General features: G+C 72.0%; 51 protein-coding genes and 1 tRNA gene (1 of these 52 cut by a window edge). 26 read left to right on the top strand and 26 right to left on the bottom strand.

The genetic code is table 11. The annotated features are described in order from the left end of the window. The 5 genes from aspT to OO47_RS23670 form a co-directional block, all read right to left on the bottom strand. A protein-coding gene (aspT, locus tag OO47_RS23690; protein WP_030210288.1) for an aspartate-alanine antiporter crosses the window boundary here: on the bottom strand, positions 1-38 show its start. It extends 1645 nt beyond the left edge of the window; only the first 38 of its 1683 coding nucleotides appear in the window; the start codon lies at positions 36-38; the stop codon falls past the left edge of the window. A gap of 199 nt (positions 39-237) precedes the next feature. Then, positions 238-310 (bottom strand) — tRNA-His (locus tag OO47_RS23685). 139 nt (positions 311-449) lie between these two features. Next, positions 450-1052: an oligoribonuclease gene (orn, locus tag OO47_RS23680; RefSeq protein WP_030210290.1), complete on the bottom strand. Its 603-nt coding sequence runs from the start codon at positions 1050-1052 to the stop codon at positions 450-452. A 129-nt stretch (positions 1053-1181) separates the two neighbouring features. Beyond that, positions 1182-2351 carry a helix-turn-helix domain-containing protein gene (locus OO47_RS23675; protein WP_030210293.1) on the bottom strand — a complete coding sequence of 390 codons (1170 nt, stop codon included), beginning with the start codon at positions 2349-2351 and terminating at the stop codon, positions 1182-1184. A 422-nt stretch (positions 2352-2773) separates the two neighbouring features. After that, positions 2774-3103, bottom strand: coding sequence for a hypothetical protein (locus OO47_RS23670; RefSeq protein WP_234323276.1), 330 nt, complete (start codon positions 3101-3103; stop codon positions 2774-2776). Positions 3104-3467: 364 nt separating this feature from the next. On the opposite strand from OO47_RS23670, the gene OO47_RS23665 reads away from it, so the two are divergent. Together OO47_RS23665 and OO47_RS23660 are read left to right on the top strand one after the other, a co-directional pair. Continuing rightward, positions 3468-3989: a universal stress protein gene (locus tag OO47_RS23665; RefSeq protein ID WP_030210300.1), complete on the top strand. Its 522-nt coding sequence runs from the start codon at positions 3468-3470 to the stop codon at positions 3987-3989. Between the two features lie 157 nt (positions 3990-4146). Further along, positions 4147-4716, top strand: a complete 570-nt coding sequence (locus OO47_RS23660) for a GPR1/FUN34/YaaH family transporter (RefSeq protein WP_030210303.1) — start codon at positions 4147-4149, stop codon at positions 4714-4716. A gap of 177 nt (positions 4717-4893) precedes the next feature. Here the strand turns inward: OO47_RS23660 and glmS are convergent, their stop codons facing one another. Together glmS and OO47_RS23650 are read right to left on the bottom strand one after the other, a co-directional pair. Beyond that, positions 4894-6711, bottom strand: coding sequence for a glutamine--fructose-6-phosphate transaminase (isomerizing) (glmS, locus tag OO47_RS23655; protein ID WP_030210305.1), 1818 nt, complete (start codon positions 6709-6711; stop codon positions 4894-4896). Between the two features lie 70 nt (positions 6712-6781). Beyond that, positions 6782-7057 (bottom strand): hypothetical protein, encoded by a 276-nt coding sequence (locus tag OO47_RS23650; RefSeq protein ID WP_030210307.1) that lies wholly within the window; start codon positions 7055-7057, stop codon positions 6782-6784. A gap of 193 nt (positions 7058-7250) precedes the next feature. Here OO47_RS23650 and OO47_RS23645 point away from each other — a divergent pair, with 193 nt between their 5' ends. Both OO47_RS23645 and OO47_RS23640 read left to right on the top strand, forming a co-directional pair. Beyond that, positions 7251-8903 carry a beta-N-acetylhexosaminidase gene (locus OO47_RS23645; RefSeq protein WP_030210312.1) on the top strand — a complete coding sequence of 551 codons (1653 nt, stop codon included), beginning with the start codon at positions 7251-7253 and terminating at the stop codon, positions 8901-8903. Between the two features lie 129 nt (positions 8904-9032). Next, entirely contained in the window at positions 9033-9656 is a 624-nt protein-coding gene (locus OO47_RS23640) for a LysE family translocator (RefSeq protein ID WP_030210315.1), read from the top strand. A gap of 39 nt (positions 9657-9695) precedes the next feature. Here OO47_RS23640 and OO47_RS23635 read toward each other — a convergent pair whose 3' ends face one another. After that, the gene (locus OO47_RS23635; RefSeq protein ID WP_030210317.1) at positions 9696-9905 is read right to left on the bottom strand and encodes a DUF397 domain-containing protein; all 210 of its coding nucleotides are present in this window, start codon (positions 9903-9905) and stop codon (positions 9696-9698) included. After that, on the bottom strand, positions 9902-10741 hold the full coding sequence (locus OO47_RS23630) for a helix-turn-helix domain-containing protein (RefSeq protein ID WP_033210075.1): 840 nt from the start codon (positions 10739-10741) through the stop codon (positions 9902-9904). The genes OO47_RS23635 and OO47_RS23630 overlap by 4 nt, the downstream gene beginning before the upstream one ends. A 100-nt stretch (positions 10742-10841) precedes the next feature. Between OO47_RS23630 and OO47_RS23625 the strand changes: the two genes are divergently transcribed. The 4 genes from OO47_RS23625 (at position 10842) to OO47_RS23610 (ending at position 13074) form a co-directional block, all read left to right on the top strand. Further along, positions 10842-11279, top strand: coding sequence for a hypothetical protein (locus tag OO47_RS23625; protein ID WP_033210073.1), 438 nt, complete (start codon positions 10842-10844; stop codon positions 11277-11279). Between the two features lie 198 nt (positions 11280-11477). After that, positions 11478-11711, top strand: a complete 234-nt coding sequence (locus tag OO47_RS23620; protein ID WP_030210324.1) for a hypothetical protein — start codon at positions 11478-11480, stop codon at positions 11709-11711. 78 nt (positions 11712-11789) lie between these two features. Further along, positions 11790-12683 carry a JmjC domain-containing protein gene (locus OO47_RS23615; RefSeq protein WP_030210326.1) on the top strand — a complete coding sequence of 298 codons (894 nt, stop codon included), beginning with the start codon at positions 11790-11792 and terminating at the stop codon, positions 12681-12683. Next, on the top strand, positions 12670-13074 hold the full coding sequence (locus OO47_RS23610) for a hypothetical protein (RefSeq protein ID WP_030210327.1): 405 nt from the start codon (positions 12670-12672) through the stop codon (positions 13072-13074). Before OO47_RS23615 ends, OO47_RS23610 begins: the two co-directional genes overlap by 14 nt. Before the next feature lie 77 nt (positions 13075-13151). Here OO47_RS23610 and OO47_RS23605 read toward each other — a convergent pair whose 3' ends face one another. The 9 genes from OO47_RS23605 to OO47_RS23565 all read right to left on the bottom strand — a co-directional run bounded on the left by OO47_RS23605 (position 13152) and on the right by OO47_RS23565 (position 25139). Then, entirely contained in the window at positions 13152-14942 is a 1791-nt protein-coding gene (locus OO47_RS23605) for an IucA/IucC family protein (protein WP_030210328.1), read from the bottom strand. After that, on the bottom strand, positions 14939-15469 hold the full coding sequence (locus OO47_RS23600; protein ID WP_030210329.1) for a GNAT family N-acetyltransferase: 531 nt from the start codon (positions 15467-15469) through the stop codon (positions 14939-14941). The genes OO47_RS23605 and OO47_RS23600 overlap by 4 nt, the downstream gene beginning before the upstream one ends. Then, positions 15466-16725, bottom strand: coding sequence for a lysine N(6)-hydroxylase/L-ornithine N(5)-oxygenase family protein (locus tag OO47_RS23595; RefSeq protein WP_030210330.1), 1260 nt, complete (start codon positions 16723-16725; stop codon positions 15466-15468). Before OO47_RS23595 ends, OO47_RS23600 begins: the two co-directional genes overlap by 4 nt. Before the next feature lie 70 nt (positions 16726-16795). After that, complete coding sequence (locus OO47_RS23590; protein ID WP_030210331.1) at positions 16796-18235, bottom strand: pyridoxal phosphate-dependent decarboxylase family protein; 1440 nt, start codon at positions 18233-18235, stop codon at positions 16796-16798. 184 nt (positions 18236-18419) lie between these two features. Next, the gene (locus tag OO47_RS23585; RefSeq protein ID WP_030210334.1) at positions 18420-19283 is read right to left on the bottom strand and encodes a siderophore-interacting protein; all 864 of its coding nucleotides are present in this window, start codon (positions 19281-19283) and stop codon (positions 18420-18422) included. A 201-nt stretch (positions 19284-19484) separates the two neighbouring features. Further along, positions 19485-20645: an acyl-CoA dehydrogenase family protein gene (locus OO47_RS23580; RefSeq protein WP_030210338.1), complete on the bottom strand. Its 1161-nt coding sequence runs from the start codon at positions 20643-20645 to the stop codon at positions 19485-19487. An 8-nt stretch (positions 20646-20653) separates the two neighbouring features. After that, complete coding sequence (locus OO47_RS23575; protein WP_030210342.1) at positions 20654-21571, bottom strand: hydroxymethylglutaryl-CoA lyase; 918 nt, start codon at positions 21569-21571, stop codon at positions 20654-20656. A gap of 14 nt (positions 21572-21585) precedes the next feature. Further along, positions 21586-23517: an acetyl/propionyl/methylcrotonyl-CoA carboxylase subunit alpha gene (locus tag OO47_RS23570; RefSeq protein ID WP_030210344.1), complete on the bottom strand. Its 1932-nt coding sequence runs from the start codon at positions 23515-23517 to the stop codon at positions 21586-21588. 14 nt (positions 23518-23531) lie between these two features. Beyond that, positions 23532-25139 carry a carboxyl transferase domain-containing protein gene (locus tag OO47_RS23565; RefSeq protein WP_030210352.1) on the bottom strand — a complete coding sequence of 536 codons (1608 nt, stop codon included), beginning with the start codon at positions 25137-25139 and terminating at the stop codon, positions 23532-23534. An 86-nt stretch (positions 25140-25225) separates the two neighbouring features. On the opposite strand from OO47_RS23565, the gene OO47_RS23560 reads away from it, so the two are divergent. Then, the gene (locus OO47_RS23560) at positions 25226-25825 is read left to right on the top strand and encodes an SACE_7040 family transcriptional regulator (protein WP_030210353.1); all 600 of its coding nucleotides are present in this window, start codon (positions 25226-25228) and stop codon (positions 25823-25825) included. A 122-nt stretch (positions 25826-25947) separates the two neighbouring features. Beyond that, positions 25948-26727, top strand: coding sequence for a phosphatase (locus tag OO47_RS23550; protein ID WP_030210355.1), 780 nt, complete (start codon positions 25948-25950; stop codon positions 26725-26727). Between the two features lie 9 nt (positions 26728-26736). Here the strand turns inward: OO47_RS23550 and OO47_RS23545 are convergent, their stop codons facing one another. The 4 genes from OO47_RS23545 to OO47_RS23530 all read right to left on the bottom strand — a co-directional run bounded on the left by OO47_RS23545 (position 26737) and on the right by OO47_RS23530 (position 31149). Then, positions 26737-27705 (bottom strand): cation diffusion facilitator family transporter, encoded by a 969-nt coding sequence (locus tag OO47_RS23545; RefSeq protein ID WP_030210357.1) that lies wholly within the window; start codon positions 27703-27705, stop codon positions 26737-26739. Positions 27706-27724: 19 nt separating this feature from the next. Continuing rightward, positions 27725-28597 (bottom strand): acyl-CoA thioesterase II, encoded by an 873-nt coding sequence (gene tesB / locus OO47_RS23540; RefSeq protein ID WP_030210360.1) that lies wholly within the window; start codon positions 28595-28597, stop codon positions 27725-27727. A 6-nt stretch (positions 28598-28603) separates the two neighbouring features. Then, positions 28604-29761 carry an acyl-CoA dehydrogenase family protein gene (locus tag OO47_RS23535; RefSeq protein WP_030210362.1) on the bottom strand — a complete coding sequence of 386 codons (1158 nt, stop codon included), beginning with the start codon at positions 29759-29761 and terminating at the stop codon, positions 28604-28606. Between the two features lie 104 nt (positions 29762-29865). Further along, the gene (locus OO47_RS23530) at positions 29866-31149 is read right to left on the bottom strand and encodes a helix-turn-helix domain-containing protein (protein ID WP_030210367.1); all 1284 of its coding nucleotides are present in this window, start codon (positions 31147-31149) and stop codon (positions 29866-29868) included. A 164-nt stretch (positions 31150-31313) separates the two neighbouring features. Between OO47_RS23530 and OO47_RS23525 the strand changes: the two genes are divergently transcribed. The 5 genes from OO47_RS23525 (at position 31314) to OO47_RS36375 (ending at position 37837) form a co-directional block, all read left to right on the top strand. Continuing rightward, the gene (locus tag OO47_RS23525) at positions 31314-31919 is read left to right on the top strand and encodes a hypothetical protein (RefSeq protein ID WP_030210370.1); all 606 of its coding nucleotides are present in this window, start codon (positions 31314-31316) and stop codon (positions 31917-31919) included. 108 nt (positions 31920-32027) lie between these two features. Then, entirely contained in the window at positions 32028-33287 is a 1260-nt protein-coding gene (locus OO47_RS23520; protein WP_030210371.1) for an AAA family ATPase, read from the top strand. Further along, positions 33287-33946 carry an RloB family protein gene (locus tag OO47_RS23515; protein WP_030210372.1) on the top strand — a complete coding sequence of 220 codons (660 nt, stop codon included), beginning with the start codon at positions 33287-33289 and terminating at the stop codon, positions 33944-33946. Before OO47_RS23520 ends, OO47_RS23515 begins: the two co-directional genes overlap by 1 nt. A gap of 92 nt (positions 33947-34038) precedes the next feature. Then, a complete protein-coding gene (locus OO47_RS38510) occupies positions 34039-36639 on the top strand; it encodes an HsdM family class I SAM-dependent methyltransferase (protein WP_030210373.1) in 2601 nt (866 codons plus the stop codon). Continuing rightward, a complete protein-coding gene (locus OO47_RS36375; RefSeq protein WP_106969452.1) occupies positions 36629-37837 on the top strand; it encodes a restriction endonuclease subunit S in 1209 nt (402 codons plus the stop codon). The genes OO47_RS38510 and OO47_RS36375 overlap by 11 nt, the downstream gene beginning before the upstream one ends. On the opposite strand, the gene OO47_RS35375 is transcribed toward OO47_RS36375, so the two are convergent. Both OO47_RS35375 and OO47_RS23505 read right to left on the bottom strand, forming a co-directional pair. After that, positions 37834-38073, bottom strand: coding sequence for a DUF397 domain-containing protein (locus tag OO47_RS35375; protein WP_078489854.1), 240 nt, complete (start codon positions 38071-38073; stop codon positions 37834-37836). The genes OO47_RS36375 and OO47_RS35375 overlap by 4 nt on opposite strands. Next, a complete protein-coding gene (locus tag OO47_RS23505) occupies positions 38066-38860 on the bottom strand; it encodes a helix-turn-helix domain-containing protein (RefSeq protein WP_030210375.1) in 795 nt (264 codons plus the stop codon). The genes OO47_RS35375 and OO47_RS23505 overlap by 8 nt, the downstream gene beginning before the upstream one ends. Positions 38861-39061: 201 nt before the next feature. Here OO47_RS23505 and OO47_RS23500 point away from each other — a divergent pair, with 201 nt between their 5' ends. The 4 genes from OO47_RS23500 (at position 39062) to OO47_RS23485 (ending at position 44142) form a co-directional block, all read left to right on the top strand. Then, a complete protein-coding gene (locus OO47_RS23500; protein ID WP_030210377.1) occupies positions 39062-39385 on the top strand; it encodes a hypothetical protein in 324 nt (107 codons plus the stop codon). Further along, positions 39382-39696 carry a hypothetical protein gene (locus OO47_RS23495; protein ID WP_030210378.1) on the top strand — a complete coding sequence of 105 codons (315 nt, stop codon included), beginning with the start codon at positions 39382-39384 and terminating at the stop codon, positions 39694-39696. Before OO47_RS23500 ends, OO47_RS23495 begins: the two co-directional genes overlap by 4 nt. A 100-nt stretch (positions 39697-39796) precedes the next feature. Continuing rightward, a complete protein-coding gene (locus tag OO47_RS23490) occupies positions 39797-43351 on the top strand; it encodes a type I restriction endonuclease subunit R (RefSeq protein ID WP_234323275.1) in 3555 nt (1184 codons plus the stop codon). Between the two features lie 5 nt (positions 43352-43356). Then, positions 43357-44142 (top strand): M48 family metallopeptidase, encoded by a 786-nt coding sequence (locus OO47_RS23485; protein ID WP_030210384.1) that lies wholly within the window; start codon positions 43357-43359, stop codon positions 44140-44142. 24 nt (positions 44143-44166) lie between these two features. On the opposite strand, the gene OO47_RS23480 is transcribed toward OO47_RS23485, so the two are convergent. Further along, positions 44167-45711, bottom strand: coding sequence for a PucR family transcriptional regulator (locus tag OO47_RS23480; RefSeq protein ID WP_234323274.1), 1545 nt, complete (start codon positions 45709-45711; stop codon positions 44167-44169). 127 nt (positions 45712-45838) lie between these two features. Between OO47_RS23480 and speB the strand changes: the two genes are divergently transcribed. The 7 genes from speB to OO47_RS23445 all read left to right on the top strand — a co-directional run bounded on the left by speB (position 45839) and on the right by OO47_RS23445 (position 55363). Beyond that, positions 45839-46813 (top strand): agmatinase, encoded by a 975-nt coding sequence (speB, locus tag OO47_RS23475; protein ID WP_030210386.1) that lies wholly within the window; start codon positions 45839-45841, stop codon positions 46811-46813. Positions 46814-46918: 105 nt separating this feature from the next. Beyond that, positions 46919-48601: a thiamine pyrophosphate-binding protein gene (locus OO47_RS23470; RefSeq protein WP_030210387.1), complete on the top strand. Its 1683-nt coding sequence runs from the start codon at positions 46919-46921 to the stop codon at positions 48599-48601. Positions 48602-48673: 72 nt separating this feature from the next. Next, positions 48674-48883, top strand: a complete 210-nt coding sequence (locus OO47_RS23465; protein WP_030210388.1) for a type II toxin-antitoxin system VapB family antitoxin — start codon at positions 48674-48676, stop codon at positions 48881-48883. Beyond that, positions 48880-49302: a PIN domain nuclease gene (locus OO47_RS23460; RefSeq protein ID WP_030210389.1), complete on the top strand. Its 423-nt coding sequence runs from the start codon at positions 48880-48882 to the stop codon at positions 49300-49302. Before OO47_RS23465 ends, OO47_RS23460 begins: the two co-directional genes overlap by 4 nt. 136 nt (positions 49303-49438) lie before the next feature. After that, positions 49439-53170: an ABC transporter ATP-binding protein gene (locus tag OO47_RS23455; protein ID WP_030210391.1), complete on the top strand. Its 3732-nt coding sequence runs from the start codon at positions 49439-49441 to the stop codon at positions 53168-53170. A gap of 83 nt (positions 53171-53253) precedes the next feature. Beyond that, positions 53254-53676: a hypothetical protein gene (locus OO47_RS23450; RefSeq protein WP_030210395.1), complete on the top strand. Its 423-nt coding sequence runs from the start codon at positions 53254-53256 to the stop codon at positions 53674-53676. 217 nt (positions 53677-53893) lie between these two features. Continuing rightward, positions 53894-55363 carry an alpha/beta hydrolase family protein gene (locus OO47_RS23445; protein ID WP_030210399.1) on the top strand — a complete coding sequence of 490 codons (1470 nt, stop codon included), beginning with the start codon at positions 53894-53896 and terminating at the stop codon, positions 55361-55363. Between the two features lie 61 nt (positions 55364-55424). On the opposite strand, the gene OO47_RS23440 is transcribed toward OO47_RS23445, so the two are convergent. After that, positions 55425-57238, bottom strand: a 1814-nt coding sequence (locus OO47_RS23440; protein ID WP_033210063.1) for a glycoside hydrolase family 3 protein, incomplete at its 5' end; no start/stop codon positions are given.

Below are 57238 nucleotides of genomic sequence, written 5' to 3'. Positions count from 1 at the left end.
AAGAGGACGAGTTCGGGATGGTCACGCAGGATTCCCATCCGCTCTCACCCCGCCCCCGGCGGCCGGAGAAAACCTGACGATATAGGACATAAAGGGAAGCTAGCAGGGGGGTCGGAGGCGGGGGTCGCCGTTTGACCCGAACGGATGAGCGGACCGGGGCGTGGCGGAAGCGCCGAGCGCGGACGCACGGAAACGACCGAGGCCCCGGTTCTCACGAACCGGGGCCTCGGTGCAGAGGGTGAGTAACGGGACTCGAACCCGCGACATCCTGGACCACAACCAGGTGCTCTACCAGCTGAGCTATACCCACCACGACCGGCGGTTTTCCCGAAGGTTTCCCCGACCGGCCGAGAAGAAGTCTACAGGGTCCGGGAGGGTGCTCGCGCCCGCGTTTCCCGGAGGGGCGTTCGAGGGCGCGAGCGGGCGGTCAGTCCCCTGTCACGCCGGGATCACTCCGCGGGAAGGACGTGGCGTGCCGCGATCCGCTTCGCGGTCTCCGAGTCGGGGCCGGGCTGCGGGACGAAGACCGCCTCGCGGTAGTAGCGCAGCTCGGCGATGGACTCGCGGATGTCGGCGAGCGCCCGGTGGTTGCCGTTCTTCTCCGGACTGTTGAAGTACGCCCTCGGGTACCAGCGGCGGGCCAGTTCCTTGACCGAGGAGACATCGACGATCCGGTAGTGCAGGTGGCCCTCCAGGGCGGGCATGTCGCGGGCGAGGAAGCCGCGGTCGGTGGAGACCGAGTTCCCGCACAGCGGCGCCTTGCCGGGCTCCTTGACGTGCTCGCGGATGTAGGCGAGGACCTGGGCCTCGGCGTCGGCGAGCGTGGTGCCGCCCGGCAGCGCGTCGAGCAGCCCCGAGGCCGTGTGCATCTGGCGCACGATCTCCGGCATGGTCTCCAGGGCCGCGTCCGGCGGACGGATCACGATGTCCACGCCGTCGCCGAGCACGTTCAGTTCCGAGTCGGTGACCAGCGCGGCCACCTCGATGAGTGCGTCGTCCGTCAGCGAGAGCCCGGTCATCTCGCAGTCGATCCACACCATGCGATCGTTCATGCGTCCACCTTAGGGGGTGCGCGGAGGATCGGATCCGGCCCGGAAGCCCGACGGGCGCCCGGGGGAGGTGTCCCCGGGCGCCCGTCGTTCCTGCGGTGCGCGGCTTGTGGCCGCGCGGGTCTCATCCGGTCACGGCGCGCTGCGCTGGCCCGGCAGGGAGGGCCGTCCGGACGCGTACGCGTCGGACTGCGGCTTCCCCGGCTCCAGCGCCGGGCCCGGCCGCCGTACACCGGCCGCGACCTGGGCGGGCACGACCGGGTCGAGCAGCGCCGTACCGGCCTCGCCCTGCGGACGCCGGGCGCGGTACGCCGCCCGGTAGGCCGCCGGCGAGGAGCCGAGCTGGCGCCGGAAGTGGCCGCGCAGCGCCACCGGGGAGCGGAAGCCGCACCGGCCCGCCACCTCGTCGACCGAGTAGTCGGAGGTTTCGAGCAGCCGCTGCGCCTGGAGCACCCGCTGGGTGATCAGCCACTGGAGCGGCGCCGAGCCCGTGAGGGAGCGGAACCTGCGGTCGAAGGTCCGCCGCGACATGTACGCGCGCGCCGCGAGCGTCTCCACGTCGAACTGCTCGTGGAGGTGTTCGAGCGCCCAGGCGACGACCTCGGCCAGCGGGTCGGCGCCGATCTCCTCGGGTAAAGACCTGTCGAGGTAGCGCTCCTGACCGCCGCTGCGCCGCGGCGGGACGACCAGGCGGCGCGCCAGGGCGCCCGCGGCCTCCGTGCCGTGGTCGGTCCGCACGATGTGCAGACACAGATCGATTCCGGCCGCGGTGCCGGCGGAGGTCAGTACGTCCCCGTCGTCGACGAAGAGCTCCCGCGGGTCCACGTGGACCGACGGATAGCGCTTGGCGAGCGTCGGCGCGTACATCCAGTGCGTGGTCGCCGGGCGGCCGTCGAGCAGTCCGGCCGCGGCCAGGACGAACGCCCCGGTGCACAGCCCGACGATCCTGGCCCCCTCCTCGTGTGCGCGGCGCAGCGCGTCGAGCGCCTCCGGCGGCGGCGGCGAGGTGATCGACCGCCAGGCCGGGACGACGACGGTGCCCGCCCGGCCGATGGCCTCTAGGCCGTACGGCGCGGTGAGTTCGAGCCCGCCGGTGGTCCGCAGCGGTCCTTCCTCGCCGGCGCAGACGAGCAGCCGGTAACGTGGCACTCCGGCGTCCTGCCGGTCGATGCCGAACACGGAGAGCGGGATGGAGCTCTCGAAGATGGGGCCGCCGCTGAACAGCAGCACCGCGACGACTTCGCGACGCCGGCGCCCGGACAGTTTCCGTCCGGCCTCCGGTGCGGTGGAGTCCTGGCTCATGACGCTAAGCCCCCCTCGGTGTTCGCGTCTCCCTGGTCGTGTCGCTCCTGCACGTTTCCCCTCGGTTTTGCACGAGACCCCAGTCTTCGGTACCCATGATCGAATCTACTGCGTCCCGTGGCGCCGGGGTGACAAGTTCTCCATCCGGTGGATTGTCGACAAGGCAACTTGGCGTGAAGCGATCGATCGCGGGGAGGCGCGCGCGGAGGCCCCCGAGGGGCGCGCCGGGGTGGTGAACGCCCCGGTACGCGGGGGGTGTGACCCCCTGGGACGGGGGTTCCGGGGGTGACGGCGCCCGGGTTGGCCAATCGTTACGCCAAGGACTCGCCGGTCACCGGAAGTTGGCTGAAAACATATGGGATCGGTTGTGCGAGCCTGTCAACTCGAAAGGGGTCGGGAGCGCCCGGGAGCCCCCTCCCCGACTAGTGCCGGCGTCCGCCGCGGGCGGTCTCCGCGCGGAGACCCCGCTCCGAGCGCCGCAGCAGCAGCCGGCAGGCCGCCGTCACCGAGACGAGGCCGAGCGCGGCGCCGGCCGCCCCGGCGAGCGAGGTGCCGTAGACGACGAGCACCACCGGGACCAGGACGCAGCAGAAGGCCGCCCAGCGGACGAGGCCGTCGGCGGCCTGCTCCCCCTTCTTCTCCACCGCCGTGCCCGGGGGAGGGGCGTCCGTACGGCGGTGGGCGGGGGGCGCGGCGAGCGTCGGGGTGGGGGCGGCGGAGGACCGGGCGGTGGCGGTCGGCGGTACGGGCACGGGCGCTCTCCCTGCGGCGGTGGGTGGACCTGTGGCAACGAGGAACGGAACGTTCCGGTCACTCTCGGCGACGTCCGTTCGGCCCCGCGCGTCCGCCCGGCGCGCTCCCCGGACGGACGCCTGTAGGACACAACCGGCATTGCCAGATCCCGAACCGCTCGTGCATGCTCCCTGGAACGCCGCGCGCGAGCGGTGTGTCCGCCGGGCTCGACGCGGTGGGCCCTGGGCAGGAGAGGAGTGCCGCCGTACCCTTGGGGGTATGGGCTTGGGAAGATGATTCCCGGACACAGCTCCGCCGCCTCCCGTTGTTCCTCTCCTCCTTCTCCCGTCCCTTCCCACGAGGACCCTCTTCGCCGAGACACCGATGGCCGGTCACGAATTCCCCGAACCCGCGGACCGCAAGCGCGTCGCCGACTCCACGGTCGACCCCCTCGCGGTCGAACAGCCACGTCATGCCTGCGACCCGGCCTTCCGGCACGGGGTGGTCGTCGGCTTCGACGGCTCCACGTCCAGTGAGCGCGCCCTCGCGTACGCCATCGGCATGGCCCGCCGCTCCGGCTCCGGCCTGATCATCGTGCACGTGGCCAACCGGCTGCCCACCACCGTCTGGGCCGGCTGCGAGCCCCCCGTCTTCGTGGACGTGCCCGACCACCGCACCGAGGTCCTCGGCCTGGAGCTGGCCTGTGCCGAGCACCTCGCCGAGGTGCCGTGGATCCTGGTCGAGCGCGGCGGCGACATCTGTCACGAGCTGGAGGAGGTCGGCCGGGAGTACTCGGCCGACGCGATCGTGGTCGGCTCCACGCACGGGATCGTCGGGCGGATCTTCGGCTCGGTGGCCGGCCGCCTCGCGCGCCGCGCCCAGCGGCCCGTGGTCGTCATCCCGTAACCCCGCACCGCCGCTCTCCCCTCGACTCCCTCAACTGCCGTCATCCGACCATGATTTCGGCCTTCCTCAGGTGAATTGTGTGCTTGTGAAGGGTAGATAAAGGCCACGGAACACAGCAGCTCACGCAGCACGACTGCGCATCTGAAGGGAGCCCGCCGTGGACAACGACGTCGCCGCGGGAAACACCAGCCCCACGCTCGGCCACCTCGCACTCGGACTGACCCTCCTGGCCTTCGGCCTGGGCGGCACGGGTGTCATCGACAACGTCGCGGCGGCGGACGCCGCGGGCCTCGCCACCTGGGTCGGCGGGGTGACGCTCTTCCTCGTCGGCCTGCTCGCCCTGCGCGCGGGCGACACCCGGGAGGGCACGGCGTACACGGCGCTCGGCGCCTTCTGGTTCACCTGGGGGACCGCCGCCGGCGGCGGAGCCTCGGCCGACGCCGTGGGGGTCTTCCTGCTCCTGTGGGCGCTCCTCGCGCTCACGCTGACCCTGGCGGCCTCGGGCGGCGGCCTCTTCGGGCAGGGCGTGTACGGGCTGCTGTTCGTCGCGCTGCTGCTCCTGGGCATCGGTGCCCTGGCCGGCAACGGCGGCCTCGGGAAGGCGGGCGGCTGGGTCGCCGCCGTCGCCGGACTGCTCGCCTGGTACGGGGCCACGGCCGCCGTCGCGGGCTGGCCGACGGCGCTGCGGCGCCGGGCGCCGGGCGAGAGCGCCCCGGCCGCGGGCTAGGGCGTGTGTCGAAAGTCCCGCCTGCCCGGCGGATCGGGGTCGGACGGGCCCTGGGCCGGGAAGCACGACGGTCCCCGTGCACGGGAGGTGTGTGCACGGGGACCGTCGCGTGTCAGGTCGGGCGCCGGGGGACAGGCCCGGCGGCGACGGGTCCGGGGGACAGGCCCGGACCGGCCGCTACTCGACCGTGACGGACTTGGCCAGGTTGCGCGGCTTGTCGATGTCGCGGCCCATGGCGAGGGCGGTGTGGTACGCGAAGAGCTGGAGCGGGATGCCCATGAGGATCGGGTCCAGCTCGTCCTCGTTCTTCGGGACCAGGATGGTGTGGTCGGCCTTCTCCTGCGGCTGGTGCGCGACCGCGAGGATGCGGCCGCTGCGGGCCTTGATCTCCTCCAGGGCGGCGCGGTTCTTCTCCAGGAGGTCGTCGTCGGGGACGATCGCGACCGTCGGCAGGGCCGGCTCGATGAGGGCGAGCGGGCCGTGCTTCAGCTCGGAGGCCGGGTAGGCCTCGGCGTGGATGTAGGAGATCTCCTTGAGCTTGAGGGAGGCCTCCAGGGCGACCGGGTAGCCGCGCACGCGCCCGATGAACATCATCGACTGGGCGCCCGCGTACACCTCGGCGAGGCGCTTGATCTCGTCCTCGCCCTTGAGGATCTCCTCGATCTGGGCGGGGAGGCGGCGCAGGCCCTCGATGATCCGCTTGCCGTCGGTGACGGACAGGTCGCGGATGCGGCCGAGGTGCAGGGCGAGCAGGGCGAAGGCGGTCACCGTGTTGGTGAAGCACTTGGTGGAGACGACGCAGACCTCGGGGCCGGCGTGGACGTACACGCCGCCGTCGGCCTCGCGGGCGATGGCGGAGCCGACCACGTTGACGACGCCGAGGACGCGGGCGCCCTTCCGCTTGAGCTCCTGGACGGCGGCGAGCACGTCGTAGGTCTCGCCGGACTGGGAGACGGCGATGTAGAGGGTGTCGGGGTCCACGACCGGGTTGCGGTAGCGGAACTCCGAGGCCGGCTCGGCGTCGGCGGGGATGCGGGCCATGGACTCGATGAGCCCGGCGCCGATGAGGCCGGCGTGGTACGAGGTGCCGCAGCCGAGGATCTTGATGCGGCGGATGGTGCGGGCCTCGCGCGGGTCCAGGTTCAGGCCGCCCAGGTGCACGGTGGAGAAGCGGTCGTCGATCCGGCCGCGCAGGACGCGGTCGACCGCGTCGGGCTGCTCGGAGATCTCCTTGTGCATGAAGGTGTCGTGGCCGCCCATGTCGTAGGAGGCGGCCTCCCACTCGACGGTCTCGGGGGTGGCGGTGGTGGTGGCGCCGGAGACCGTGTAGGTGCGGAAGTCGTCGGCCTTGAGGGTGGCCATCTCGCCGTCGTCGAGGGTGACGACCTGGCGGGTGTGGGCGATCAGGGCGGCGACGTCGGAGGCGACGAGCATCTCCTTCTCGCCGATGCCGAGGATGACCGGGGAGCCGTTGCGGGCGACGACGATGCGGTCGTTGAAGTCGGCGTGCATCACGGCGATGCCGTAGGTGCCCTCGATGACCTTCAGGGCCTCGCGGACCTTCTCCTCCAGGGTCTCGGCCTGGGAGCGCGCGACGAGGTGGGTGATGACCTCGGTGTCCGTCTCGGAGGCGAAGACGACGCCGTCGGCCTCCAGCTTGGCGCGCAGCTCGGCGGCGTTGTCCACGATGCCGTTGTGGACGACGGCGACCTTGTTCTCGGGGTCCAGGTGCGGGTGCGAGTTGACGTCGCTCGGCGCGCCGTGGGTGGCCCAGCGGGTGTGGGCGATGCCGGTGGTGCCGGTGAACCGCTTGGGGACGCGGGCCTCCAGGTCGCGGACCCGGCCCTTGGCCTTCACCATCTTCAGGCCGGAGGCCTTCGGGCTGGTGACGACCATGCCGGCGGAGTCGTATCCGCGGTACTCCAGGCGCTGCAGGCCTTCGAGCAGCAGCGGTGCCACGTCGCGCTTACCGATGTAACCGACAATTCCGCACATAAAGGTGAAACCCCTCCAGGTCAGTGGATGTACTCGGCCGTTCGGGCCGTCCTTCGGGAGCCGGGGAGGCTCAGCCGTACACGATCCGGCGCAGCTGCCGGAGCGAGAGCTCCGGCGGTGCCACGGCCCGGTGCGGCAGCTCCGCCGCGATCCGTTCGAAGATCTCGGCGTTCACGGCCCCGCCGGACTGCAGCTCGCGGTGGCGGCGGCGGACGAACTCCTCGGTCGTCTCGTCGAAGTACGCCAGCACGTCGAGCACCACCCGGGCGGCCTCACCGCGCTGGAGCGCGGTGCTGCGGACCAGATGGTCGATGAGGTCGTCGTGCGACGGACGGCGTTCGAGCACCCGTGAATACTGAGGGGTGCTCCCGGCCCTTCGCAAGAATCCTGCCCGAAATCGGGCAGGGGGCGCCGGTTCAGGCCCTTGAAACGGGTGATTGGCCTAGACCTGGGCCGCCGACGGCGGCAGCGGTACACAGGGGCACGGTTCGGATATAGAAAACGACAGACGCGTCGACCACCCGAAGGGGAGCCCGCCCGTGAGACAGCGCCGAAGGATTCCGCGCCTGATCGGATCCCTGCTCCTGGTCGCGGCCGCCGGCGTCGGCTGCGGCGAGGCCGCCGCCGGTGCCGGTGCCGGTGCCGGTGCCGACGGCAAGGCGCCCGGCCCCCGGGCCGCCGCCGAACCCGAGGTCCGGCCGCTCGGCCGCATCGTCCCCGTACCCGCCTCCGTCGTCCCCGGGGGCCGGCCCTACGCCCTCACCTCCGCCACCCGCATCGGGGTGAGCGCCGGCTCCCCCGAGGCCAGGGAGGTCGGCGACTACCTCGCCGGACTGCTCAGGCCCGCCACCGGCTTCCCGCTGCCCGTCGTGGACGAGCAGGCGGCCCGCGGCGGCATCCTGCTCCGGCTCGGCGCCACCGACACCGCCCTCGGCGACGAGGGCTACCGGCTCCGCTCCGGACCGGACGGCATCACCCTCACGGCCCACCGCCCCGCCGGGCTCTTCCGCGGCGTCCAGACCCTGCGCCAGCAGCTCCCCTCCGCCGTCGAGCGCAAGAGCGTCCAGAAGGGCCCCTGGAAGGTCGCGGGCGGCACGATCACCGACACCCCGCGCTACGCCTACCGGGGCGCCATGCTCGACGTCGCCCGCCACTTCTTCACCGTGGACGAGGTGAAGCGGTACATCGACCAGCTCGCCCTCTACAAGGTGAACACCCTCCACCTGCACCTCTCCGACGACCAGGGCTGGCGCATCGCCGTCGACTCCTGGCCCCGGCTCACCACCCACGGCGGCTCCACCGAGGTCGGCGGCGGCCCCGGCGGCTTCTACACCAAGGAGGAGTACGAGGAGATCGTCCGGTACGCCGCCTCCCGCCACCAGGAGGTGATCCCGGAGATCGACGTGCCGGGCCACACCAACGCGGCCCTCGCCTCCTACCCCGAGCTCAACTGCGACGGCGTCGCCCCGCCCCTCTACACCGGCACCAAGGTCGGCTTCAGCTCCCTGTGCGTGCCCAAGGACGTCACGTACGACTTCGTGGACGACGTGATCCGCGAGATCGCCGCCCTCACCCCCGGCCGCTACCTCCACATCGGCGGCGACGAGGCCCACTCCACCAGCCACGCCGACTACGTGGCCTTCATGGACCGGGTGCAGCCGGTCGTCGCCAAGTACGGCAAGAAGGTCGTCGGCTGGCACCAGCTCACCGGCACCGCCCCCGCGCCCGGCGCCCTCGTCCAGTACTGGGGCCTCGACCGCACCCCCGCCGAGGAGAAGGAGCGGGTCGCCGCCGCCGCGCGGAACGGCACCGGCCTGATCCTCTCGCCCGCCGACCGCACCTACCTCGACATGAAGTACACGAAGGACACCCCGCTCGGCCTGGCCTGGGCCGGGTACGTCGAGGTGCGGCGGTCGTACGACTGGGACCCGGCGGCCTACCTCCCCGGCGCGCCCGCGAGCGCGGTCAGGGGCGTCGAAGCCCCCCTGTGGACCGAGACCCTGGCCACGACCGCCGACCTCGACGTCATGGCCTTCCCGCGCCTGCCGGGCGTCGCCGAACTCGGCTGGTCCCCGGCCGCGACCCACGACTGGGACGCGTACAAGGTCCGCCTCGCCGAACAGGCCCCTCGCTTCGAGGCCCTGGGCATCGACTGGTACCGCTCGCCGGAGGTGCCCTGGCCGGCGGAGTAGCCGGCGTTCGAACGGGAACGCCCGGCCGGGGTCTCCCGGCCGGGCGTTCCCGTGTGCGCGGAAGCCGCATCGCCCGGACGGAAACGGGGAGACGGACGGCGACCACGACGAGGCCGGAGGCGCTGGACGATGGTGGACTTATCGGTACTGCCGGGCTACATCGCGGTGATCCTGCTCTTCCTCGGTCCGCCCGGACCCGACATGGCCTACATGCTCGCGGTGGGCCTGGAGGGCGGCCGCCGGGCCGCGCTGAAGGCGATCCTGGGCATCGGGACGGGCATGAGCGTCTACGCCACCGCCGTCGTCGCCGGGCTGGGGGAGATCGCCCGCTCCCACCCGTCGCTGCTGGACGCGGTGAGGATCGCGGGCGCGGCGTACCTGCTGTGGCTCGCGTACACGACCCTGCGGAGCGCGCGGCGCGCGATCGGAGAGCACGGTGACGTCGGGGCGGGCCGGTGGTACCTGCGCGGTCTGCTGATCAGTCTGACGAACCCGAAGATCATCCTCTTCTACCTCGCGGTCCTCCCGCAGTTCCTGGGGAACGCGGAGGCCCCCGGACCGCAGATGGCCCTCCTCGGCGCGATCAACGTCCTGATGGAGGTGGTCCTCTACGGGAGCATCGGAGTGCTGTCGGGCTTCTTCCGCACACGCCTCACCGGCTCGTCGAAGGCGACGGCCGTACTCCATTACGGCGCGTGCGCCGTTTATGTCGTGCTGGCGGCGACGATCTCCGTCGAGGTCCTGCTGGCGTAGGACCGTCCCCTTCGGCTTCGTCGCCGCACGGACGACCCCTCAGCCGGTGCCGAACCCGCCGTCCCGGACGCAGGCCACGAAGGCGGCGAAGGCGGGGGCGGGGAGGTCGAGAACGGGGCCGGCGAACTGCTTGGAGTCCCGGACGGGGACGGTGCCGTGGGTGGGGGCGAGGTTGGTGGCCACCTCGACGCAGTTGCCGCCGTTATTGCTGTACGAGGACGTGAACCAGCGGGGGGTGTCGGTCGTCACGAGGTGCCCTTTCGCGCTTCTTGGATCGCGGCCACGGATTCCGCCTGAGAGAGCGAAGCGGCCTGAAGCTGATGGTAGGCCGTCAACATGGGCACTACAGATGTCATTTGCCGGTCGAAGTGTCCCTGCGCCTGCGACTCGGTGTAGCCCGCTACAGACCGGTCGGCGAGGGTGAGCAGGTTGACCGGTAGGTCGAAGGTGCGGCGTTCTCCCATGGAGTACGGGGCGATCTGGAGCAGGGCATTGGGGCGGTCCGTGAACTCGACGAGTCGTTCCAATTGGGCGTCCATCACCTCGGCACCGCCGATGGGGCGGCGGATGCAGCTCTCGTCCATCACCACGAAGACCATGGGCGGCTGCTCCCGCTCCAGCGTCGCCTGGCGTGCCGCCAGGAACGCGACCCGCTCGTCGGCCTGCTCCGGGGTGATGGCCCCGCGCTTCACGGCGCTGTTCGCCAGTACGCGCGCGTACTCCGGGGTCTGCAGCAGGCCCGGGACGATCCCGATCTCGAAGAGGCGGATCTCCACCGCCCGTCCCTCGTATCCCACGTACTCCGGAAAGCCCTCCAACAGGACGCCGTGCCGCATGTCCCGCCACTCGCGCTCGAACGACTCCTTGGATCCAGTGAGACCGAAGACCTGATCGGCTCTGCGCGAGAACGGCAGGGTTGGCGATTTGCGACCGGTTTCGAGCGCCGAGATGTGCTGGCTGGAGCAGCCCATGGGCTCGGCCAGGTCTTCCTGGGTCCAGCTTCGTTCTTCCCGCATCCTGCGGAGATGCGCCCCATAGGCCGCCTGGGGGCTGGATTCCGGCCGTAACTCCTTGCGGTTGACCATGACTTGCCCTTAGCATCGGACTAGTTGAAGAGAAGCCGACTCTAGTTCACGCTGGGCACCCCTGGTAGTGAATCCACTACAGAGAGGAGCGGCTGTGCCCGTGTGCGACAACCCCTCGTCCCTCCCCGCCGCCGGCGTCTTCGTCGCCGACACCGGCGGAGGGACGGTCCGGCTCGGTCAGGTCTCCCGTACGCAGAGCGGGAGCGTGTACGTACGGCCGCCGGGCGGCGGGGCCGAGTGGGCCGCCGCGCCCGGGGACCTGCGGGCGCCGACCGAGGAGGAGTGGAGACGCATCCGGGTCCTCACCACCCCCGTGCTCGTCCTCTCCGCCGACCACGGACTCCGAGCCCGGCCCGAGCCGGTCCCCGACTGCACGCCGTGCGCGCACCTGGCGCGGTGGTTCGACCACTACATGCGCCGAGGGCCGCAGCACGACGAATCCGCCGCCGTGGACTGCGCGGTGGAGATCCGCAACCACCCGCACGACCCGCCGAAGATGACCCTGAAGAGGGACGCCCCGCCGCAAGAGCGGCTCTGACCTGCGCAAACGGGCCCGGTTGAGGTTCTCCGCCCTCCCGGGTGAACCCCCATGACTCCGCTCCCTCGTTCCAGAGGCGGCGGTCGCGTCCCGCCCCCGGTGATGTCCGGCAAGACCGTCCGGGGGCGGGACCCAGTCCCCATCGAAGACATCGAAGACATCGAAGACATCGAAGACAGAGACAGGAGAACCACGGTAATGAGTGATCTGTACGAGCGGGAGGTGTCCGGCGACTTCGCCGCGCTCTGCGGCGGCGGGACGGACAACGACGGGAACATGGAGAGCTGCATCACGCTCGCCGAACTGCACGGCGGCGGATACGCGCTCGGGGACAGCAAGCCCGAGGGAGCCGGCCGGGAGCTGCGGATGAGCGCGGAGGAGATCACGGTCTTCGCCCGTGGCTGGATCGCCAGGGCCGACGCGAACACCTGACCCGGGGCGGGGCCCGTGCCGCGTGCGGGGGCCCCGCACGTCCTCTCCCTCTTCTGCACATACCGTAAGGAGTCAGCCATGCCGCTGGCCGATCTCGTGGACGACGTCCCGGGAATCCTGACGAAGTGGCCCACCGGGCCGACGCTCTTCCGCCGCGACCCCGCCGACCTGGCCCACCTGTGGTCCCTCGCCGAATGCGACGCCCTGGTGGACGCCGAGTGCCTTCCCGCCCGCAACGTCGTCCTGCTCAAGGAAGGGAAGGTCCTGGAACGGCACGCCTACATCGACGGCGACATGCCCCGGCCCGGTGCCGTCCGGGCGCACCTCGACGGCGGGGGTACGGTCTCCGTCCGGCAGCTCCAGACCGTCAAACCGTCCCTGAGCGTGCTGCGCCGCGAGATCCAGGACGAGACCGGCTGCCTGGTGCACGTGAACGCGTACCTCACCCCGCCGGGCGCGCAGGGACTGAAGTACCACTACGACCCGTACGTCACGCTGATCGTCCAGCTCTCCGGGCGGAAGGCGTGGCCGCTGCACCCGCCCTTCGTGGAGAACCCGACCACGGAGCACGGGAACTTCCTGGAAAGGGGTTTCACTCCCGAGGAACGGCTCCATCTCGCCCGTACGGCTCCCGTCCAGTCGTTCGCCCTGGAGCCCGGCGACGTCTTCTGGCTGCCGCGCGGCTACGTCCACTCGCCGTACACCGTGGGCGGGGAGCCCTCGCTGCACCTGACGTTCGCGCTCAAGGAGCGCACGTTCCACTGGCTGGCGTCCGAGATGACGCGCGAGGTCCTGTCCCAGGCCCTGGTGGACCCCGCGCTGCGGGCGGAGATTCCCCCGGCCTCCCTGCTGGCCGCACCCGACGCGGCCATCCGGTGGACCCGCGAGTACCTGATCGGCGCGCTCCTGCTCCTGGAAGCCGGGCACGTGGCCGAGGCCGCGCGGAAGGCCGCCGCCCGTGCAGGGGGATAGGGAGGGCCCACGACAGCACTGGCACGCGTACGCGTACACCGGGCGGTCCTATCCCGACTCGGCGATCAGGCGCGGTGAGGTTCCCGCCGACCATCCGCCGATCGAGATCAAGGACTGGCTGCGGCGGTCCGCCGCGCAGGTGGCGGCCACGTACACCGGCGTGGAGGAGGCCGTCTCCTGGATCGAGGGGGAGCTGACCCAGAACCCTCCCGTGGACCAGGAGCACTTCCCCGTCTGGGACCGGCTGCAGCGCGTCCGGGAGACGCTGCGGCTGGCGGCCGGGAACGACGTGGTCCTCGGCTACTACTCGAAGGCGCAGCAGTACGTGTCGCGCGCGCTCATCGCCTGCCCGCGCGAGGACGGGGTCTCCTGCCCCTACGGAGGGGCGTGACCGTCGGCAGGGAAGGAAAAGGCGCGGGCCCCGGCGGAGTGACCGTGACTCCGTCGGGGCCCGCACCGGTTCCGGGGTCAGGCGAAGCGGGCGATCGGGTTCGGGAGGTCGCCGACGAGCTGGAGGGCCGCCGACGGGTCCGAGAGGTCGACCATCTGCTTGTTGTTGCGGAGCTGGAGGCGGTTGAGGGCCGACAGGGCGAAGGTCTCCGCGAACATGTCGTACCGCTCGAAGCGGGCCGCGAACTCCGGGTGCTCCTCCTGGTAGCCGCGCACGCACTCCGCGACCGTGCGCCAGAAGCCGTCCTCGTCGAGGACGCCCTCCGCCGCGAGCGTCGCCGCCAGGAAGCGGAAGAAGCAGTCGAAGACGTCGGTGAAGACCGAGAGGAGCTTCATGTCCTCCGGGACCTCCGCGCGGACCCGCTCCACCGCCGGCGGCAGGACCGCGTCCGGGTCCATGACGACGATCTCCTCCGCGATGTCCTTGAAGATCGCCCGCACGACCCCGCCGCGCTCGTCCAGGACCAGGATCACGTTCTCGCCGTGCGGCATGAACGCCAGGTCGTAGGCGTAGAAGCTGTGCAGGACCGGGAGGAGGTAGGCGTCCAGGTACCGGCGGAGCCAGACGGCCGGCTCCTCGCCCGACTCCGCGATCAGCGCGCCCGCGAAGGACGCGCCCGCGTGGTCCACGTGCAGCAGCGAGGCCATCGTCGCCAGCCGCTCGCCCTCCGCCAGGGACGGCACCGGCGACTCGCGCCAGAGCGCGGCCAGCATCTTGCGGTAGGGGGAGTAGCGGTCGGTGGCGGCCTCGTACTCCAGGTGCCGGTAACCGACCGCCGCCCGCTCCCGGATGATCGAGAAGCGCGCCGCCTTGAAGACGGAGTCGTTCTCGATCAGGTCGTGCAGCCAGTCGTTGATCGCCGGGGTCGCCTCCATGTACGCGGCCGAAAGACCCCGCATGAAGCCCATGTTGAGGACCGACAGGGCCGTCTTCACGTAGTGCTTGGCCGGGTCCGAGGTGTTGAAGAACGTGCGGATCGACTGCTGCGCCAGATACGTGTCGTCGCCCTCGCCCAGGTACACCAGGCGCTCCTGCGCCACCTCGGCGGCGAAGGTGACGGACAGCTTGTTCCACCACTGCCAGGGGTGCGCCGGCATGAGGAGGTAGTCGGCGAGGTCCAGGCCGCGGGCGGCCAGGGTCGCCGCGAAGCCGTCCACCGCCGCGTCGCCCAGCTCGGAGCGGACGAAGGCCTCGTAGTCGATGCCCGCCCCGGCGGTGAAGGCGGCCCGGTCGCGGCGGGCGGCCAGCCAGATCAGGCGGATGCCGCTCGCGGCCTCGGGGGCGTACGCGCGGAACTCGTCCACGCCGAAGCCGAGGCGCCCGTTGTTGGCGACGAAGCAGGGGTGGCCCTCGGTCATCCCGGTCTCGATCGCCTGGAAGCCGGCGCGGGCCAGGTCGGCGGAGGCCACCTGCGGCTTGGTCGCCTTGTAGGCGGTGCCCGCCAGGGTGGAGGAGATCTCCTCCAGGTACACCGGCAGGATCTCGTCGCTCAGCCCCAGGGCGCCGCGCAGCTCGGTGACGAAGAGCAGCGCGTCCAGGGGGAGTTCGTCGTCGCCCCGGTGGCGGGTGATCGAGGCCGGGTCGACCTGCCAGTGGTCGAGGGCGTACCGGTCGGCGGCGAAGCGGTACGCGGTCGCGCCGTCGTCGGACAGGACCTCGTACCGGCCGTCGCCCAGCGCGCGCGGGTCGAGCAGCCGCTCGTGGGCGAACTCGGCCAGGCCCTTGCGGATCAGCGCGCGGTTGGCGTCGGCCCAGCGCCCGGGGGTGAGGTGGGCGACGGGGTCGGCGGTCTGCGGAACGGTGCTCATGCGGCGGCTCCCACGGCGGCCTCGAACTGCGCCCGGGTGCAGAAGCTCAGCAGCGCCTTCTTCTCCGGCTTCTGGATCTCGCGCTCGGGCACGAAGCCCACGGCCGCGTTGAGCGCGTGGACGGCCTTGTTGGCGACGTCCGGCTCGACCACCACGCGGGCGGTCGCCGGGTCGGCGAACAGCTCCGCCATCACGGCGGTGATCACCCTGCGGGTGAAGCCGTGCACGGGGGTGTCGGTCGGCGCGACCAGGAAGTGCATGCCGACGTCACCCGGCTGCGGCTCGTAGAGGCCGACCAGCTCCAGGTGGGCCGGGTCGTAGCGCTCCATGAGGATCGCGGGGACCCCGTCGACCAGGCCGATGAACGCCTCGTGGTGCGGGTTCGCGGCGAAGGCCGAGTACTCGCGCACCACGTCCTCCAGGCTCGCGTCCTGCATCATCCAGAAGGCGGCCTTGGGGTGGGTGACCCAGCCGTGGAGCAGCTCCGCGTCCTGGACGGGGTCGAGCGGGCGGAAGCGGACGGTCATACGGAGAACTCCTGGAAGGCGATGGTCTTCTCGACGGGGTAGTACTCGCGGCCCAGCATCGCGGCGATGATGCGGGCGTTGCGGTACGCGCCCATGCCCAGGTCGGGCGAGGTGATCGAGTGGGTGTGGACGCCGGCGTTCTGGAGGTAGACGCCGCGGCCCGTCGTGTCGATCGCGTAGTCGCGCGCCACGTCGAAGCGGCCCTGTCCGTCCCAGCGGAGGCGGTCGCGGACCGGCTCCAGGAAGGCGGGGACGCTGTACTTGTAGCCGGTGGCCAGGATCAGGCCGTCGGTCTCCAGGGCGAAGTCCTTCTCCTGCTCCTCCTGGCGGAAGCCGAGCGCGTACGTGCCGCTCTCCTCGTCGTACGCGGCGGTGTGCAGCGCCGAGTTGGTGAGGAGCCGGGTGGGCACGGGACCGTTCAGGTTCTTCTGGTAGAGCAGGTCGAAGATGGCGTTGATGAGTTCGCCGTCGATGCCCTTGAAGAGGCCCTTCTGCTCGGTCTCCAGGCGGTAGCGGGTCCGCTCGGGGAGCGCGTGGAAGTAGTCCACGTACTCCGGGGACGTCATCTCCAGGGTGAGCTTGGTGTACTCCAGCGGGAAGAAGCGCGGGGAGCGGGTCACCCAGTTGAGCCGGTAGCCGTGGACGTCGATCTCGCTCAGGAGGTCGTAGTAGATCTCGGCGGCGCTCTGGCCGCTGCCGACCAGGGTGATGGTCTTCTTCTTCTGGAGCTCCGCCTTGTTCGGCAGGTAGCGCGAGTTGTGGATCAGGTCGCCGCCCAGGTCCCGGCAGGTCTCGGGGACGTGCGGCGGGGTGCCGGTGCCGAGGACGATCCGGCGGGCGCGGTACGTCGCGCCGCCCTCGGTGGCCACCTCGTACACCTCGGCGGCCCCGTCGAAGGTGACGGCGGTGACCGTGGTCGAGAAGCGGACCGAGGTGAGCCGGTCGGCGGCCCAGCGGCAGTAGTCGTTGTACTCGGTCCGCAGCGGGTAGAAGTTCTCCCGGATGTAGAACGAGTACAGGCGGCCCTTCTCCTTCAGGTAGTTGAGGAAGGAGTACGGCGAGGTCGGGTCCGCGAGGGTGACCAGGTCCGACATGAACGGGGTCTGGAGGTGGGCGCCCTCCAGGAACATCCCGGAGTGCCACTCGAAGCCGGGCTTGGACTCCAGGAAGAGGCCGTCCAGCTCCTCGATCGGCTCGGTCAGGCAGGCGAGTCCGAGGTTGAACGGACCGAGGCCGATGCCGATGAAGTCGTGGATCCGAGCCGTGTCGTGTGCGGTCGTCTCGGGCGCGGGCGTCGTGGACGCCGCCGTCTCGGACAGGGCCTTCTCAGGCGTGGACAAGGTTCTCTCTCAGGTACTGCTCGGCGTGGCCGGCTATCAGATCGAGGACGGCCGCGATGTCGGCGGCGGTGGTCTCGGGGTTGAGCAGGGTGAACTTGAGGTACTGGCGGCCGTCGACCCTGGTCCCGGCGACGACGGCCTCGCCGGAGGCGAACAGGGCCTTGCGGGCGTGCAGGTTGGCCCGGTCGACGGCCTCGGGGTCGGCGTCGCCGGCGGGGACGTAGCGGTAGACGAGCGTGGAGAGGCTCGGCTCGACCACGACCTCGTAGCGGGAGTCGGCGGCGAGCAGCGCGTGACCCTGTCGGGCCAGGTCGCAGACCTCGTCGAAGAGGCCGCCGACGCCGTCGGCGCCCATCACCCGCAGGGTCATCCAGAGCTTGAGCGCGTCGAAGCGGCGGGTGGTCTGGAGGGACTTGTCGACCTGGTTCGGGATCTTCTCGGCGACCGTGCGGAGCGGGTTGAGGTAGTCCGCGTGGTAGGTCGCGTGGCGCAGGGTGGCGCCGTCGCGGACCAGGAGCGCGGAGGAACTCACCGGCTGGAAGAAGGACTTGTGGAAGTCGACGGTGACCGAGTCGGCCCGCTCGACGCCGTCGAGCAGGTGGCGGCGGGTGGGGGAGGCGAGCAGTCCGCAGCCGTAGGCGGCGTCGACGTGCATCCAGGTGCCGTACTCGTCGGCCAGGTCGGCGATCTCGGGCAGCGGGTCGATGGAGCCGAAGTCGGTGGTGCCGGCGGTGGCCACGACCGCCATCGGGACCAGTCCCTCGGCGCGGCAGGCGGCCAGCTCGGCGGCGAGGGCGGTGGCCCGCATCCGCTTCTCCGCGTCGACCGGGACGGAGACGACGGCCCCGGCGCCGAGGCCGAGGAGGCCGGCCGACTTCTGGACGCTGAAGTGGCTGCACTCGGAGGAGAAGATCCGGAGCTTCGACGGGTCGTCCGTCTTGGCCTCCTGGCGGGCGAGGAGCAGCGCCTGGAGGTTGGACTGCGAACCGCCGCTGGTGAACACGCCGTCGGCGGCGGGCCCGAAGCCGGCCCGGCCGGCGGTCCAGTCGATCAGCCTCCGCTCGATGAGGGTGCCGCCGGCGCTCTGGTCCCAGGTGTCCAGGGAGGAGTTGACCGCCGAGAGGACGGCCTCGCCGACGACGGCGGGGATGACGACCGGGCAGTTCAGGTGGCCCAGGTAGCGGGGGTGGTGGAAGTAGACGGCGTCGCGGAGATAGACGTCCTCCAGCTCGTCGAGGGCGGCGGAGACGTCCCCGAGCGGCCGGTCGAGGTCGACGGCGTCGATGACGGGGGCCAGCTCGGCGGGGGTCGTGCCGGTGAACGGCCCTCGCACCGAGGCGAGTTTGTCCGCCACCCGCTCGACGCCTTCGGTGACGGAGCGACGATAGCTCTCCGCCGTGGTGCCGTTGAGCAGGTGGGAGCGCATGCGGGGACCCTTTCGGGAGGAAACGCTGAGGGGGCATGGGGGGATCGCCGGGGACGCGATCAGTGGAATGTAGGTGAGCCTAACCTAATTTTTTCGCGGTGAGCACCCCCAAACCTCCCCGGGCGGGGCCGGTTTGAGTGAGATGGATTACGCGGCGGGCGGAGGAGCGGGGATCGCGGCGGGCCTACGCCCCGTCGCGCGCCTCGTCCTCCCGCGTCTCGTCCGGCACCTCGCGCAGGGCGTCCTCGGACAGTCCCCTGCGCCAGTACCCGACGAACGTCACCCGGCGCCGGTCGAGCCCGCGCTCGCGCACGAAGTGGCGGCGCAGCGCCTTCACCGACCCCGATTCGCCCGCGATCCAGACGTACGGGGACGCTCCGGGCAGTTCGGCGCCGCGCACCGCGTCCACGGCGGACGGCGCCCCCTCCTCCCGGACGAGCCAGGTGACCTCGGCGTCGGCGGCGGTCGGGAGTTCGGTCCGGTCGCCGGCGTACGGGACCTCCAGGAAGACCCGGGCGCGGGTCCCGGCCGGCAGCCACTCCAGGATCGCCGAGGCCGCCGGGAGGGCCGTCTCGTCCGCCCAGATCACGACGGAGTCGGCGTCCTCGGGCGGCCGGAAGCGGACGGCCGTGTTGTCGGCCACGGCGGGGCCGAGGACGACCACCCGGTCGCCGGGCCCGGCGCTCGCGGCCCAGCGGCAGGCCGGCCCGCCGTCCTCATGGAGCGCGAAGTCGATGTCGAGCTCGTCCGGCCCGGTGCGCTGCTCGCGGGCGGTGTACGAGCGCATCACGGCCCGCTCCTCGTGGGGCATCGCCCGCCAGGCGCCGAGGACCGCGTACATGTCCTGCCCGTCCAGGGGAGGCAGGACGGGGGCCTCCTGGCCGGGGTGCGGCAGGAAGAGGGAGAGCGACTGGTCGCGGCCGCCGGCGGCGAAGCCCTTCAGGTCCTCCCCGGTGAACGTGACCCGGACCAGGGACGGGCCGAGCCGCCGCGTCCGGTCGACCCGGAGCGAGAAGAACCGGAAGGGGGCGGTCTCGGCGTGCGTCATGGGGCGGGCACCTTTTCGGTACGGGGTCTCCCGGGCGGGCGGGGCCGCCTCGATCGACGGCGAATGTAGGTTAGCCTAACCTCATATTCTCCGATCGGGCGGGGTGCCCGGCCCGGACACGAGGGGGCCTGCCGCCCCTCCCGGACATGACGGGGCCCGCCGCCCCTCCCGGGGGCGACGGGCCGGTGCGGTCGTGCGGACTCAGGCCGACAGGCCCAACTCCCGGGCGATCAGCATCCGCTGGACCTCGCTCGTGCCCTCGCCGATCTCCAGGATCTTGGAGTCGCGCCACATGCGGGCCACCGGGTACTCGTTCATGAAGCCGTAGCCGCCGTGGATCTGGGTGGCCTCGCGGGCGTTGTCCACGGCCACCGTGGAGGAGTACAGCTTCGCGATGGCCGCCTCCTTCTTGAAGGGCTCGCCCAGGACCAGGCGCGAGGCCGCGTCCCGCCAGCCGATGCGGGCCATGTGCGCCCGGGTCTCCATGTCCGCGATCTTGAACTGGATGGCCTGGTTGTCCCCGATCGGGCGTCCGAAGGCGTGACGTTCCTTCGCGTACTTCACGGACTCGTCCACGCAACCCTGCGCGAGGCCCGTGGCCAGGGCGGCGATGGCGACCCGGCCCTCGTCCAGGATGCGGAGGAACTGCGCGTACCCCCGGCCCTCCTCACCGAGCAGGTTCCCGACCGGGACCCGGACGTCGTCGAAGGACAGCTCGCGGGTGTCCGAGGCGTTCCAGCCGACCTTCGAGTACGGGGCCGCGACCGTGAAGCCCGGGGTGCCGGAGGGGACGATGATCGAGGAGATCAGCGGGCGCCCGTCCGGCTTGCGGCCGGTGACCGCCGTGACCGTCACCAGACCGGTGATGTCCGTGCCGGAGTTGGTGATGAAGCACTTCGAGCCGTTGATCACCCACTCGTCGCCGTCGCGGACGGCCGTCGTGCGGGTGCCGCCCGCGTCCGAGCCGGCACCCGGCTCGGTCAGGCCGAACGCGCCCAGGACCTCGCCCGCGCACAGCCTCGGCAGCCACTCCCGCTTCTGCTCCTCGGTGCCGAACAGGTGCAGCGGCATCGCGCCGAGCGAGACGCCCGCCTCCAGGGTGATGGCCACCGAGGAGTCGACCCGGGCCAGCTCCTCCAGGGCGATCCCGAGGGCCAGGTAGTCGCCGCCCATGCCGCCGTACTCCTCGGGGAACGGCAGCCCGAACAGGCCCATGCGGCCCATCTCGCGGACGATCTCGTACGGGAACTCGTGCCGCTCGTAGTAGTCCCCGATCTTCGGGGCCACCACGTCGTGGGCGAACGCCTCGACGGTGCGGCGGAGTTCCTGGTGTTCGGCGGAGAGCCGGTGGTCGAGGGACATGGGTTCCTTCACTCCTTGTGGGAGAGGGCGCGGACGGTGCGGGACGGGCTGGGCCGGCCCAGTTGTTCGGCCATCCACACGCTCGTGGCGGTGAGGGCGGCCAGATCGACCCCGGTCTCGATGCCGAGGCCGTCGAGCATCCACACGAGGTCCTCGGTGGCGAGGTTGCCGGTCGCGCTCTTCGCGTACGGGCAGCCGCCGAGGCCGCCGGCGGAGGCGTCGACCGTGGTCACCCCGTGCCGCAGCGCGGCCAGGGTGTTGGACAGGGCCTGTCCGTAGGTGTCGTGGAAGTGCACGGCGATGCGGGAGGTGGGGACGCCCGCCTCGTTCAGCGCGGTCAGCAGGGCCTCGACGTGGCCCGGGGTCGCCACGCCGATCGTGTCGCCCAGACTCAGCTCGTCGCAGCCCATGTCGGCCAGGGCCCGGGCGACCCGGACGACCTGCTCGACCGGGACCGGGCCCTCCCACGGGTCCCCGAAGCACATGGACAGGTAGCCGCGGACCTTCAGGCCGGCCTCCACGGCCCGGACGACGGTCGGCGCGAAGAGCGCGAGGGACTCGTCCACGGTCCGGTTCAGATTGGCCTTGGCGAAGGACTCGGTGGCCGAGGCGAAGACGGCGATCTCCCGGGCGCCGAGCGCGAGCGCCCGGTCGAGCCCGCGCTCGTTCGGCACCAGGACCGGCAGGCGGACCGGGAGGTCGCGGACCAGCGGGAACAGGGCCTCGGCGTCGGCCAGCTGGGGCACCCACTCGGGGCGCACGAAGCTGGTCGCCTCGACGGTGGACAGACCGGCCGCGGCGAGACGGCGGACGAACTCCGCCTTCACCTCGGTCGGGACGGCCGCCTTCTCGTTCTGGAGGCCGTCGCGGGCCCCCACCTCGTGGATCCGGACCCGGGCGGGGAGCCCGGCGCCGGGGACGGTCATGGGCAGTCCGGTGGTCACGCTTCCTCCCCGGAGGTCCCGTGCGGGGTGACGACGGCCAGGACCTGGTCCATCGCGACGGCGGTGCCGGGCGTGACGTCCAGCTCGGTGACGGTCCCGGCGTGCGGGGCGGAGATGACGTGCTCCATCTTCATCGCCTCCACGACGAGCAGGCTCTGCCCGGCCTCCACCTCGTCCCCGACGGACACCTTCACCACGGTCACGGTGCCGGGCATCGGCGCGGCCAGCGTGTCCGCCCCGCCGCGCCCGGCCCCGCCGAGCGCCGCCTCGACCGGGTCGTGGTCGAGGACGTGCCAGGAGTCGCCGTCGCGGCCCAGCCAGGCACCGGCCCGGTGGAACGTGTGGGTGACCCCGTCCACGACGACCGTCACCGAGGAGCCCGTCACCCGGGCGCCGGGCGGCGCCTCCGCCGTCACCGGTTCGAGGCCCGGTACGCGTACGGGGAAGACGGGCGGGTTCGGAGTGCCGCCCAGGCGCCAGCCGTTCGGCACGGAGAAGGGGTCCGTCCAGCCGTCCCGGGGTGCCGGGGCCAGCTCCGCGAGCCGTACGGCCGCCGCCGCCGCGTACACCTCGGCCGGGACGTCCTTGGGGACGAGGCCTTCCGCCTCGCGCTCCACCAGACCGGTGTCGAGGTCGCCGGAGACCACGTCCGGGTGGGCCAGCAGCCTCCGCAGGAAGCCTGCGTTCGTCGGGACGCCCAGGGTGACCGTGTCCGCGAGGGCCGCGCGCAGGCGGCGCAGGGCCGTGGGGCGGTCCGGGGCGTGCACGATGACCTTCGAGAGCATCGGGTCGTACAGGCTGCCGACCTCCGTGCCCTCGCTCAGGCCCGAGTCCGTCCGCGCGCCGTTGCCCTGCGGCTCGTGCAGCGCCAGGACCGTGCCGCCCGACGGCAGGAAGCCGCGGGAGGGGTCCTCGGCGCAGATCCGGGCCTCGATGGCCCAGCCGTCCAGCCGGACGTCCTCCTGGGCGAAGGGCAGCGGCTCGCCGGAGGCGACCCGCAGCTGCCACTCCACCAGGTCGATGCCGGTGATCAGCTCGGTCACCGGGTGCTCGACCTGGAGCCGGGTGTTCATCTCCATGAAGCAGTACGAGGTGGGGTCGCCGCCCGGAACGATGAACTCGACCGTGCCCGCGCCCACGTAGCCGCAGGACCGGGCCGCCTCGACCGCCGCCGCGCCCATCGCGGCCCGGAGCTCCGGGGTCAGGAGGACGGACGGGGCCTCCTCGATGATCTTCTGGTGGCGGCGCTGGAGCGAGCACTCGCGCTCCCCGAGGTGGATCACGTTGCCGTGGGCGTCGGCGAGGACCTGGATCTCGATGTGCCGGGGCCCGTCGATCCACCGCTCCACGAGGAGGGTGTCGTCGCCGAAGGAGGCGCGCGCCTCGCGCCGGGCCGCCGCGATCTCCTCGTCCAGGACCGCCAGGTCCCGCACGAGCCGCATGCCCTTGCCGCCGCCGCCCGCGCTGGGCTTGAGCAGCACGGGCGCGCCCAGCTCGCGGGCGGCCTCGGCCAGTTCGGGGTCGGCGGCGCCGGGGACGACGGGCACGCCCGCCGCCTTCACGGTCTCCTTGGCCCGGATCTTGTCGCCCATCAGGGAGATCGCCTCGGCGGACGGGCCGATGAAGACCAGCCCGGCCTCGGCGCAGGCCCGCGCGAAGCCGGCGTTCTCCGCGAGGAAGCCGTAGCCGGGGTGGACGGCCTGCGCGCCGGTGCGGCGGGCCGCGTCGAGCAGGGCGGGGACCGACAGGTACGACTCGGCGGCCGGCGGCGGGCCGATCCGCACCGCCGTGTCCGCCTCCCGCACGTGCCGGGCGTCGGCGTCCGCGTCGCTGTACACGGCCACCGAGCGGACGCCCAGCTCCCGCAGGGTGCGGACGACCCGGACCGCGATCTCGCCCCGGTTGGCCACAAGAACGGTGTCGAACATGTTCCGAGAACCCCTCACATCCGGAAGACGCCGAACTGGGGGTCTCCCAGGGGCGCGTTGGCACAGGCGGTCAGGGCGAGGCCGAGGACCTGCCGGGTCTCCAGGGGGTCGATGACCCCGTCGTCCCAGAGCCGGGCGGTCGCGTAGTAGGCGCTGCCCTGGGTCTCGTACTGCTCGCGGATCGGGGCCTTGAAGGCCTCTTCCTCCTCCGCGCTCCAGTCGTCGCCGAGCTGGTCGCGCTTGACGGTCGCGAGGACGGAGGCGGCCTGCTCGCCGCCCATGACGGAGATCTTGGCGTTGGGCCACATCCACAGGAAGCGGGGGGAGTACGCCCGGCCGCACATCGAGTAGTTGCCCGCGCCGTACGAGCCGCCGACGACCACGGTCAGCTTCGGGACCCGGGTGGTGGCGACGGCCGTGACCATCTTGGCGCCGTGCTTGGCGATGCCGCCGTGCTCGTACGCCTTGCCGACCATGAAGCCGGTGATGTTCTGGAGGAACACCAGCGGGATGCCGCGCTGGTCGCACAGTTCGATGAAGTGCGCGCCCTTCTGGGCGGACTCGGCGAACAGGATGCCGTTGTTGGCGACGATGCCGACCGGGTGCCCGTGGATGCGGGCGAAGCCGGTGACCAGGGTCTGCCCGTACTCAGCCTTGAACTCCTGGAAGCGGGAGCCGTCCACGACCCGGGCGACGACCTCGCGCACGTCGTACGGGGTGCGGGAGTCGACGGGCACGGCCCCGTACAGGCCGTACGGGTCGACCTTCGGCTCCTCGGCGGGCTCGACCGACCAGGGGAGCGGGCCGCGCTCGGGGAGCGTGGCGACGATGTTGCGGACGATCCGCAGGGCGTGGGCGTCGTCCTCGGCGAGGTGGTCGGTGACGCCGGAGATCCGGGAGTGGACCTCGCCGCCGCCCAGCTCCTCGGCGGTGACGACCTCGCCGGTCGCGGCCTTCACCAGGGGCGGGCCGCCGAGGAAGATCGTGCCCTGGTTCCGCACGATCACGGCCTCGTCGCTCATCGCGGGGACGTACGCGCCGCCGGCCGTGCAGGAGCCGAGGACGGCCGCGATCTGCGGGACGCCCGCGCCGGACATCCGGGCCTGGTTGTAGAAGATGCGGCCGAAGTGCTCCCGGTCGGGGAAGACCTCGTCCTGCATCGGCAGGAAGGCGCCACCGGAGTCGACCAGGTAGAGGCAGGGGAGACGGTTCTCCAGGGCCACCTCCTGGGCCCGCAGGTGCTTCTTCACCGTCATCGGGTAGTACGTGCCGCCCTTGACGGTGGCGTCGTTCGCGACGATCACGCACTCGCGGCCCGAGACCCGCCCGATGCCCGCGACGACGCCGGCGGCCGGGGCCTGGTCGCCGTACATGCCGTTCGCCGCGAGCGGGGCCAGCTCCAGGAACGGCGAGCCCGGGTCGAGGAGCGTGTCCACCCGGTCCCGGGGGAGCAGCTTGCCGCGCGCGGTGTGCCGCGCCCGGGCCTTCTCGCCCCCGCCCAGCGCGGCCGCCGCGAGCTTGGCGCGCAGGGTGGCGGCCAGCTCGTGGTGGGCGGCCTCGTTCGCCTGCCAGGCCGGCGAGGCGGGGTCCGCCGCACTCGACAGCACGGGTGCCTGCTGCATCGACCGATCTCCCTTGTCCGGTTAATGAGCGTTAACGTATGGCGGACAGGTTAACGACCGCTAACGGGGTTGTCTAGGATGAAGGCATGGCCACGACTACCACCGCCGGCGGCAGGATCGACGCCCCCACGCGCCGCGAGCAGATCCTCAAGGAGGCCGCCCGCCTCTTCGCCGAGCGCGGTTTCCACGGCGTGGGCGTGGACGAGATAGGGGCCGCGGTCGGCATCAGCGGCCCCGGTCTCTACCGGCACTTCCCCGGCAAGGACGCGATGCTCGCCGAACTGCTCGTCGGCATCAGCGAGCGGCTGCTCGCCGGCGGCCGGCTGCGGGCGGGGGAGGCGGGCGGCGACGCCCGGGCCCTGCTCGGCGCCCTCATCGACGGGCACATCGACTTCGCCCTCGACGACCGGCCGCTGATCACCCTCCACGACCGGGAGCTGGACCGGCTCAAGGACGAGGACCGCAAGCGGGTCCGCAAGCTCCAGCGGCAGTACGTCGAGCTGTGGGTGGCGACGGTCCGCGAGCTGTACCCGGACGCCCCCGAGAGCGAGGCCCGCACCGCCGTCCACGCGGTCTTCGGCCTGCTCAACTCCACCCCCCACCTGGCCGCCCTCGGCCGCCGCCCCATGGAGGAACTGCTGCGACGCCTCGCCCACGGGGCCTTCGGGGCGCTGGCGACCGGCTGAGCCCGCCCGGCCCGCCGCCGGGGGCCTCCGGGACGCCGACCGGCTCGCCGCCGGGGGCCCGGGGCGTCCAGGAGGCGGAATCCGGGCCCCGGTGGCCCCGGGGCTCGGACAGAATGAGTGCCATGCCGATACTCAGCCGCCCCGCCCTCGTCGAGCACCTCGTCCGCACCCGGATCGCGGGAGACGTCGCCACGCCGCGCGACAACAACCTCTCCCACTACCGGAGACTCGCCAACGGCGACCGGCACTACTGGCTCGGGCTCGAACTCGGGGACCGCTGGGCCGACGAGCAGGACGTGCTCGCCGTGATGGCCGAGCGGTGCGGCGTCGTCGACGACCCGGCCCACCGGACCGGCCAGGACACCATCGACCCCGAGCTGACCGTGGACGCCCTGGACCGGATGGCCGCCCGGCTCCGCAAGGCCGCCGAGGGGCGGGAGCGGGTCCTCTTCGCGACCGGCCATCCCGGCTCCCTCATCGACGTCCACAGCCGCGTCGCGGCCGCGCTGCGCGCCCGGGGCTGCGACGTCGTCCGCATCCCCGGCGGCCTGATCGCCGACGAGGGGTACGTCGTGCAGTTCGCCGACGTCGCCGTCTTCGAGCGGGGCGCCAGCCTCTGGCACACCCACTCCCCGGAGCCCATGAACGCGATCCTGGACGGCCTGGAGGTCCTGGGCGAGCCCGCGCCCGACCTGGTGGTCGCGGACCACGGCTGGGCCGGGCGCGCGGGCCAGCGCGGCATCGACTCCATCGGGTACGCGGACTGCAACGACCCCGCCCTCTTCCTGGGCGAGGCCGAGGGCACCATGCAGGTCACGGTCCCGCTCGACGACCACGTCCTGGACCCCCGTTACTACGAGCCGATGACGGCGTACCTGCTCGACGCGGCCGGTCTGGGCTGAGCCGCCGGTTCAGTCCCGCCCCCGCCCCCGTCGCCCTCCGCCCGGCGTCGGGTCCAGGTACACCCGGCGGACCGCCGGCACGCGCGCGCGGAGCCGGTCCTCGGCCTCCTCGCAGGCCCGTTCGACCTCCTCGGCCGGGACCCCGTCCCGGAAGTCGACCTTCGCGGCGACCAGGGCCTCGCCCGGCCCCTGGATCAGGGTCGTGAGGTCGAGGACCGCCTCCACCTGCGGGACGGCGAGCAGCTCCGCGCGCACGGCCTCCCGCATCTCCTCCGGCAGCGGGCGGCCGACCAGCAGCTCGGCGTTGGAACGGCCCAGCACCCAGGCCACGTACACGAGGAGCGCGCCGATGAGGACCGAGGCGACGCCGTCCCAGACGCCGGAGCCGGTCAGCTGCCCGCCGAGCAGGCCGCCCGCCGCGAGCAGCAGGCCGACCAGGGCGGCCGAGTCCTCCAGGACGACCGCCTTGACGGTGGTGTCGGGGGTGCGCCGCAGATAGGTCGCGAACGGGGTCTTCCGCCGCCGCGCCTCGCCCCCGACTTGCCGGAGCCCGGTCCGCAGCGAGAAGCCCTCCAGGACGAAGGCGACGGCGAGGACGACGTACGAGACGAGCGGGTCGCCCGGCTCCTCGCCGTGGGTGAGGGTGTGGATCCCGTCGTACACGGAGAAGACCGCGCCGCCGACGAAGGTCGCGACGGCCGCCAGCATCGCCCAGACGTACCGCTCGCCCGCGTACCCGACCGGATGGTCCTCGTCGGCCGGCTTCCCGCTCCGCCGGAGCGCGGTGAGCAGCATGATCTCGGTGACCGTGTCCGCGAGGGAGTGGGCCGCCTCCGACATCATCGCGCTCGACCCGCTGACCAGGCCCGCGACGGCCTTGGCGGCGGCGATCCCGAGGTTCGCCGCCGCCGCCACGATCACGGTGAAGGTGCTCTCGCCGTTCCCGTCGCCCGTGTCGCTCTCTACCTCTCGTCCCATGATCGGAACGTATGCCCGGTCACGGGCGCGGCACGCGAACGACACCCTCCTGGATGACCGAGATGGCCAGCTTCCCGTCCCGCGTCCAGATCCTGGCCTGCCCGAGGCCGCGCCCGCCGGCGGAGGACGGCGACTCCTGGTCGTACAGCAGCCACTCGTCGGCCCGGAAGGGCCGGTGGAACCACATCGCGTGGTCGAGGGAGGCCCCCACCACGTCCCCGACGGCCCAGCCGCCCCGCCCGTGCGCGAGCAGGACGGAGTCGAGCAGCGTCATGTCGGAGACGTACGTCGCCAGGCAGACGTGCAGGAGGGGGTCGTCGGCCAGTTTGCCGTTGGTGCGGAACCACACCTGCGAGCGCGGTTCGCGCGGCTCTCCGACCGAGCCCCACGGCGGGGTGTCCACGTACCGCAGGTCCACGGCCGCCCGTGCCTCCAGAAGGCGCTCCGCGACCTCCGCCGGCAGGTGCCGGGGCAGCGTCTCGGCGGCCGTCGGCAGCGACTCCGGGTCCGGCGCGGCCGGCACGTCCGCCTGGTGGTCGAGCCCGTCCTCGTACGCCTGGAAGGAGGCGGAGAGGTGGAAGATCGGCTGCCCGTGCTGGACGGCGACGACCCGGCGGGTGGTGAAGGAGCGCCCGTCCCTGATGCGGTCGACCGCGTACACGATCGGCGCGCCGGGGTCGCCGGGGCGCAGGAAGTACGCGTGCAGGGAGTGCGCGAGGCGATCCTCGGGCACGGTCCGGCCCGCCGCCACGAGCGCCTGGGCGGCCACCTGGCCGCCGAAGACGCGGGGGACGAGCGCGGACCGGGACTGCCCCCGGAAGATGTCCCGCTCGATCCGCTCCAGGTCGAGCAGATCGAGCAGGGCGTCCAGGGCGCCGTGCGCTTCGGTCACCGGGACCTACAGGCCCATCGACTTCGCGATGATCGACTTCATGATCTCGCTGGTGCCGCCGTAGATGCGGTTGACGCGGTTGTCGGCGTACAGGCGGGCGATCGGGTACTCGTTCATGTAGCCGTAGCCGCCGTGCAGCTGGAGGCAGCGGTCGATGACGCGGTGGGCGACCTCGGTGCAGAACAGCTTGGCGCTCGCGGCCTCGGCCGGGGTCAGCTCGCCCGCGTCCAGGGCCTCCAGGGCGCGGTCCGCGACGGCCTCGGCGGCGTCGACCTCGGCCTGGCAGGCGGCCAGCTCGAACTTGGTGTTCTGGAAGTGCGCGACCGGCTTGCCGAAGACCGTGCGCTCCTGCACGTACTGCTGCGCGAAGCGGACGGCGGCCTTGGCCTGCGCGTAGGCGCCGAAGGCGATGCCCCAGCGCTCGGAGGCGAGGTTGTGGCCCAGGTAGGAGAAGCCCTTGCCCTCCTCGCCGAGCAGGTCCTCGACGGGGACCTTGACGTCGACGAACGCCAGCTCGGCGGTGTCGGAGGTCTTCAGGCCGAGCTTGTCGAGCTTGCGGCCGATCGAGTAGCCCTCGGACTTGGTGTCCACGGCGAAGAGCGAGATGCCGAAGCGGCGGTCCTCGGCCGACGGGGCGGAGGTGCGGGCGCAGACGATCACGCGGTCGGCGTGGACGCCGCCGGTGATGAAGGTCTTGGCGCCGTTGAGGACGTAGTGGGTGCCGTCCTCGGAGAGCTTGGCGGTGGTCTTCATGCCCGCGACGTCGGAGCCGGTGCCCGGCTCGGTCATGGCGAGCGCCCACATCTCCTCGCCGGAGACGAACTTCGGCAGGTAGCGCTTCTTCTGGTCCCCGGTGGCCAGCATCTTGATGTACGGCAGGGCCAGGAGGACGTGGACGCCGGAGCCGCCGAACTGGACGCCCGCGCGCGAGGTCTCCTCGTACAGGACGGCCTCGAACTTGTGGGTGTCCAGGCCCGCGCCGCCGAACTCCTCGGGGACGTTGATGCCGAAGATGCCCAGCTCGCCGAGCTTGTAGTAGAAGTCGCGGGGCGCCTGGCCGGCCGCGAACCACTCGTCGTAGACGGGGACGACCTCGGCCTCGATGAAGGCCCGGATGGTCTCCCGGAACGCCTCGTGGTCCTCGTTGAATACGGTACGGCGCACGAGCCGCCTCCTTCGGTTCCTGTCCTGGTCCGGCCGGTCGCTCCGACGCCCGGGCATCTGCCTAAGCGCTTGCTCAGCCTTTACCGGACGAAGTTACCCACCGGTCACCCGCTCTGTCCAGACTCCGCGTCTGTGATCCAGCGCCCTTCGGCGGTGTCGTACGCGTACGTCGGCCTTCCCGTGCTCCCACTCGTGATCCCGCTCGTACGGAAGGGCTTCCCGCCGTCCGTGATCCTTACCGTTCCCGACCGGTCCCCGCTGCTCCATTCGAGCTCCAGGTACCAGCGGCAGTCGCAGCCCGCCGTCCGCGCGGAGACCAGCAGCTCCTCGGGGTCGGAGGCGGTGACCTTGTACGGGAAGGAGACGGCCGGGATCGTCCGGACCTCGGCGCCGGAGGCGTCGCGGCCGTCGACGGGCCGGGCGAGCGGGCGCGGCCGGTCGAGGTCCACGGCGAAGTGGCGCGGGGTGACGGCGCCGCCGCAGCCGTCGCCCATCCGGTACGCGTTCCACGGCGGCGGCGCGGCCCGGCCGACCACGCGGACGTGCAGGGCGTGGAGGACGACGGCGGTGGACGGCGACCGGCCCTGGACCGTGACCCGCACCAGCGTCTCCCCGCCGTGCACGGCCCCGTGCGCCCCCGCCCACGCCCTGGCGTCGGCCGTGACCGGCGGCGGGGCGACCGCGCGCGGGGCCCGGTCCACGAGGTACGTGTGCCCGCAGTCGCCCTGCCAGAGCTGGGAGCCGACGAACCAGGTGAAGGGGAGGGGCTGCTCCTTTCGGGGGGCGGGGACGGAGGTGGGTGCGGCGGCGGGGGCGGAAGGCGTGCGGGAGGGGCGGCCGAGCAGGGCGGCGGCGAGGGCGAGCACGACGAGGACGACGGCCCCGGCGACGAGGAGGGGGGCGGGGAGGGAGCGGGGACGGGGTGCTTCCGGCGCGGTCGGGTCCGGGGAGGGAGCGGGGCTCGGGTCCGGGCCGGGGCCCGCTTCCGGCGCGGACGGTTCCGCTTCCGGCGCGGACGGTTCCGGTTCTGGTTCCGGGCTCGGTTCCGGCGCGGACGGCACGGGCGCGGTCGGGGACGCGGGCGAGGGCACGGGCGCGGGCGAGGGTGCGGGCGAGGGCACGGGCGGGGGCGTGCGGCGGCGGGCGCGGTCCGCCTCCGTCCAGGCCGCCTCCAGGTCCCGCCGCTCCTCCCCGTCCGCCCCGCACAGCAGGGCGAGGCGGTCGACCACGGCGAACTCCTCCGGGACGGTCGCGCCGGAGCAGTAGCGGTGGAGGGTGGACGCGCTGACGCTCAGGCGCCGGCCCAGCGCCTCGTAACTCCTCCCGTCCCGCGCCTTCAGCTCGCGCACGAGCCGCGCGAACTCCTCGACGGCGGCGTCCTTCGGCATTCCATCCCCCTTGACCCTGCGTCCCACCCTTTACGTCCTTGCACGTCAGCGGGGGTGGAATGGTTCCGGGACGGAGGGCGGGCGCGTCACCGTTGCGGGCGGCGGGTGTCGCCCCCGACGCTGGTGGAGCACTGACCGAACGACCCGACGGGGGAACCACCACCATGAACAAGCTCCGCACCGCGTTCGCCGCGACCGCCGCTGCCGCCCTGGGCCTCGCGGCCCTCGCCACGGCCCCGGCGCAGGCGGCCGCCCAGCCCGCCTTCCTGGCCGCCTCCCAGATGCCGCCGTCGTCGACGCCGTGGACCGCCACCCCGGTCTTCGCCGGCGTCCCGGAGAACGGCGGCGTCCTCTGCGCCTCGTACAAGATCCCGGCGCAGAACAGCCGCTACCGCGAGTTCAACACCGAGCTGGACACCAACGGCGTCCAGGTCACCACCGTCGCCCGCACCGAGGCCGACGCGGTGAAGCTGGTCGACACCCTCCGCAAGTCCCTCGCCGGCTGCGGGCCCCTCCTGGAGCAGCAGAACCCGGGCCTGGACGCCGTCAGCGCCTACCACGGCAAGATCGACGTCGAGGAGGGCGCCTGGGTCTACAGCCTGGACACCGCCGACCCGCAGATCGGCAACTCCGACGTCCACCTCTTCTCGGTCGGCCGCGACGGCCGCACCGTCACCCTCGTCCGCTGGGGCCAGATGGGCGACCTGAAGGACGCCCCGCTGAAGGCCTTCCGGACGACGACGAAGACCGCCGTGAACAAGCTCCACTGATCCGGGGGTCCTCCCGAGGGCCCACCACAGCTCCGCAGCGGCGCGACCCGAACCTGGGCGCGCCGCTGTCGTGCCCACCTACTACGCTGGCGGCGGAGAGGGGCCGGCATGCTGCTGAGATTCCGCACGGCCAATGTGCGGTCACTGCGCGACGAACAGGAACTGACCTTCGTCGTACCCGAGGACGCGCCGAGCGCCGCCGCCCGACGCGTCGAGCTGCCCGGCGGCGCGGTGGGCGTGCTCCCTCTGATCGGCGTCTTCGGCGCCAACGCCTCGGGCAAGTCGAACGTCCTCGCCGCGATGACGGACATGAGCGGCGCGGTGCAGAACTCCTACGCGCGCTGGGCCTCGTACGACGGCACGGACCGCGTCCCCTTCGCCCTGGACGCCAAGGGGACCGAGGAGTCGAGCTTCTACGAGGTGGACCTCGTCCTCGACGGGATCCGCTGGACGTACGGTTTCGAGCTGGGCTCCGAGCGGGTCGAGGCCGAGTGGCTGCACAGCTACCCCCGCGGTCACCGACAGGTGTGGCTGGACCGCGACGCCTCCCGCCCCAAGGTCTACGACTGGCCGGGTGCCCGGGTGAAGGACCGCGCCGGCCTGGAGCGGCGCACCCGGCCGAACGCCCTGGTGCTCTCCACGGCGGGCACGGACAACCACCCGCAGCTCACCCCCTTGTTCCACTGGTTCCGCCGGAACCTCTGGCTGATCGACCCCGAGGTCGAGCGCCAGGAACGGGAGACGTTCACGACGCGCCAGCTGTCGGGCGCCCGGGCACGCCGCATCAACGAGCTGCTGCGGGTCGCGGACCTCGGCATCACCGGAGCGGAGACGGTCGACGGGGGCAAGGGGCGCCCGGAGGTGCGCCTCACGCACCGGTCCGCCGCGGGGGACGTCTCCCTCGACTGGCGCCACGAGTCGTACGGCACCCGCTCGTGGTTCGCCCTGCTCGGCCCGCTGCTGCTGGCCCTGGACGAAGGCGCCGTCCTGCTCGTCGACGAGCTCGACGCCAGCCTGCACCCGCGCTTCGCGGCCGAGGTCGTCAGGCTCTTCCACGACCCCCAGGCCAATCCCAAGGGCGCGCAGCTCGTCTTCACCTCGCACGACCCGTCCGTCCTCACCACACCGAGCGGGGGCCGTCTCCTTGAGCCCGCGCAGGTGTGGCTCACCGAGAAGGACGACGACGGGGCGACCCAGCTCTATCCGCTGACCGCCGCCTCCCCCGGGGAGGAAGAGGACCTGATGAAGTCCTACCTGGCCGGGGCGTTCGGAGCCGTTCCCGCCTTGCTGGAGGGGCAGATCGCGCGGCGGCTGCTGGCGGCGAACGAGCGGGAACGTGAGTACGAGGCGGAGCGGAGCGGCAGCTGATGGCGCGTACGAGGGGGAAGGACTCGCTGGGGCCCGCGAGCAGGGGGCAGCGGCGGAACAAGATCGTCCACGTCTTCACCGAGGGCCGGGTGACCGAGCCCCAGTACATCGAGATCGTGCGAGACCGGGCCGGTGCGAACGGCATCGAGGTCCGGATTGCCAACGCGACCGCACCCGGTTCGCAGCGCAAGCCCATCACCTTGGTCGACGTGGCGGCACGGCTGATGCGTGACGAGACACGGGCCGCGAAGAAGGCGAAGCTGGCGGAGAAGTTCTGGCCCGAGGTCTGGTGCCTCTTCGACAGGGACCAGCACGAGCAGATCCCGGACGCCTTCAAGCTGGCGAAGGAGGCGGGTGTGCGGATCGCCTTCTCGCACCCCTGCTTCGAGCTCTGGCGACTGCTCCACCACAAGCCGGTCCAGAGCACCTTCGGCGGTGTCTGCGGGGAAGCGGTGAAGCTCCTCCCCTTCGCGAACGACGCCGAGAACATCAAGAGCGTCCTGCCCGAGCAGATCCCGAAGGGCAGTTTCGCCCTGGCGAAGAAGCGGGCCCAGGAGATCAACGCCCAGCACCCCGCCCACAAGGCCAAGGACCTGCGGGACCCTTACACGGACGTGTACGAGTTCGTCGAGGAGGGGCTCGGCATCACCGCGTACTGACGGAGGGTGACGGCTCAGGCCCGGGTTATCACCCCGGCCCCGAATCGCCGTAGGGTTCCCTGGTCGTATCGGCTCGTAGGGAAGACGGTGACGTGGCCAAGCTCACGCTCGCGCAGTTGGAGCGGCATCTCTTCGCCGCCGCGGACATCCTCCGCGGCACGATGGACGCCTCCGAGTACAAGGACTACATCTTCGGCCTGCTGTTCCTGAAGCGGGCCAACGACGAGTTCGAGGCGGCGCGCGAGCGGATCAAGGAGAACGCTCCGAAGGGCCTGACCGGGGAGCATCTGGAGGGCTGGCTGGAGAAGCCGACCCCCTACAACACCAACGGGGTCCTCTTCGTCCCGGAGAAGGCCCGCTGGGCCCTGATCTCGTCGGCCACCCACAACATCAACGAGGACTTCCTGCGGCCCGCGCTCCAGGCCCTCGAAGGACAGAACGCCAAGCTCAAGGGCCTCTTCGACCAGCTCGACTTCAACCGCATCGGCGGCTCGGGCGCCACGGCCGGCGCGGCGAAGCTCGCCGACCAGCGGCTGAGGCTGCTGATCGCCCACTTCGGCCGGGTGCGTCTGCGGACGGACGACTTCGAGTTCCCGGACCTGATCGGTGCCGCGTACGAGTACCTGATCAAGGAGTTCGCGGACTCCGCCGGCCGCAAGGGCGGCGAGTTCTACACCCCGCGCGCCGTGGTCCGGATGATGGTCGAGCTGCTCGCCCCCGAGGACGGCACGCGCATCTACGACCCCTGCGTCGGCTCGGGCGGCATGCTCATCCACGCCAAGGAGTACGTGGAGGAGCACGGCGGCGACACCACGAACATGTTCTTCGCGGGCCAGGACGCCAACAGCGGCTCCTGGATCATGTCCACCATGAACATGGTGCTGCACGGCGTCAGCACCCGCTTCGACCTGCGGACCGGCGACACCCTGTCGGAACCGGCACACGTCCCGACGTCGGACGACCAGCGTTACGACGGCGTACTGAGCAATCCGCCGTTCTCCATGGACTACTCGTACGAGAGCTACCCGCACAAGGCGGAGCGGGCGAAGTACGGCGCGACGAGTGAGCGCGGCAAGGCTGACCTGATGTTCCTCCAGCACATGCTCTGGATGACCAAGCGGGAGGGGCCCGGCGGCATGGTCATCACGGTCATGCCGCACGGCGTGCTCTTCCGGGGCGGCGGCGAGCGGGACATCCGCGCGGAGCTGATCGAGAAGGACGCGATCGAGGCGGTCATCGGCCTCGCCCCGAACCTCTTCTACGGCACGGGCATCCCCGCCTGCATCCTGGTCCTCCGCCCCCCGGGCAAGAAGGACCGCGACCGGGAGGGCCGGATCCTCTTCATCAACGCGGACCGCGAGTACCACGCGGAGCGGGCGCAGAACGTCCTCCTTCCCGAACACGCGGAGAAGATCGTCACCACGTTCCGCGCGCGGGAGGACGTGCCCGGTTTCGCCCGGTGGGTCGACCGCGAGGAACTGCGGGAGAACGACTACAACCTCAACATCCGCCGGTACGTCGACAACACGCCCCCGCCGGAGCCGCAGGACGTGCGGGCCCACCTGACGGGCGGGATGCCGCGCGCCGAGATCGAGGCCAAGCAGGAGCTGCTCGACGCGTACGGGATCCGGCTTGAGGACCTGTTCGCGGAGCGGGACCCGGTGGACCCGGCGTACGTCGACTTCCTCCCGGAGGACGAGCGCCCGGACGCGGCCCGGCTGGCGGAGCTGGCACGCCCCCGCGAGGAGGCGCTGCGGACGGTCTTCGCCAAGTGGTGGGACGAGGAGGCCCGCCACCTGGAGGCCGTCGCCGCCACGGACGAGCGCCTGGCCGGCCTGACGGCCTCGGAGCGCAAGGCGGCGCTGATGGCCGTACGGGGTTCGCTGATCGAGTCGTTCGTGAAGCGGCTCGGCGGCATCGGCCTGCTCGACCGGTACGCGCTCGCGGGCGCGGTGGCCGGCTGGTGGTACGAGGCCAAGTACGACCTGCTGGCCCTGTCGGAGAACGGGTTCGCGGGGGTCCTCGACGGCTGGGTCGAGAACGTCGAGACGATGCTCGCGCCCGAACAGGACCCGAGGACGAGGAAGCTGCGCAAGCGCACGGCGGCGGAACGGCGCCAGGCGTACGGCCACAAGGTGGTCGCGGCGATCGTCCCCGAGTTCCTGACGGAGCTGGCGGAGGCGGACGCCCGCAAGGCGGAGCTGGACGCGCGCTGGAAGGAACTCAACGCGGAGCCGTCGGAGTCGGGGGAGGACGGCGAGACCGAGGGTGACGAGGACGCTGTCACACGGGAGCGGGTCGAGTTGAGCGTGGAGCAGCTGGCGGAGCTGGCGCACGTGAAGAAGGAGCGGACGAAGGCGGCGGCGCGGGTCAAGAAGCTGGAGGCGGAGTTCTGGTTCACTCCGTGGCCGGACCCCGACAAGCTGATGCAGGACCCGCCGAGGCTGACTGCGGCGCGGCAGCGGCTGGCGGAGGACCCGGAGGGGGAGCGCCGGGTTGTGCTTGAGCTGCTGCGGGACGATCTGGCGGGGAAGCTGGAGGGGCATGTGGTGCGGCGTCGGCGGGAGTTGATCGACGCGTACAGGGTGTGGACGGACAAGTACGCGGTCTCGCTGACCGAGATCCGTGCGGAGCGCGAGCGGGCGGCGGCGACGTTGGACGGGTTCCTGGAGGAGCTGGGCTATGTCGACTGATGCCGAGATCCGGTGGGTTCCGGTGCGGGAAGTCGGCGAGGTCCGCATGGGAAAGCAGCTCTCGCCGAGTAGCAGGGAAGCTGCTGGGCAATTCCCGTACCTGCGCGTCGCGAACGTGCTTCAGGGGCGCATCGACTACTCCGACGTGAACTCCATGGGATTCAGCTCAGGTGAGCGAAAAATCTATGGGCTCAAGCCGGGCGATATTTTGCTGAACGAGGGACAGAGTCTGGAACTTGTTGGGCGCAGTGCGATCTATCAGGGCTCTTCAGGCGCTTACTGCTTCCAGAACACACTTGTCCGGTTTCGCCCTGGCAGCGAAGTGCTTCCCGCGTATGCGCAGATCATTTTTGAGCGGTGGCTGGCTACCGGTGTTTTTGCCGCCATTGCGAAGCAGACGACGAGCATCGCCCATCTCGGTGGAGAACGTTTCGGTGCCCTGCTGTTTCCGCTGAGGTCCATGGCCGAGCAGCGGCGAATCGTCGAGGTGATTGAAGCGGTGTCGGCGCAGGAGCGTGCCATCGATGCCTCAATCGCGAAGCAGGAGACGAATCGACACGCTGTCTTGAGTTCTGTGATTAGTCAATCGTGGGGGGAAGGTGAGGAACGGTCCGTTCAACTTGGCTCGTTTATCGAGCGGGTTGAAGCGGGGTGGAGTCCGTCTTGCGATGCCTCACCCCCAGGGGTTAACGAATGGGGTGTTATCCGTGTTAGTGCCGTGTCGGGAGGGCGGTTCCTCCCTCATGAATCCAAGCGCCTTCCGGCAGGATTGACTCCACGGCCGGACCTCGAAATCCGCCCCGGCGATCTACTCATGGCTCGCGCGAACGGAGTGCGCAGCTTGGTTGGAACGGTTTGTCTGGTCGAGGCAACGCATGGAAAGCTGATGCTTAGCGATAAGACGCTGCGATTGGTTCCTGACGAAGTGCTAGCCTGCGCTGAATTCCTAGAGATTGCGCTTAAGATGCCACCAGTGCGGGGTCAGATCGATACCTTTCTCAGCGGTAGTACTGGCCAGGCGAACATTTCCCAAGCCGCAGTTCGACAGCTTGCTGTTCCGAACGTGCCTCTTTGGCGTCAGTGGAAGATTGTTGAAATTGCGCACGCGCTGGATAAATCGATCCATGTTGGGTTCTCTGAACTTGAGAAGCTGCGTCTCTTGAAGGTGAGCCTCCTTGACGACCTGTTGTCAGTCTAAGTGGGCTTTCCTTGACCGTGGGGCGGGTTGTTATCCTTTAGTGCAGCTATGAAGGCTGACCAGCCAGCGGTTGTAAAGATGGGCGCCGGGCCGTGGGATACCTTGGAGTCACGGACCGGAACACCTGACGGGTAGCCGTCCAGGACCTCGACGCAACTTCCGGACTCGTTCCCGCTGTACGACGACTTGCGCCAGCCGCTCAGCGCGGAGGCGTCCGGGATGGTGTGTTCATTCATGGTCTTCGTGTTCCTTCGCGATCGCCCGCATCAGGGCCAGTGACTCTTGCGAGGGCAGTGCGTCGCCCAGCGCCAGATCGTAGACGCCTTGTAGGCGCTGGACCACGGACGGGGAGTCGTGCAGCTTGCCGACTGAGACGCCTTCGCTGTACGCGGTCGGTGGCTGGTCCTCGAACCACATCAGCGTCAGCATGCCCTGCATGAGCGGATGGACGCCGAGGCTCACGGGGAGGATGTGCACGCGTACACGCCGGCTCTCCACCAACTGGATGATGTGCGCGATCTGTTCAGCCATGACCTCTCGGCCACCGACCGGACGTCGTAGGACCGTTTCGTCCAGCAGCGCCCACACTACGGGCGTCACCGGATCTGCCAGGACCTTGGACCGTTCCATCCGTGTGACAACGTGCCTGTCACGTTCTTCGTCACTCCTGGGAGGGAAGGTCGTGCCCAGAACCGCGCGCGCGTACCTCTTTGTCTGGAGGATGCCGGGTACAAAGGCGGAGGCGAACTCCCTGATCATCGTTGCCTGCTGTTCGAGTTGGCGCGCAGGCTCGAAGTAATCGGCGATCGTGTCGTCATCTTTCGGCAGGAAGCTCTGCAACACATCCCCCGTCCCCAGCGCCCTGTCCAACCTCCGCGCATCCTCCGTCGACGGGATCCGGCGGCCCGCCTCGATGTGTGCGATGTGCGAGCGCGTCATGATCGCGATGTCGGCCAGCTCCTGCTGCGTGAGGCCGGCCGCCCCGCGCTGCGCCTTCAGCCACTCGCCGTACACGTTGGTCATCGTCAACTCCCTTGTGACAAAAACGGCGTCACGCCGAACCCCCTGTTCAGGGTAGCCATGCCGGTCTCACGCTGTGAGGGAATCGCTACAGAGTGCAGTTCCGGCGGGCGGACGAGCCCGGCGGAGCCGCACGCGCGAGACCCCCGCGACCGACGCGAACGGTCCGGGGGCGTGGCCCTCAACTACATCGGAGTTGACGACGTGTTGCACGCTATCGCCCGGATGCTCGACCCGCTGCTGCGGCTCCTGTGGCCTCCGCCACCCGGACGCCGCCGCCCGCCGCGCGCCCACACCCTCCCCGTACGCCCCCTGCCTGAATCCGGACCCAGGCCCGTTCCCATCCCCGAGTCGTATCTCCGGGGAGAGGACAGCCCCCTCGTCCGGCCCTACTTCCTCGCCCACGAGCGCCGCCAGGCCGAGGCCGAGGCCCGGCGGCAGCGAGGCCGACGCCGGGCGCTCTGGTTCGCCGTGCACGGCATCGACCTCGGCCCCCGTGTCATCCACGGAAGGGAGGTCGCGGCATGATCCGGCACACCGCGCAGGCCGCCCGGCTGCTCCCCTGGACCGGTGACGAGGGGAAGCCCTGTTATCTCCTCGGTGACGGCGAGGGGTACGTCTCCCGTGTCGCCGACAACATCGAGAGCGTGCAGCTCGGCATGGCCGCCGACCTCCTCGGGCACGTCGAGGACCTGCTGAGCGACCGGTCGGCGACGCCCGAGCAGCTCCGCTACGTCGTCGCCCGTCTGTCGGAGTCCCTGCGCGAGGTCCACCGCGTCGCCCGGAGCCGGGGAGCCCGTCTGGTCGGGGAAGCGGTTCGCGCCGATCATCCCGAATAGTCGGGACCGCCCGGTGACCTGAACTCTCGCCCGTCCCCAGCCCGTCACGCAGAATGGATCGCCTGCACGGGTGTGATAGGCGGGCGAGAGGCGTGGGGGAATGGCGACGATGCAGTCCGAGCGGGACGAGGTGGAGCGGCCGACCGTCGCGCAGCTGCGGGCGATGGGCTGGACGCACCTCCCCGGCAAGGACGTCGGCACGCTCGACGTCGACGCGCCGTTCCTCGGGGACCAGCTCACCGAGGCGCTGCGCCGCATCAACGTCCGCGCTGACGACGACCGGCCGTGGATGGACCTGACAGACATCAGGCGGTCGATCTCCGAACTCGCCGCGGTCTCCCTCGGCCAGGGTGTCGACAAGGCCAACTTCGCCGCCACCGACCTTCTCCTCAGCGGTCTACTGCTCCCCGGACCGTCCTCCGCGCACGGCGGACCGTCCGCCACCGTCCAGTACGTCGAGTGGCACGAGGAGCGCGCTGACCGGAACGAGTTCACCGTCGTCGACCAGCTCCGCGTACGGAACCGGTCCGGTGACGTCTCGGTCCTCGACGTCGTCCTCTTCGTGAACGGCATCCCGCTCGTCGCCGTCGAGTGCAAGAGCCCCGACCTCGCCGACCCGATCCGCAGCGCGGTCCTCGATCTGCGGCGCTACGCCGGATCGCCCCTCCCCGACGACGAGCGGGACCCCGCCGGGCTGCTGCCCGCGGGGGTCCCTGAACTCTTCCGTACGGTGCAGCTGCTCGTGGCCGCGACGGCGGAGACCGCCTACCTCGGCACGATCACCTCCACCCCGGAGCACTTCCACCCGTGGCGGAGCGTCGAGCCGGAGGACCCGGCCGCGCTCATCGCCGAGCTTCCCGACGGCGTCGACCAGCTCAACGAGCGCCACAAGCTGGTGGGCGTCGTCCTGCGCCCGGCGGCGCTGCTCAGGATCGTCCGGCACTACGTCATCCCGATGACCGTCCCGACCGAGGCGGGCGGCGCCCGCACGGTCAAGGCCGTCGCCCGGCACCAGCAGTACCGGGCCGCCGAGAAGGCGGTCCGCAAGCTGCTCACGGGCAAGGCGCGCGGCGGGCCGGTGCCCGACGACGAGCGCGGGGGCCTCATCTGGCACACCCAGGGCTCCGGTAAGAGCCTCACCATGACGTTCCTCGTGCGCCGGATGCACCTGCACCACCGGCTCAGCGAGTTCATGGTGGTCGTCGTCACCGACCGGACGCAGTTGCAGGAACAGCTCGCCGCCACGCTGCGGCTGAGCGAGTCCGAGGTGGAGACCGCCAGGAACGCGGCCCAGATGGAGGGGTTGCTGCGGGACGGCGGCCGGCGCGTCGTGTTCGCGATGATCCAGAAGTACGGGGCCGGCGGCTTCACCTTCGCCGCCGAGGCGGAGGAGGACGGCGACGAACGGGACTTCGCCGCCGAGTACGCCGAGGCGGAGAAGGCACGGCGGGAGCGGCGCGCGGCGAAGCTGCCGCCGGTGCCGAACTTCCCCGAGTGCAACACCTCGCCCGACATCCTCGTCCTCGTCGACGAGGCGCACCGGTCCCACACCAGCCTGCTCCACGCCGCCCTGCGCAAGGCGATCCCCAACGCGGCGAAGATCGGTTTCACCGGCACCCCCATCATGACCGGCAAGGCCGAGGACACCCGTCGGATCTTCAGCGGCGGCCCCGACCGGGGGTTCCTGGACGAATACCGCATGGCGGACGCCGAGCACGACGGCGTGGTCGTCCGCATCCGCTACGAGGGCCGCACCGGCGAGGGCACGGTTCTCGACCAGGACGGCCTGGACCGGCGCTTCGAGGACCTCGTCAAGGACCGCAGCGAGGAGGAGCGGCGCGAGCTCCTCAACCGTTGGCCCACGGAGAGGGACGTCGCCGAGTCGACGCCGATGATCCGCGCCAAGGCCGAGGACATGCTGGAGCACTGGGTGACCACGGTGCTGTCGGGCGGCGGCTTCAAGGCGCAGGTCGCGGCGGTGAGCCGGAAGGCGGCCGTCGAGTACCACCACGCGCTACGGGCGGCGCGGGACGCCCTGCTGGCGGAGCTGGCCGAGTTCCGTCCGGAGACGTTCGCCGGGACGCCGATCGAGGAGATGGACCGGCGGACCCGGTACCTCTTCCAGGCGTATCCGTTCCGTTCGCTGCTGCGGCGGATCGACTTCGTGCCGGTCGTCTCGCCCGGCGACGAGCGCAAGCGGCGCGAGTGGCTGCACTGGACGGACTCGGTGCGCCAGGCCGCGTACATCGAGCGGTTCCACAAGGCCTTCCCCGTGCTGCCGCCGGAACCCGACTGGGTCGTCACCACGCCCTTCCACGCGCCGGCGGACGAGAGCCAGGGCCCGGTGGAGACCGGCGGCAACCCTTGGTCGCAGGAGAACACGGACAGGGCCGGGAAGCCGGCCGTCGAGCCCGACCCCGTGCACCCCGAGAGCCCCATCGCCTTCCTGATCGTCAAGTCCATGCTCCTCACGGGCTTCGACGCCCCGCGCGAGCAGGCGCTCTACCTGGACCGGCCGATCCGGGACGCCGAACTGCTCCAGGCCGTGGCCCGGGTGAACCGGCCCATGCGGGGCAAGGAGATCGGGTACGTCGTCGACTACTACGGGGTCTTCGAGCACCTGACCGAGGCACTCGCCGACTACAAGGCGGCCGACGTCGCCGACACGATGCGCAGCATGTCCGTGGAGGTCGAAGCCCTGGAACCGGCGGCGGAGAAGGTGCGCCGGTACCTCCGCGACCACGCCGGCGTCATCGACGCCGACCTCGTCGACTTCGCCGCCGTGCGGTCCGCCGCCCTGGCCTTCGACGACGAGACCGTCCGCCAGGACTTCGACCAGGTCCTGCACGAGTTCCTCGCCACGCTGGAGCGGGTCCTCCCGCACGAGCGCGGCCTGGACTACGTGGGCGAGGCCCGCCGCTGGGGGCTGTTGCAGAAGCGGATCCGTACCCTCCATCGCGACGCGGCGGGCGGCGCCTTCACGATGCGCAGGTACGGGCGCAAGGTGCGCGCGCTGGTCGCCGAGCACCTGGAAGGCCCGGAGATCGACCAGGTGATCGCCCCCGTGTCGCTGGCGTCGCCGCTGTTCGACGAGCGGGTGCGCGCCATGCCCGCGCGCGAGGCGGCGGCCGAGATGGGCCATGCCCTGCGCTTCCACCTGGAGGAGCGGGTGAAGCGGGAGGACCCGGAGAAGTACGTGAGGCTCTCGCAGCGGCTGGAGGAGATCCTGCGCGAGATGCCCGGCCGGTTCGAGGACCAGATCCAGGAGTTCGGGCCGCTCTTCGAGCAGGTGCGCCGGGAAGCCGAGGAGGATCCGAGGCTGGCGGGACTCACCCGGCTGGAGCAGGTGGTGTACCGCCTTCTGGACAGGGACGCGGTGGAGAACCCGGACATCGACACGAGCAAGGTGGCGGACCTGCGGGACGCAGCCCGAGCGGTGTGCGAGACGGCGGCCCGGACCATGGGCAAGAAGTCCTACCAGGGGCAGGACCAGGACATCACCCTTCTCGCCGGTGAGATCGAGACCGCGCTTCTCGACCACGGGATGCTGCCGGGCGGTTCGGGATGGGATCCGTTCAACGCGCTCGCGCAGGGGCTCGCGGCGCACGCCAACGCCAACCAGGAGTCGTTCCGGGCGAGGCTGAGGGGAGAATAGGCGGAGTGACCGCCTTGACCGTCGACTCCGCCTCACCGGTCGCCCTCGCCGAGGGCGACCGGCTCGCCGTCGACGGTCTGGTGCTGGCCGTACGCGTCAGTCCCCGGCGCAAGCGTTTCGCGCTCACCGTGGAGCTGGACGCCGGGGTCACCCTGCACGCACCGCAAGGGCGTCCCGCGGCCGACGCGGCGGACTTCGTCCGGGCGCACCGGTCCTGGCTGGTGGGCAAGCAGGCGCTGCGCGAGCGCACGCGCCCGTTGACCCCGTCCAAGCGGCTCGCCGAGGGGGAGGTTTTCCGGTATCTGGGACGCACCTACCGGCTGACCGTCGACGCCGACCGGCCGGACGACGGCACCGTGCGTCTCGTCGCCGGCCGCCTGGTCCTCAGTGCCGCGCAGGCCGGCGACCCGGCCCGAGGCCGGTCGGCGCTCGTCCGCTGGTACCGCCGTGTCGGCCGCGAGTGGGCCGGTGGTCGCATCCAGCCGTGGGCGGCGCGGATGGGGGTCGCCGAGCCGATGCTGGACGTGGCGGACCTCGGTGGCCGCTGGGGCAGCTACCTTCCGCCGGGAGGCGAGGACGGAGTCGGTCGCATGCGTCTGGGGTGGCCGCTGTTCCAGCTGCCCATGCACCTCGTCGACTACGTGATCGCCCACGAGCTCGCCCATGTGCGGGTGGCCGGACACGGGCCGGACTTCTGGCGTCTCCTCGGACGGGCCCTGCCCGAGTACGAGGAGAGGCGGGCCGAGCTGGACGAACTCGGGCGGCGCATGTGGATGGGCGACATCGCGTGACCGGAGACCGTGTGCCGGGTCGGGTCACGGGGCACGCAGCGCGAACCACAGCTCCATCCGTACGTCCGGGTCGTCCAGGTCCCGGTCCAGGAGGGTCGCGCAGCGGGTGATGCGCTGGCGGACGGTGTTGCGGTGGACGTCCAGGGCCACCGCCGTCCGGTCCCAACTGCCGTGCAGGGAGAGCCAGGCGCGCAGGGTCTCCCTGAGCGGTTCGTTCAGGGGGGCGAGGAGGGCCCGGGCGTGGGCGGCGGCCTCGTCCGGGTCCACGAGGGACGCGAGGCCGCCCGGGCGGTGGCGCACGAGCGCCGACCGGGTCGCCTCCGCGCGGCGCAGCGCCCGGGCCGCCTGCCGGTCGGCGGCGGGGAGGTCCCCGGCCCCGGCCGGGGCGGAGACGCCGAGGAACCAGCCGGGTCGCGCGGTGACGGGGGAAGAAGCGGGCAGAAGGAGTCGTACGGAGGCGGGGGCCGCCCCGGAGACACGGGCCGCTCCTGCCTCCCCAAGGGCTTCCCCGAGGCCTTCCCCAAGGGCTTCTTTGAGGGCCTTTCCGAGGGCCTTCCCCGGGGCCGGGGACGGTTCCGGCTCCACCAGCGCCGTTCCCAGCGACGCCGCCAGGTCCGCCGTCGCGAACGGGGTGCCGTCGCCGCCCCGCGCGTGGACCACCGTCCACGGGCCCGGGTCCAGGGCCGCCGCCGCCTCCGCCGGGGAGGCGCCCAGGAGCAGCCGGACCAGGGCCCCGTCCCGTACCGCCGCGTCCGCGCCCCGGTGCGGGGCCGTCAGGAGGGAGAGCAGGACCACCGCGACGCCCGCGATCGTGTGGTCGCCGGGGTCCCGCCGGTCCGTCGCCACCCCCAGGGCCGGTCCGTCGCCGCTCCCCAGGGCGTACGCCGCCAGGCGCAGGTCCCCGCTCTCCCCGCTCGCCGACGCCGGGGCGCCGGGGCGCGGGCCCAGGACCCCCGCCAGTTCCCGCAGCGCCCGGGACGCCTCCGGCGGGACCTCCCGGCCGGCCGCCGCCGACTCCGTGCCGTCCGGGGCGAGGAGGACCGCCCGGCCGCCGAGCCGGGCGGCGAGCGCGCCGAGGACCGCCGGGACCGGGGCCGGCCGCGCCGCCGCCGTCGCCAGGGACTGCTGGGCCTCCGTCACCCGGCGCAGCTCGTGCAGCCGGGCCTCCGCCATCAGCCGCCACACCGCCCGCGCCACCGCCGTGAACGGGGTCCGCGGCGGCACTTCGAGGAGCGGGAGCCCCCGGCGCGCGCAGGCCTCGACCAGCTCCGCCGGGACCGTGTCGTACACCGGCGTCACCCCGAACGCGAGCGCCGCCGCCCCCGCCTCCACCACCCGCTCCACGTACCGCGCCGGGTCGGTGAGCTGCACGCCCGCCGTCATCAGGAGTTCCCCGCCGAGCAGGTACGGGTACGGGTCGGCCATCTCCGAGGTGTGCACCCAGTGCAGCGGCACGTCCCCGGGCCCGGCGAGCAGCCGCAGCCCCAGGTCCCGGCGGGCCAGCAGCGCGGCGAGCGGGACCGGCGGGGCCGGGGGAGTGGAGGCGGGGGGCGCGGGGCTCGTCGTCATGGACCCTTCGTACATCATCGGCTCGTGGAGTGGAGGGAACGTACACTTCTGTGGTGCTTTTCCGGCGTTTACCGTCGTGGTGTCCGGCGCGCCGGAGCCCCACCCCACCTTGCAGGAGGACCCGACCATGAGCAGCGACCAGAACGCCTTCCGCGGCCCGATCGACTCGTCCCGCGTCCCGCGGTACGCCGGTCCCGCGACGTTCGCCCGGCTGCCGCGGCTCGACGAGGTCGGCACCGCCGACGTCGCCGTGGTCGGCGTCCCCTTCGACAGCGGCGTCTCCTACCGGCCCGGCGCCCGCTTCGGCGGCAACGCCATCCGCGAGGCCTCCCGCCTGCTCCGCCCCTACAACCCGGCGCAGGACGCCTCCCCGTTCGCCCTCGCGCAGGTCGCGGACGCCGGTGACATCGCCGCCAACCCGTTTAACATCAACGAGGCCGTCGAGACCGTCGAGGCCGCCGCCGACGAGCTCCTCGGCACCGGCGCCCGCATGATGACCCTCGGCGGCGACCACACCATCGCGCTGCCGCTGCTCCGCTCGGTCGCCAAGAAGCACGGCCCGGTCGCCCTGCTCCACTTCGACGCGCACCTCGACACCTGGGACACGTACTTCGGCGCCGAGTACACCCACGGCACCCCGTTCCGCCGGGCCGTCGAGGAGGGCATCCTCGACACCGAGGCGCTGTCGCACGTCGGCACCCGCGGCCCGCTGTACGGCAAGCAGGACCTGACCGACGACGAGAAGATGGGCTTCGGCATCGTCACCTCCGCCGACGTCTACCGGCGCGGCGCCGACGAGGTCGCCGACCAGCTGCGCCAGCGCATCGGCAACCGCCCGCTGTACATCTCCATCGACATCGACTGCCTCGACCCGGCCCACGCGCCCGGCACCGGCACCCCCGAGGCGGGCGGCATGACCTCCCGCGAGCTCCTGGAGATCCTGCGGGGCCTGTCCTCCTGCAACCTGGTCTCCGCCGACGTCGTCGAGGTCGCCCCGGCCTACGACCACGCCGAGATCACCGCCGTCGCCGCCTCCCACACGGCGTACGAGCTGACGACGATCATGTCCCGCCAGATCGCGGCCGGCCGCGCGGCGAAGTAGCCGGCGGGGCGGGGACCTCCCGCTCCGCGCGACACTGGTGACCGTCGGGCGCGGCCGCCCCCGGCCGCACCCGACCCGACCCGCCACCGCCCCGAGGGACCCGCCATGACCCACGACCACGACCTGGTCCTGCGCCCCACGCCCGCCCAGATCGAGGCGGCCCTGAACCCGCCCCCGGGGCGGACCGGCGGGGACCTCGTCGTCGAGACCCTGTCCGGGCTCGGCGCGACCACCGTCTTCGGGCTCCCCGGGCAGCACGCGCTCGGCATGTTCGACGCGCTGCGCCGCTCCCCGCTGCGGTACGTCGGCCTGCGGGCCGAGAACAACGCGGGCTTCGCCGCCGACGCGTACGGCCGGATCACCGGCGAGGCGGCCCCGCTGCTGCTCTCCACCGGGCCCGGCGCGCTCCTGTCGCTCGCCGCGCTCCAGGAGGCGGCCGCCGCCTCGGCGCCGGTCGTCGCGATCGCCAGCCAGGTCCCGGCGGCCGGGCTCGGCGGCGGCCGGCGCGGCTACCTGCACGAGCTGCGCGACCAGCAGGCCTCCTTCCGGGACGTCGTGAAGTCCGTCCACACGGCCCGTACGCCCTCCCAGATCCCCTCCGCGATCGCCGCCGCCTGGGAGTCGGCGCTCACCGCCCCGCACGGCCCCGTCTGGGTGGAGATCCCGCAGGACGTGCTCACGGCGGAGACGACGCTGCCGGTGGTCACCGCGATGGACGCCACCCCCGAGGACGTCGTGCCGCGCCCCGAGCTGACGGCGGTGGCCGCGCACCTGCTCGCGCACGCCGAGCGGCCGGTGATCGTCGCGGGCGGCGGGGTCGTCCGCTCCGACGCGTCGGGGAAGCTGCGGGCCCTGGCCGAGCGGATCGACGCGCCCGTGGTCACCACCTTCGGCGGCAAGGGCGCCTTCCCCTGGAAGCACCCGCTGTCCCTCCAGTCCTGGCTGGAGGACCGGCACACCACCGACTTCCTGGAGGACGCCGACGTCCTCCTCGTCGTCGGATCGGGGCTCGGCGAGCTGTCCTCGAACTACCACACCTTCGCCCCGCGCGGCCGGGTGATCCAGATCGAGGCGGACGCGGGGAAGCTGGAGTCCAACCACCCGGCGCTCGGCATCCACGCCGACGCCCGGCTCGCGCTCCAGGCGATCCTGGAGACGGTCGGGGAGCGCACCGACCCGACCGCCCCCGAGCGGGTCGCGGCCGTCCTCGGCCGGGTCCGGGACCGGCTCGCCGCGCAGGACCTCGACCTGGAGCAGCGGGTCGTCGCCGCGGTGCGCGAGGCGCTTCCGGCGCGGGCGCCGAGCTTCTGGGACATGACGATCCTCGCGTACTGGGCGTGGTCGGCCTTCGACGCCCGGCACCCGAACACCATGCACTCCGCGCAGGGCGCCGGCGGCCTCGGCTACGCCTTCCCCGCCGCCCTCGGCGCGGCCGTCGCGGACCCCTCCCGGCCGGTCCTGGCGGTCTCCGGCGACGGCGGCGCGATGTACTCGCTCGCGGAGCTGGCCACGGCGAGGCAGTACGGGCTCGACGTGACGTGGCTGATCGTGGACGACGGGGGCTACGGCATCCTGCGCGAGTACATGACGGACGCGTACGGCGAGGCCACCGGCACCGAGCTGACCCGCCCGGACTTCGTCGCCCTCGCCGAGTCCTTCGGCGTCCCCGGCGTCCTCACCACCCCCGGCACCCTGGCCGCCGACCTCGCGAAGTCCCTCGCGACCCCGGGCCCCTCGGTGGTCGTCCTCCCGGCCCTGCTGCGGATGTTCGAGCCGACGCACCTGTGAGTGAACGGCGTTTGCCGTGCCGTTTCCATGGCGCATATGCTCCTTGTGTCATCGGTATAGGGAGGATGTGCCATGTCGAATCTGTACGTGGAGGTCGACGACGAGGCCCTGGCCGAGGCCGCCGAAATACTGGGCACGAAGACGAAGAAGGACACGGTCAACGCAGCCCTGCTGGAGGTCGCGCAGCGGCACAAACGGCTGCGCGCGCTGGAGCAGCTGACGGCGATGGCGGAGCGCGGGGACTTCGACATCCTCATGGACAAGAGGAACTACCGTCGGTGAGCCCGGTCACCCACCTCGTGGACACGTCCGCCGCCGTCAGGATCCTGGCCAAGAAGCAGGTCCAGGAAGAGTGGGTCAAGTACCTGACGGAAGGCACCGTCGGCCTCTGCGACCTCACCGAGCTGGAGATCCTCTACTCGGCCCGGTCCGCCAACGACCGGCTCGCGAAGGAGGACCTCCTCGCCCAGCTCTTCAACTGGACTCCCGTCCCCGACGGGGTCTACACCCGCGCCCGCCGCGTCCAGCAGATGCTGACCAACCAGGGCGAGCACCGCAGCGCCGGTCCGGTCGACCTCCTCGTGGCCGCCACCGCCGAACTGACCGGCCTCACGCTCCTCCACTACGACAAGGACTTCGAGACCGTCGCACGGGTCACAGGCCAGCCGACCCAATGGGTCGCCCCGCCCGGGACGGCCTGAGCCGGACGCGGCACGGGTCCTAGGACCACCGCCCGATCCTCCTCCGACCCGGGCCCCGTCTTTGTTGCGGCGGGATGAAATCCCACGTCGGCCGCGTTGGGGCTTCCGGTAGAGCAGGACGTACGGGAGGTCACACGTGGCGGTCGGGGAGAAACAGCAGGGGTGGGCGCGCAGGCTCGCCGGATACGCCTGGCGGTACAAGGCGAACACGCTCCTGGCGCTCGGGTCGTCCCTCGTCGGCATGGGCGTCCTCGCCCTCGTGCCGCTCTTCACCAAGGTGATCATCGACGACGTCATCGGGACGAAGACCCGGGACCTCGCCACCTGGACCGGGCTCCTGATCGGGGCCGCCGTCCTCGTCTACGCCCTCACCTACGTCCGCCGCTACTACGGCGGGCGCCTCGCGCTCGACGTGCAGCACGACCTGCGCACCGACATGTACGGCACGATCACCCGGCTCGACGGGCGGCGGCAGGACGAGCTGTCCACCGGGCAGGTCGTCGGGCGGGCCACCACCGACCTCCAGCTGATCCAGAGCCTGCTCTTCATGCTCCCGATGACCCTCGGGAACGTCCTGCTCTTCCTGATTTCGCTGGGCGTCATGGCGTGGCTCTCCCCGCCGCTCACCCTCGTCGCCCTCGCCGTCGCCCCCGCCCTCTGGTACATCGCCCGGCGCAGCCGCACCCGTCTCCACCCCGCCACCTGGCACGCCCAGCAGCAGGCCGCCCTGGTCGCCGGGGTCGTGGACGGGGCCGTGTCCGGCGTCCGGGTCGTCAAGGGCTTCGGGCAGGAGGACCAGGAGACCGGCAAGATCCGCGAGGCCGGGCGCAGGCTCTTCGCGGGCCGGCTGCGGACGGTCCGGCTGAACTCCCGGTACACCCCCGCCCTCCAGGCCGTGCCCGCCCTCGGCCAGGTCGCCGTCCTCGCCCTCGGCGGCTGGCTCGCCTACAAGGGCCAGATCACCCTCGGCACCTTCGTCGCCTTCTCCTCCTACCTGGCCTCCCTCGTCGGACCGGTCCGCATGCTCGCCATGGTCCTCACCGTCGGCCAGCAGGCCCGCGCCGGCGTCGAGCGCGTCCTCGACCTCATCGACACCGAGCCGGTCGTCGAGGACGGCACCAAGGAGCTGCCCGCCGACGCCCCCGCCACGGTCGAGTTCGACGACGTCTCCTTCGCGTACGAAGACGGGCGTCGTGTGCTCGACGGGTTCTCGCTGGAGATCCGGCCCGGCGAGACCGTCGCCCTCGTCGGCGCCTCCGGCTCCGGCAAGTCGACCGTCTCCCTCCTCCTGCCCCGCTTCTACGACGTCTCGCGCGGCGCCGTCCTCGTCGGCGGCCACGACGTGCGCGAGCTGACCCTCGACTCGCTGCGCGCCGCCGTCGGCCTGGTCCCCGAGGACTCCTTCCTCTTCTCCGACACGGTCCGCGCCAACATCGCGTACGGCGTCCCCGACGCCACCGACGAGCAGATCGAGACCGCCGCCCGCGCCGCCCAGGCCGACCGGTTCATCAACGAGCTGCCCCAGGGGTACGACACCAAGGTCGGCGAGCACGGACTGACCCTCTCCGGCGGCCAGCGCCAGCGCGTCGCGCTCGCCCGCGCGATCCTGGCCGACCCCCGGCTGCTCCTCCTGGACGACGCCACCTCCGCCGTGGACGCCCGCGTCGAGCACGAGATCCACGAGGCCCTGAAGTCGGTCATGGCGGGCCGCACGACCCTGCTCATCGCCCACCGCCGCTCCACCCTCAACCTCGCCGACCGCATCGCCGTCCTCGACGGCGGGCGCCTCGCGGACATCGGCACCCAGGAGGAGCTGGAGGAGCGCTCCCCGCTCTTCCGGCGCCTGCTCACCGACCCCGAGGAGCTGGGCGCCGTCTCGCCCGGCCGCGTCGCCCCGGCCGCGCCCGCCGAGGACCACACGCTGCGGGACGAGCTGGACGCCGAGTTCGACGCCGAGCGGGGCATCACCCCCGCCCTGTGGGTACGGGACGGGGACGGCGGCCGGGAGAGCGCCGTGCCCGGGGCCACCCCCGAGCTGCTCGCCGCCGTCGCGGCCCTGCCGCCCGCCACCGACGTCCCCGACGTGGACGAGGCGCGGGCCGTGGCCCCCGAGGACTCCTACGGCCTGCGCCGGCTGCTCCGGGGCTTCGGCCCGCCCCTGCTCATCAGCCTCGGCCTGGTCGCCCTCGACGCCGGCACCGGCCTCCTGCTGCCCGTCCTGATCCGGCACGGCATCGACGAGGGCGTGAACCGGCTCGCGATCGGCGCCGTCTGGGCGGCCTCCGCGCTCGCCCTGCTGACCGTGCTCGTGCAGTGGGTCGCGCAGACCGCCGAGACCCGGATGACCGGCCGCACCGGCGAGCGGGTCCTCTACGCCCTGCGCCTGAAGATCTTCGCCCAGCTCCAGCGGCTCGGCCTGGACTACTACGAGCGCGAGCTCACCGGCCGGATCATGACCCGGATGACCACGGACGTGGACGCCCTGTCCACCTTCCTCCAGACGGGCCTGGTCACCGCCTTCGTCTCCGTCGTGACCTTCTTCGGGATCATGGTCGCGCTGCTCGTGCTCGACCTCCAGCTCGCCCTGGTGGTCTTCGCGACCCTGCCGGTCCTCGCCGTCGCCACGTACTTCTTCCGGCGCTCCAGCGTGAAGGCGTACGAGCTGGCGCGCGAGCGGATCGGCGTCGTCAACGCCGACCTCCAGGAGTCGGTGGCCGGGCTGCGGATCGTGCAGGCCTTCCGCCGCGAGCGGGACGGCGCCGGGCGGTTCGCGGAGCGCAGCGACTCCTACCGCGAGGCCCGCGTCCGCGGCCAGTGGCTGATCTCGATCTACTTCCCGTTCGTCACCCTGCTGTCCTCGGCGGCCGCCGCGGCCGTCCTGGTCGTCGGCGCGAACCGCATCGAGGCCGGGACGCTCACCACCGGCGCCCTCGTCGCCTACCTCCTCTACATCGACCTGTTCTTCGCGCCCGTGCAGCAGCTCTCGCAGGTCTTCGACGGCTACCAGCAGGCCGCAGTCTCCCTGAAGCGGATGCAGGAACTCCTCCAGGAGCCCACGTCGACGGCCGCCGCCGACGCGCCCCTGGACGTGCTCTCGCTGCGCGGCGAGATCGCCTTCGAGGACGTGTCCTTCTCGTACGGGGAGGACGTCGGCGACGGGGAGGAGGCAGCGCTGACCGGGGTCGACCTGCGGATTCCCGCCGGGCAGACCGTCGCCTTCGTCGGTGAGACCGGCGCCGGGAAGTCCACCCTGGTCAAGCTGGTCGCGCGGTTCTACGACCCCACGAGCGGCCGGGTCACCGCCGACGGCACCGACCTGCGGGACCTCGACCTCACCGCGTACCGGCACCGGCTCGGGGTCGTCCCCCAGGAGGCGTACCTCTTCGCGGGGACGGTCCGCGACGCCATCGCCTACGGGCGGCCCGAGGCGACCGACGCCGAGGTGGAGGCGGCGGCCCGCGCGGTCGGCGCGCACGAGATGATCGCCACGCTCGACGGCGGCTACCTCCACGAGGTGGCCGAGCGCGGCCGGAACCTCTCCGCCGGACAGCGCCAGCTCATCGCCCTGGCCCGCGCCGAGCTGGTCGACCCCGACATCCTGCTCCTGGACGAGGCCACGGCCGCCCTGGACCTGGCCACCGAGGCCCAGGTCAACCAGGCCACCGACCGCATCGCGGGCCGCCGCACCACCCTCGTCGTCGCCCACCGCCTGACCACGGCCGCCCGCGCCGACCGGGTGGTCGTCATGGACCACGGGCGGGTCGCGGAGGACGGCACCCACGACGAACTCCTCGCCCGGGGCGGCCGGTACGCCAAGCTCTGGAGCACCTTCGTCGGGGAGGCGGAACCGGCGCGGGTCGAGGCCTGAGCCGGGGCGGAGGCAACCGTTCGGCCCCATGGCGCGTCGTAGACCCGTACATCCGTACGGAGCTTCACCCGGGAGGGGGCCGCATGGTCACGGACGACACGCCGACCGCACGGCGCGGGCGGCGGGCGACCGCCCGTGTCCTCGTACCGCTGCTCACCGCCCTCGCGCTGCTCCTGCTGCCCTTCCCCGGCGGCCCGGGGGCCGGCACCGCCGACGCCGCCTCCGTCTGCCGGGGACGGCCCACCCGGACGATCGCCTTCCCCACCGGGGAGCTGCGCCTCTACCGGACCCGGCAGTACGTCTGCGCCGTCACCGTCGGCAGGGGTCCGGCGGCCCGCCGGGCCATGTCCGTCTCGCTCCAGCCGCGCGGCGGGCGCCCCGCCGTCAAGTCCGGCCGGTTCGACCGCCAGGCCGGGCCCCTCACCGTCCACGCTCTCAACCGCTGCGTCCGGGCGGCGGGTTCGGTGTCCGGCCGGGGGACGTCCACGGGCTGGATCCTCTGCTGACGGCCCGTTTCCGTACGGACGGCCTGTTTCCCGTACGGACGGCCTGTTTCCCGTACGGACGGCCTGTTTCCCGTACGGACGGTCCGTTTCCCGTACGGACGGTCCGGATTCCGTGCCGGTGCGCGGGAAAGTCCACCAGTAAGGACCAACTGGGTCTGGCGGTCCACACGTTGCCCCCGCTAGGTTCGCGACACCGTTGTGAATCATGGGAGGGTGCATGCGCACGTCGCTCAGGCTGCTGCTGTCGCTCTCGGTGCTCATAGGCACCGTGGGAGCGACCGGCGTGGCCACCGCCGCGGACACGGACACCGACACCGCGTCCGTCGCCGACTCGCGGAGCGGGACCGCCGACCGGGCGGCCGCCGAGGACATCAAGGACCGCATCCTGGCGATCCCCGGGATGACCCTGATCGAGGAGAAGCCGTACGCCGGCTACCGCTTCTTCGTCCTGAACTACGAACAGCCGATCGACCACGCGCGCCCGTGGAAGGGCACGTTCCAGCAGCGGATCTCGGTCCTCCACAAGGACACGGACCGCCCCACCGTCTTCCGCACCAGCGGCTACGGGCTGAGCACCACGCCGAGCCGGGCCGAGCCGACCCGGATCGTCGACGGCAACCAGATCTCCATGGAGTACCGCTTCTTCACCCCGTCCCGGCCCCAGCCGGCCGACTGGTCGAAGCTGAACATCTGGCAGGCCGCCAGCGACCAGCACCGGATCTTCACCGCCCTGAAGAAGATCTACGGCAAGAAGTGGCTCTCCACCGGAGCCTCCAAGGGCGGCATGACCGCCACCTACTACGAGCGCTTCTACCCGCGCGACATGGACGGCGTCGTCGCCTACGTCGCCCCGAACGACGTGGTCAACGACGAGGACTCGGCCTACGACCGCTTCTTCGCCACCGTCGGCACCGAGGAGTGCCGCGACCGCCTGAACGACCTCCAGCGCGAGGCGCTCGTCCGGCGCGCGCCCCTCCAGGCCAAGTACAAGGCGTGGGCCGAGGCCGAGGGCGCCACCTTCCACACGGTCGGCACGCTCGACAAGGCCTACGAGGCCGTCGTCCTCGACTTCGTGTGGGGCTTCTGGCAGTACTACGGCCAGGACGTCTGCGACCAGATCCCGGTCGCGAGGACGGCGACGGACGACGAGGTGTACGACACGATCGACGCCTACTCCGGCTGGGCCGCCTACACCGACCAGGGCCTGGAGCCGTACACGCCGTACTACTACCAGGCGGCCACCCAGCTCGGCGCGCCCTTCATCAAGCAGCCGCACCTCAAGGGCCTGAGCCGCTACGGCTACCAGCCCGCGCGCAACTTCGTGCCGCGCGAGATCCCGATGAAGTTCGACCCGCGGGCCATGAAGGACGTGGACTCCTGGGTCCGCAACAACGCGCACCGGATGCTGTTCGTCTACGGCGGCAACGACCCGTGGGGCTCCGAGAAGTTCCGCCTGGGCAAGGGCGCGCGCGACAGCTACGTGTACGTGGCCCCGGGCGCCAACCACGGCGCGAACGTGGAGGGCCTGGTCGAGGCCGAGCGCGCGAAGGCCACCGCCCGCATCCTCGCCTGGGCCGGCGTCCCCGCCCCGGCCGAGCAGGCGGCGCGGCCGCTGGCCCGCTTCGACGCCCGCCTGGACCGGGCGGTCGACGAGGAGGCGACGCGGGAGCACGGCCTGCGGCCGTAGTCCGCGGTGAGGCGAGAGGGGGGGCGCGCCCGTCCGGGCGCGCCCCCCTTTTTCCTGTCCGCTAGCGGTACGAGAGGCCGTACCCGACCGGGTACAGCACCCGGTCCGGGGCGTCGGCGCTCTGCACCGGCACCGGGAGCCGGCCCCGGGGCTCCGCCCGCCCGGCCAGGACCCGGACGGCGGCGCGGAGTTCGACGTCGGTCCAGGAGTACGCGGCGAGGGTCGCCCGCTGGCCCGTCAGGTGCGCGACGTCGTACGGGTTGCGGATCGCGACCGTCACGACGGGCACCCCGGTCGCCGCGAGCCGCGCCACCAGGGTCCGCTGGGTGCTGGTCGCGGTGACGTTGTACGTGCCCACGACCACCACGTCCCTGCCGGCCGCGGCGGCCACCGCCTCCTCGATCCGCGCCGCCGTCGGCGCGGTCCCGGTGGGGAGCGCCGTCGCGGTGAACCCCAGCTCCCGCAGGGCCGCCGCCAGGGTGGTGGTGGGCGGTCCCGTGGTGCCGGACGGGGAGGCCGGGTCGGCGCCGACGACCAGGACCGAGCGGTGGCGGGAGGGCCGCAGCGGCAGGAACCCGCCCTCGTTGAGGAGCAGGGTCGTCGTCGCCTCGGCGATCCGGTCGGCCTGCGCCAGGTGGGTCTTCGAGCCGACCACCCGCTCGACGCCCGCCCGCGTCACGTACGCCTGCCGGAACAGGCCCAGCTTCGCCTTGAGCCGCAGGATGCGCAGGATCGATTCGTCGAGCCGGGCCTCGGTCAGCTCGCCGGAGCGGACCGCGTTCAGGACCGCGTTCCAGGCGACGTCCAGCTTCGGCGGGTTGAGGAGCTGGTCGACACCGGCCTTGAGGGCGAGGACCGGGACGCGCTCGTCGCCGTACTTGGTGCGCACGCCCTCCATGCCGAGCGCGTCGGTGACCACCACGCCGTCGTAGCCGAGCCGTTCGCGCAGGATGCCGGTGAGGACGGGCCGGGAGAGGGTCGCCGGGTCCTCGCTCGGGTCGAGCGCGGGGACCACGATGTGCGCGGTCATGATCGAGTCGATCCCGGCGGCGATCGCGGACCGGAACGGCGGGGCGTCCAGTTCCTCCCACTGCTCCCGGGTGTGGGTGATGGTCGGCAGGCCGTAGTGGCTGTCCACGGCGGTGTCGCCGTGGCCGGGGAAGTGCTTGGAGGTGGCCGCGACCCCGGCCCGCTGGTACCCCTTCACCTGGGCGGCGACGAGGCCGGCGACCGCGCGCGGGTCGGAGCCGAAGGAGCGGACGCCGATGACCGGGTTGGCCGGGTTGACGTTGACGTCGGCGACCGGGGCGTAGTTCTGGCGGATGCCGAGGGCGGCGAGTTCGGCGCCCGCGATCTCCGCGGCCCGGCGGGCGTCGGCGTGCGAGCGGCCGGCGCCGAGGGCCATCGCGCCGGGCAGCAGGGTGGCGGGCTCGCCCACCCGGCAGACGATGCCGTGCTCCTGGTCGGTGGAGATGAGCACGGGGACGGGGACGGGCTGCGCGAGGGCGGCCTGCTGGATGCCGTTGGAGAGGTCGGCGATCTGGTGCGGGTCGCGGGTGTTGTGGGCCCAGGTGAAGTAGATGATCCCGCCGACGTGGTAGCGCGCGACCAGCTCGGCGGCCGTGCGGACCCCGATCTCGGCGAGGTTGGCGTCGACGTCGGCCTGGTCCGGGGCGGTCGCGGAGTGCCCGTACACCCGCATCACGAAGAGCTGGCCGACCTTCTCCTCCAGGGACATGCGGTCGACGATCCGCCGGAGCCTCCGGTCGTCGTACCGCTCGGGCGCGGCCTGGACGGGGGCGCCCGCCCCGGTGACGGCGGCGACCGCGGCGGCGGCGGTGACCGCGAGGAGGGTGCGGCGGGAGGGGGTGGGGG

The organism is Streptomyces bikiniensis (assembly GCF_000716625.1).
Taxonomy (GTDB): Bacteria; Actinomycetota; Actinomycetes; order Streptomycetales; family Streptomycetaceae; genus Streptomyces; species Streptomyces bikiniensis.
Note: the sequence above shows the minus strand (reverse complement) of the source record. Positions and strands in the feature narration are given on the sequence as shown.

Coding starts and splice junctions, on each gene's coding strand:
- glmS (WP_030210305.1), bottom strand. CDS start 6,711: ATGTGCGGAATTGTCGGTTACATCGGTAAGCGCGACGTGGCACCGCTG.
- OO47_RS23640 (WP_030210315.1), top strand. CDS start 9,033: ATGGTGGACTTATCGGTACTGCCGGGCTACATCGCGGTGATCCTGCTC.
- OO47_RS23445 (WP_030210399.1), top strand. CDS start 53,894: ATGCGCACGTCGCTCAGGCTGCTGCTGTCGCTCTCGGTGCTCATAGGC.
- OO47_RS23580 (WP_030210338.1), bottom strand. CDS start 20,645: ATGTCCCTCGACCACCGGCTCTCCGCCGAACACCAGGAACTCCGCCGC.
- OO47_RS23465 (WP_030210388.1), top strand. CDS start 48,674: ATGTCGAATCTGTACGTGGAGGTCGACGACGAGGCCCTGGCCGAGGCC.
- OO47_RS23560 (WP_030210353.1), top strand. CDS start 25,226: ATGGCCACGACTACCACCGCCGGCGGCAGGATCGACGCCCCCACGCGC.
- OO47_RS23450 (WP_030210395.1), top strand. CDS start 53,254: ATGGTCACGGACGACACGCCGACCGCACGGCGCGGGCGGCGGGCGACC.
- OO47_RS23525 (WP_030210370.1), top strand. CDS start 31,314: ATGAACAAGCTCCGCACCGCGTTCGCCGCGACCGCCGCTGCCGCCCTG.
- OO47_RS23675 (WP_030210293.1), bottom strand. CDS start 2,351: ATGAGCCAGGACTCCACCGCACCGGAGGCCGGACGGAAACTGTCCGGG.
- OO47_RS23590 (WP_030210331.1), bottom strand. CDS start 18,235: ATGCGCTCCCACCTGCTCAACGGCACCACGGCGGAGAGCTATCGTCGC.
- OO47_RS23545 (WP_030210357.1), bottom strand. CDS start 27,705: ATGGGACGAGAGGTAGAGAGCGACACGGGCGACGGGAACGGCGAGAGC.
- OO47_RS23480 (WP_234323274.1), bottom strand. CDS start 45,711: ATGACGACGAGCCCCGCGCCCCCCGCCTCCACTCCCCCGGCCCCGCCG.
- OO47_RS23530 (WP_030210367.1), bottom strand. CDS start 31,149: ATGCCGAAGGACGCCGCCGTCGAGGAGTTCGCGCGGCTCGTGCGCGAG.
- OO47_RS23605 (WP_030210328.1), bottom strand. CDS start 14,942: ATGAGCACCGTTCCGCAGACCGCCGACCCCGTCGCCCACCTCACCCCC.
- OO47_RS35375 (WP_078489854.1), bottom strand. CDS start 38,073: ATGAATGAACACACCATCCCGGACGCCTCCGCGCTGAGCGGCTGGCGC.
- OO47_RS36375 (WP_106969452.1), top strand. CDS start 36,629: ATGTCGACTGATGCCGAGATCCGGTGGGTTCCGGTGCGGGAAGTCGGC.
- OO47_RS23490 (WP_234323275.1), top strand. CDS start 39,797: ATGGCGACGATGCAGTCCGAGCGGGACGAGGTGGAGCGGCCGACCGTC.
- OO47_RS23665 (WP_030210300.1), top strand. CDS start 3,468: ATGGCCGGTCACGAATTCCCCGAACCCGCGGACCGCAAGCGCGTCGCC.
- OO47_RS23550 (WP_030210355.1), top strand. CDS start 25,948: ATGCCGATACTCAGCCGCCCCGCCCTCGTCGAGCACCTCGTCCGCACC.
- OO47_RS23630 (WP_033210075.1), bottom strand. CDS start 10,741: ATGGTCAACCGCAAGGAGTTACGGCCGGAATCCAGCCCCCAGGCGGCC.
- OO47_RS23570 (WP_030210344.1), bottom strand. CDS start 23,517: ATGTTCGACACCGTTCTTGTGGCCAACCGGGGCGAGATCGCGGTCCGG.
- OO47_RS23615 (WP_030210326.1), top strand. CDS start 11,790: ATGCCGCTGGCCGATCTCGTGGACGACGTCCCGGGAATCCTGACGAAG.
- OO47_RS23585 (WP_030210334.1), bottom strand. CDS start 19,283: ATGACGCACGCCGAGACCGCCCCCTTCCGGTTCTTCTCGCTCCGGGTC.
- OO47_RS23495 (WP_030210378.1), top strand. CDS start 39,382: ATGATCCGGCACACCGCGCAGGCCGCCCGGCTGCTCCCCTGGACCGGT.
- OO47_RS23600 (WP_030210329.1), bottom strand. CDS start 15,469: ATGACCGTCCGCTTCCGCCCGCTCGACCCCGTCCAGGACGCGGAGCTG.
- orn (WP_030210290.1), bottom strand. CDS start 1,052: ATGAACGATCGCATGGTGTGGATCGACTGCGAGATGACCGGGCTCTCG.
- OO47_RS23520 (WP_030210371.1), top strand. CDS start 32,028: ATGCTGCTGAGATTCCGCACGGCCAATGTGCGGTCACTGCGCGACGAA.
- OO47_RS23515 (WP_030210372.1), top strand. CDS start 33,287: ATGGCGCGTACGAGGGGGAAGGACTCGCTGGGGCCCGCGAGCAGGGGG.
- speB (WP_030210386.1), top strand. CDS start 45,839: ATGAGCAGCGACCAGAACGCCTTCCGCGGCCCGATCGACTCGTCCCGC.
- OO47_RS23470 (WP_030210387.1), top strand. CDS start 46,919: ATGACCCACGACCACGACCTGGTCCTGCGCCCCACGCCCGCCCAGATC.
- OO47_RS23620 (WP_030210324.1), top strand. CDS start 11,478: ATGAGTGATCTGTACGAGCGGGAGGTGTCCGGCGACTTCGCCGCGCTC.
- OO47_RS23565 (WP_030210352.1), bottom strand. CDS start 25,139: ATGCAGCAGGCACCCGTGCTGTCGAGTGCGGCGGACCCCGCCTCGCCG.
- OO47_RS23505 (WP_030210375.1), bottom strand. CDS start 38,860: ATGACCAACGTGTACGGCGAGTGGCTGAAGGCGCAGCGCGGGGCGGCC.
- OO47_RS23575 (WP_030210342.1), bottom strand. CDS start 21,571: ATGACCGTCCCCGGCGCCGGGCTCCCCGCCCGGGTCCGGATCCACGAG.